Source organism: Streptomyces corallincola (genome assembly GCF_019104725.1).
GTDB lineage: Bacteria > Actinomycetota > Actinomycetes > Streptomycetales > Streptomycetaceae > Streptomyces > Streptomyces corallincola.
On sequence record NZ_JAHRXF010000021.1, the window covers coordinates 1 to 57,671 of the forward strand.

44 protein-coding genes and 1 riboswitch (1 of these 45 running past the window's edge) are annotated in these 57,671 nt (G+C 73.2%); of the genes, 28 read left to right on the plus strand and 16 right to left on the minus strand.

What is annotated here, in order from left to right; translation table 11 throughout:
- From KUM39_RS15385 to groL, 4 genes are all read left to right on the plus strand, one after another.
- A partial coding sequence (locus tag KUM39_RS15385) for a polysaccharide deacetylase family protein (protein ID WP_217786202.1) occupies positions 1-657 on the plus strand: 657 nt, incomplete at its 5' end.
- A 101-nt stretch (positions 658-758) separates the two neighbouring features.
- Entirely contained in the window at positions 759-1,517 is a 759-nt protein-coding gene (locus tag KUM39_RS15390; RefSeq protein ID WP_246620192.1) for a polysaccharide deacetylase family protein, read from the plus strand.
- A gap of 223 nt (positions 1,518-1,740) precedes the next feature.
- Positions 1,741-2,049: a co-chaperone GroES gene (groES, locus tag KUM39_RS15395; RefSeq protein WP_046426823.1), complete on the plus strand. Its 309-nt coding sequence runs from the start codon at positions 1,741-1,743 to the stop codon at positions 2,047-2,049.
- Between the two features lie 124 nt (positions 2,050-2,173).
- Positions 2,174-3,799, plus strand: coding sequence for a chaperonin GroEL (gene groL, locus KUM39_RS15400; RefSeq protein WP_217786203.1), 1,626 nt, complete (start codon positions 2,174-2,176; stop codon positions 3,797-3,799).
- A 140-nt stretch (positions 3,800-3,939) separates the two neighbouring features.
- On the opposite strand, the gene KUM39_RS15405 is transcribed toward groL, so the two are convergent.
- Positions 3,940-4,713, minus strand: coding sequence for an SDR family NAD(P)-dependent oxidoreductase (locus tag KUM39_RS15405; protein WP_217786204.1), 774 nt, complete (start codon positions 4,711-4,713; stop codon positions 3,940-3,942).
- Positions 4,714-4,764: 51 nt separating this feature from the next.
- Positions 4,765-5,433, minus strand: coding sequence for an MOSC domain-containing protein (locus tag KUM39_RS15410; protein ID WP_217786205.1), 669 nt, complete (start codon positions 5,431-5,433; stop codon positions 4,765-4,767).
- A 273-nt stretch (positions 5,434-5,706) separates the two neighbouring features.
- Here KUM39_RS15410 and KUM39_RS15415 point away from each other — a divergent pair, with 273 nt between their 5' ends.
- On the plus strand, positions 5,707-6,627 hold the full coding sequence (locus KUM39_RS15415; protein WP_217786206.1) for a LysR family transcriptional regulator: 921 nt from the start codon (positions 5,707-5,709) through the stop codon (positions 6,625-6,627).
- 134 nt (positions 6,628-6,761) lie between these two features.
- Here KUM39_RS15415 and KUM39_RS15420 read toward each other — a convergent pair whose 3' ends face one another.
- Complete coding sequence (locus tag KUM39_RS15420; RefSeq protein ID WP_217786207.1) at positions 6,762-7,097, minus strand: WhiB family transcriptional regulator; 336 nt, start codon at positions 7,095-7,097, stop codon at positions 6,762-6,764.
- A 382-nt stretch (positions 7,098-7,479) separates the two neighbouring features.
- Here KUM39_RS15420 and KUM39_RS15425 point away from each other — a divergent pair, with 382 nt between their 5' ends.
- From KUM39_RS15425 to KUM39_RS15440, 4 genes are all read left to right on the plus strand, one after another.
- Positions 7,480-8,091, plus strand: a complete 612-nt coding sequence (locus KUM39_RS15425; RefSeq protein ID WP_003948568.1) for a response regulator transcription factor — start codon at positions 7,480-7,482, stop codon at positions 8,089-8,091.
- 569 nt (positions 8,092-8,660) lie between these two features.
- The gene (locus tag KUM39_RS15430; protein WP_217786208.1) at positions 8,661-9,248 is read left to right on the plus strand and encodes a sigma-70 family RNA polymerase sigma factor; all 588 of its coding nucleotides are present in this window, start codon (positions 8,661-8,663) and stop codon (positions 9,246-9,248) included.
- A gap of 166 nt (positions 9,249-9,414) precedes the next feature.
- Positions 9,415-10,920: an IMP dehydrogenase gene (gene guaB / locus KUM39_RS15435; protein WP_217786209.1), complete on the plus strand. Its 1,506-nt coding sequence runs from the start codon at positions 9,415-9,417 to the stop codon at positions 10,918-10,920.
- A 126-nt stretch (positions 10,921-11,046) separates the two neighbouring features.
- Complete coding sequence (locus KUM39_RS15440; protein ID WP_217786210.1) at positions 11,047-12,171, plus strand: GuaB3 family IMP dehydrogenase-related protein; 1,125 nt, start codon at positions 11,047-11,049, stop codon at positions 12,169-12,171.
- Positions 12,172-12,243: 72 nt separating this feature from the next.
- Here KUM39_RS15440 and KUM39_RS15445 read toward each other — a convergent pair whose 3' ends face one another.
- Both KUM39_RS15445 and KUM39_RS15450 read right to left on the minus strand, forming a co-directional pair.
- On the minus strand, positions 12,244-12,867 hold the full coding sequence (locus KUM39_RS15445; protein ID WP_217786211.1) for a hypothetical protein: 624 nt from the start codon (positions 12,865-12,867) through the stop codon (positions 12,244-12,246).
- A 194-nt stretch (positions 12,868-13,061) separates the two neighbouring features.
- Entirely contained in the window at positions 13,062-14,270 is a 1,209-nt protein-coding gene (locus KUM39_RS15450; protein ID WP_217786212.1) for a nucleotide sugar dehydrogenase, read from the minus strand.
- A 280-nt stretch (positions 14,271-14,550) separates the two neighbouring features.
- On the opposite strand from KUM39_RS15450, the gene KUM39_RS15455 reads away from it, so the two are divergent.
- From KUM39_RS15455 to KUM39_RS15490, 8 genes are all read left to right on the plus strand, one after another.
- Positions 14,551-16,260 carry a glycerol-3-phosphate dehydrogenase/oxidase gene (locus KUM39_RS15455; protein ID WP_217786213.1) on the plus strand — a complete coding sequence of 570 codons (1,710 nt, stop codon included), beginning with the start codon at positions 14,551-14,553 and terminating at the stop codon, positions 16,258-16,260.
- A gap of 220 nt (positions 16,261-16,480) precedes the next feature.
- Entirely contained in the window at positions 16,481-18,424 is a 1,944-nt protein-coding gene (locus KUM39_RS15460; protein ID WP_217786214.1) for a serine/threonine-protein kinase, read from the plus strand.
- A gap of 161 nt (positions 18,425-18,585) precedes the next feature.
- Positions 18,586-21,372: a serine/threonine kinase C-terminal domain-containing protein gene (locus KUM39_RS15465; protein ID WP_217786215.1), complete on the plus strand. Its 2,787-nt coding sequence runs from the start codon at positions 18,586-18,588 to the stop codon at positions 21,370-21,372.
- A 123-nt stretch (positions 21,373-21,495) separates the two neighbouring features.
- Positions 21,496-23,331: a serine/threonine-protein kinase gene (locus KUM39_RS15470; RefSeq protein WP_217786216.1), complete on the plus strand. Its 1,836-nt coding sequence runs from the start codon at positions 21,496-21,498 to the stop codon at positions 23,329-23,331.
- 145 nt (positions 23,332-23,476) lie between these two features.
- On the plus strand, positions 23,477-25,162 hold the full coding sequence (locus KUM39_RS15475) for a serine/threonine-protein kinase (RefSeq protein WP_217786217.1): 1,686 nt from the start codon (positions 23,477-23,479) through the stop codon (positions 25,160-25,162).
- 61 nt (positions 25,163-25,223) lie between these two features.
- Positions 25,224-26,285: a serine/threonine-protein kinase gene (locus KUM39_RS15480; RefSeq protein WP_217786218.1), complete on the plus strand. Its 1,062-nt coding sequence runs from the start codon at positions 25,224-25,226 to the stop codon at positions 26,283-26,285.
- Between the two features lie 126 nt (positions 26,286-26,411).
- On the plus strand, positions 26,412-28,025 hold the full coding sequence (locus KUM39_RS15485; RefSeq protein WP_217786219.1) for a succinic semialdehyde dehydrogenase: 1,614 nt from the start codon (positions 26,412-26,414) through the stop codon (positions 28,023-28,025).
- A gap of 255 nt (positions 28,026-28,280) precedes the next feature.
- Complete coding sequence (locus KUM39_RS15490; RefSeq protein WP_217786268.1) at positions 28,281-30,065, plus strand: GMC family oxidoreductase; 1,785 nt, start codon at positions 28,281-28,283, stop codon at positions 30,063-30,065.
- 741 nt (positions 30,066-30,806) lie between these two features.
- Here KUM39_RS15490 and KUM39_RS15495 read toward each other — a convergent pair.
- Positions 30,807-31,169, minus strand: a complete 363-nt coding sequence (locus KUM39_RS15495; RefSeq protein ID WP_217786220.1) for a chorismate mutase — start codon at positions 31,167-31,169, stop codon at positions 30,807-30,809.
- Between the two features lie 296 nt (positions 31,170-31,465).
- Here KUM39_RS15495 and guaA point away from each other — a divergent pair, with 296 nt between their 5' ends.
- The gene (gene guaA / locus KUM39_RS15500; protein WP_217786221.1) at positions 31,466-33,046 is read left to right on the plus strand and encodes a glutamine-hydrolyzing GMP synthase; all 1,581 of its coding nucleotides are present in this window, start codon (positions 31,466-31,468) and stop codon (positions 33,044-33,046) included.
- Positions 33,047-33,150: 104 nt separating this feature from the next.
- Here guaA and KUM39_RS15505 read toward each other — a convergent pair whose 3' ends face one another.
- Positions 33,151-33,618, minus strand: a complete 468-nt coding sequence (locus KUM39_RS15505; RefSeq protein WP_217786222.1) for a pyridoxamine 5'-phosphate oxidase family protein — start codon at positions 33,616-33,618, stop codon at positions 33,151-33,153.
- A 380-nt stretch (positions 33,619-33,998) separates the two neighbouring features.
- On the opposite strand from KUM39_RS15505, the gene KUM39_RS15510 reads away from it, so the two are divergent.
- The 3 genes from KUM39_RS15510 to KUM39_RS15520 all read left to right on the plus strand — a co-directional run bounded on the left by KUM39_RS15510 (position 33,999) and on the right by KUM39_RS15520 (position 36,978).
- Entirely contained in the window at positions 33,999-34,793 is a 795-nt protein-coding gene (locus KUM39_RS15510; protein WP_217786223.1) for a class II aldolase/adducin family protein, read from the plus strand.
- A gap of 205 nt (positions 34,794-34,998) precedes the next feature.
- The gene (locus tag KUM39_RS15515; RefSeq protein WP_217786224.1) at positions 34,999-36,285 is read left to right on the plus strand and encodes a hypothetical protein; all 1,287 of its coding nucleotides are present in this window, start codon (positions 34,999-35,001) and stop codon (positions 36,283-36,285) included.
- Between the two features lie 162 nt (positions 36,286-36,447).
- Entirely contained in the window at positions 36,448-36,978 is a 531-nt protein-coding gene (locus tag KUM39_RS15520; RefSeq protein WP_217786225.1) for a DoxX family protein, read from the plus strand.
- A 130-nt stretch (positions 36,979-37,108) separates the two neighbouring features.
- Here KUM39_RS15520 and KUM39_RS15525 read toward each other — a convergent pair whose 3' ends face one another.
- Both KUM39_RS15525 and KUM39_RS15530 read right to left on the minus strand, forming a co-directional pair.
- Positions 37,109-37,318 carry a hypothetical protein gene (locus KUM39_RS15525; protein WP_217786226.1) on the minus strand — a complete coding sequence of 70 codons (210 nt, stop codon included), beginning with the start codon at positions 37,316-37,318 and terminating at the stop codon, positions 37,109-37,111.
- The gene (locus KUM39_RS15530; RefSeq protein WP_217786227.1) at positions 37,305-38,669 is read right to left on the minus strand and encodes a PspC domain-containing protein; all 1,365 of its coding nucleotides are present in this window, start codon (positions 38,667-38,669) and stop codon (positions 37,305-37,307) included. The genes KUM39_RS15525 and KUM39_RS15530 overlap by 14 nt, the downstream gene beginning before the upstream one ends.
- 180 nt (positions 38,670-38,849) lie before the next feature.
- Here KUM39_RS15530 and KUM39_RS15535 point away from each other — a divergent pair, with 180 nt between their 5' ends.
- Positions 38,850-40,142, plus strand: a complete 1,293-nt coding sequence (locus tag KUM39_RS15535) for an ATP-binding protein (RefSeq protein WP_217786228.1) — start codon at positions 38,850-38,852, stop codon at positions 40,140-40,142.
- Positions 40,139-40,993, plus strand: coding sequence for a LuxR C-terminal-related transcriptional regulator (locus KUM39_RS15540; RefSeq protein WP_281425712.1), 855 nt, complete (start codon positions 40,139-40,141; stop codon positions 40,991-40,993). The genes KUM39_RS15535 and KUM39_RS15540 overlap by 4 nt, the downstream gene beginning before the upstream one ends.
- Positions 40,994-41,051: 58 nt before the next feature.
- On the opposite strand, the gene KUM39_RS15545 is transcribed toward KUM39_RS15540, so the two are convergent.
- The gene (locus KUM39_RS15545) at positions 41,052-42,140 is read right to left on the minus strand and encodes a C40 family peptidase (protein ID WP_217786270.1); all 1,089 of its coding nucleotides are present in this window, start codon (positions 42,138-42,140) and stop codon (positions 41,052-41,054) included.
- Between the two features lie 424 nt (positions 42,141-42,564).
- Here KUM39_RS15545 and KUM39_RS15550 point away from each other — a divergent pair, with 424 nt between their 5' ends.
- A complete protein-coding gene (locus KUM39_RS15550) occupies positions 42,565-42,918 on the plus strand; it encodes a hypothetical protein (RefSeq protein ID WP_217786229.1) in 354 nt (117 codons plus the stop codon).
- A gap of 11 nt (positions 42,919-42,929) precedes the next feature.
- Here the strand turns inward: KUM39_RS15550 and KUM39_RS15555 are convergent, their stop codons facing one another.
- Both KUM39_RS15555 and KUM39_RS15560 read right to left on the minus strand, forming a co-directional pair.
- Complete coding sequence (locus KUM39_RS15555; RefSeq protein ID WP_217786230.1) at positions 42,930-43,946, minus strand: SLAC1 family transporter; 1,017 nt, start codon at positions 43,944-43,946, stop codon at positions 42,930-42,932.
- A 169-nt stretch (positions 43,947-44,115) separates the two neighbouring features.
- On the minus strand, positions 44,116-45,084 hold the full coding sequence (locus KUM39_RS15560; RefSeq protein ID WP_217786231.1) for a C40 family peptidase: 969 nt from the start codon (positions 45,082-45,084) through the stop codon (positions 44,116-44,118).
- A gap of 8 nt (positions 45,085-45,092) precedes the next feature.
- A riboswitch (cyclic di-AMP (ydaO/yuaA leader) is annotated at positions 45,093-45,253 on the minus strand.
- Positions 45,254-45,504: 251 nt separating this feature from the next.
- On the opposite strand from KUM39_RS15560, the gene pcrA reads away from it, so the two are divergent.
- The gene (gene pcrA / locus KUM39_RS15565; RefSeq protein ID WP_217786232.1) at positions 45,505-47,988 is read left to right on the plus strand and encodes a DNA helicase PcrA; all 2,484 of its coding nucleotides are present in this window, start codon (positions 45,505-45,507) and stop codon (positions 47,986-47,988) included.
- A 73-nt stretch (positions 47,989-48,061) separates the two neighbouring features.
- On the opposite strand, the gene KUM39_RS15570 is transcribed toward pcrA, so the two are convergent.
- A complete protein-coding gene (locus KUM39_RS15570; protein ID WP_217786233.1) occupies positions 48,062-49,627 on the minus strand; it encodes a M23 family metallopeptidase in 1,566 nt (521 codons plus the stop codon).
- Between the two features lie 262 nt (positions 49,628-49,889).
- A complete protein-coding gene (locus KUM39_RS15575) occupies positions 49,890-50,744 on the minus strand; it encodes an esterase/lipase family protein (RefSeq protein WP_217786234.1) in 855 nt (284 codons plus the stop codon).
- 225 nt (positions 50,745-50,969) lie between these two features.
- Here KUM39_RS15575 and icmB point away from each other — a divergent pair, with 225 nt between their 5' ends.
- Positions 50,970-51,401, plus strand: coding sequence for a coenzyme B12-dependent isobutyryl CoA mutase small subunit (icmB, locus tag KUM39_RS15580; RefSeq protein WP_217786235.1), 432 nt, complete (start codon positions 50,970-50,972; stop codon positions 51,399-51,401).
- 324 nt (positions 51,402-51,725) lie between these two features.
- Here icmB and KUM39_RS15585 read toward each other — a convergent pair whose 3' ends face one another.
- Complete coding sequence (locus KUM39_RS15585) at positions 51,726-53,468, minus strand: DUF5691 domain-containing protein (RefSeq protein ID WP_246620200.1); 1,743 nt, start codon at positions 53,466-53,468, stop codon at positions 51,726-51,728.
- A gap of 518 nt (positions 53,469-53,986) precedes the next feature.
- Positions 53,987-55,345: an SWIM zinc finger family protein gene (locus KUM39_RS15590; RefSeq protein WP_217786236.1), complete on the minus strand. Its 1,359-nt coding sequence runs from the start codon at positions 55,343-55,345 to the stop codon at positions 53,987-53,989.
- Between the two features lie 132 nt (positions 55,346-55,477).
- On the opposite strand from KUM39_RS15590, the gene KUM39_RS15595 reads away from it, so the two are divergent.
- Together KUM39_RS15595 and KUM39_RS15600 are read left to right on the plus strand one after the other, a co-directional pair.
- Positions 55,478-56,656, plus strand: coding sequence for an ATP-binding protein (locus tag KUM39_RS15595; protein WP_246620187.1), 1,179 nt, complete (start codon positions 55,478-55,480; stop codon positions 56,654-56,656).
- A 729-nt stretch (positions 56,657-57,385) separates the two neighbouring features.
- Positions 57,386-57,671, plus strand: the start of a protein-coding gene (locus tag KUM39_RS15600; protein ID WP_308288146.1) for a DUF5682 family protein. The gene runs 2,228 nt beyond the window's last position; only the first 286 of its 2,514 coding nucleotides appear in the window; the start codon lies at positions 57,386-57,388; its stop codon lies off the right edge, out of view.

The following is a 57,671-nucleotide window of genomic DNA, read 5'->3' on the forward strand; positions in this document are numbered from 1 at the left end:
CCGCCCGCCGTCAAGCCCGAGATCCACGCCCGCGACGGCTTCGAGGTGGACCACCAGGAGGACGAGGACCTCCCCCCGGTCTTCACCACCGTCCCCACCAAGCAGCGGATCGTCTTCCTCACCATCGACGACGGCTCCGAGAAGGACCCCCGGTTCCTCCAGATGATGCGGGACCTGAAGGTGCCGTACACCTCGTTCCTCAGCAACTACCTCGTCAAGGACGACTACGGGTACTTCCGCAAGGCCCAGTCCTACGGCAACACCCTGGACAACCACACCCTGCACCACCCCTACCTGCCCGCCCTCTCCTACGACGAGCAGCGGCACGAGATCTGCGACATGCAGGACATCATGGAGAAGCAGTTCGGCAAGCGCCCGAAGGTCCTGCGCCCGCCGTACGGCAACTACAACCAGGACACCCTGCGCGCCGCCAAGTCCTGCGGGATCAAGTACGCCCCCATCTGGAACGAGGAGGTGTACGTGGACCACTGGGAGTACCGCGAGGACGACAAGCGCATCCGCAACGGCGACATCGTCCTCACGCACTTCCGGGGCACGTCCGACTGGGACGGCACGATGGTGGACGACATGCGGCGCTTCCTCGACAAGGTGACCGGTGAAGGCTTCGCCGTGGCCCGCCTGGAGGACTACCTGTGATCCGCCGGGATCGGCCGCGCCCACCGGCGCCCCGCCGGGCCGGGAGCCGGGGACGGAAGCGGGCGGCCACGGCCGCCGTCGCCGCCGTCCTCGCCCCGGCCCTGCTGCTCGCGGGCTGCGCCCAGTCGGTCGATCCCATCGAACGTCTCGGCCGACGGGCGGCCCAGGGGGTACGGCCGCCCGCGCCCGAGGACGCCTACCGCCGCTGGGGCCTGGCCGCGCCGCTCGCCGCCCCGCCCGGCCGCCCGGCCGCCGGACCCGCCGCGCACACCGCCGCCGCCCCGCGCGTGCTGGACCACGTGGACACCGCCGACCGGGTCGTCTTCCTCACCTACGACGACGGCGCCGAACGCGACACCGAGTTCGTGGACATGGTCCGCGAACTGCGGCTCCCGGTCAGCCTGTTCCTCACCGACGGCGTCGTCGGCCCCGGCTACGGCCACTTCGCGGCGCTGCGCGCGGTCGGCGCCCAGATCGAGAACCACACCTTCGACCACGCCGCGCTGCGCGGACTGCCGTACGCCGGGCAGCGCGCCGAGATCTGCGGCCAGCAGGACAAGCTCAGGGCCCGTTTCGGCCTGCGCCCCCGGCTGCTCCGGCCGCCCTACGGCAGGTACGACACCACCACCCTGCGCGCCGCCGCCGACTGCGGGATCTCCGCGCTGGTGCTCTGGCGCGCCGCGCTCACCGGCGGCGGGCTCGCCTTCGCGCACGGCGAACAGCGGCTGCGGCCCGGCGACATCGTGCAGATGGGACCCGACGGCGCGGTCGGCGCCCCGCTCCGAGACCGCACCGTGCGGCTGCTGCGCCGGGTGCAGGCGGAGGGGCTGACGGTGGGCCGCCTGGAGGACTACCTCTGAGGGCGGCGCGGGCCCGCCGGACGGGCTCCGGCGCACGACGCGCCGTACTGCATTGGCACTCCGCTTGACCGAGTGCTAATCGCGGCCATAGTCTCGGCTCTGGCACTCGGCAGATGAGAGTGCCAAACAGCGACGGGCAGTTCCGGCACCCGCGACGACGGGACCACCGGTCGCCACCTCAGACAGTTAACCCCGTGAGATCTCCGAAGGGGGAGGTCGGATCGTGACGACCGCCAGCTCCAAGGTTGCCATCAAGCCGCTTGAGGACCGCATCGTGGTCCAGCCGCTCGACGCCGAGCAGACCACGGCCTCCGGCCTGGTCATCCCGGACACCGCGAAGGAGAAGCCCCAGGAGGGTGCTGTCCTCGCCGTCGGTCCGGGTCGCTTCGAGAACGGCGAGCGCCTGCCGCTCGACGTCAAGGTCGGCGACGTCGTGCTCTACAGCAAGTACGGCGGCACCGAGGTGAAGTACAACGGCGAGGAGTTCCTCGTCCTCTCGGCCCGCGACGTGCTCGCGATCATCGAGAAGTAGTCACCTCAGGCACCACCGGTGCCTTCCACCGCGCCCCTGGCCCCCCGAGACCACACAGGAAACCGGGCGCCCAGGGGCGCGGTGTTTTTTTCCACCCATAGATTTCCGAGAGGGCCCCGCTGTCATGGCGAAGATCCTGAAGTTCGACGAGGACGCCCGTCGCGCCCTTGAGCGCGGCGTCAACAAGCTGGCCGACACGGTCAAGGTGACGATCGGCCCCAAGGGTCGCAACGTCGTCATCGACAAGAAGTTCGGCGCCCCCACCATCACCAACGACGGTGTCACGATCGCCCGTGAGGTCGAGCTCGACGACCCGTACGAGAACCTCGGCGCGCAGCTGGTGAAGGAGGTGGCGACCAAGACCAACGACATCGCGGGCGACGGCACCACCACCGCCACCGTGCTCGCCCAGGCGCTGGTGCGCGAGGGTCTGAGGAACGTCGCCGCGGGTGCCTCTCCCGCCTCGCTGAAGAAGGGCATCGACGCCGCCGTCAAAGCCGTCTCCGAGGAACTGCTCGCCTCGGCCCGCCCGATCGATGAGAAGTCCGACATCGCCGCCGTGGCCGCGCTGTCCGCCCAGGACCAGCAGGTCGGCGAGCTGATCGCCGAGGCGATGGACAAGGTCGGCAAGGACGGTGTCATCACCGTCGAGGAGTCCAACACCTTCGGTCTGGAGCTGGACTTCACCGAGGGCATGGCCTTCGACAAGGGCTACCTGTCCCCGTACTTCGTCACCGACCAGGAGCGCATGGAGGCCGTCCTCGACGACCCGTACATCCTGATCACCCAGGGCAAGATCAGCTCCATCCAGGACCTGCTGCCGCTGCTGGAGAAGGTCATCCAGGCCGGTGCGTCCAAGCCGCTGCTGATCGTCGCCGAGGACGTGGACGGCGAGGCGCTGTCCACCCTGGTCGTCAACAAGATCCGCGGCACCTTCAACGCCGTCGCGGTGAAGGCCCCCGGCTTCGGCGACCGCCGCAAGGCCATGCTCCAGGACATCGCCACCCTCACCGGTGCGACCGTCATCTCCGAGGAGGTCGGCCTCAAGCTCGACCAGGCCGGTCTGGACGTGCTGGGCACCGCCCGCCGCGTCACGGTCACCAAGGACGACACCACGATCGTGGACGGCGGCGGCAACTCCGGCGATGTCCAGGGCCGCGTCGCCCAGATCAAGGCCGAGATCGAGAACACCGACTCGGACTGGGACCGCGAGAAGCTCCAGGAGCGCCTGGCGAAGCTGGCCGGCGGCGTGTGCGTGATCAAGGTCGGCGCCGCCACCGAGGTGGAGCTGAAGGAGAAGAAGCACCGTCTGGAGGACGCCATCTCCGCGACCCGCGCCGCGGTCGAGGAGGGCATCGTCTCCGGTGGCGGCTCCGCGCTCGTCCACGCCGTGAAGGTCCTGGAGGGCAACCTCGACAAGACCGGCGACGAGGCCACCGGTGTCGCGGTCGTCCGCCGCGCCGCCGTCGAGCCGCTGCGCTGGATCGCCGAGAACGCCGGCCTCGAGGGCTACGTCATCGTCTCCAAGGTCGCCGAGCTGGACAAGGGCAACGGCTACAACGCCGCCTCCGGCGAGTACGGCGACCTGGTCAAGGCCGGTGTCATCGACCCGGTCAAGGTCACCCGCTCCGCCCTGGAGAACGCCGCCTCCATCGCCTCCCTCCTGCTCACGACCGAGACCCTGGTCGTCGAGAAGAAGGAAGAGGAGCCGGCCGAGGCCGCGGGCCACTCCCACGGCCACTCCCACTGACCCACGGTCAGCAGGCCACACCCGCCGACGCGCCGTCGGCGGCCCGAGGCCCGGCCCCTCTCCGGAGGGCGCCGGGCCTCCGGTGTTCCCGGCCCCGCGTCCGGCCCGTTCCCGGTCGGTGTCCGGTGCCGTGAAAGCGCCTACTGCGGCCCGAACTTCCGCCCCGTCCGGGACGTCACCCCGCCCAGCAGGCCCCGCGGGGTCAGCTTCACCACGCCCATCAGGGCCTTGTAGCGGGGGTCGGGGACGGAGACCGTACGGCCGCGGGCGAGGTCGGTGAGGGCGGCGGCGACGAGTTTGTCGGCGTCGAGCCACATCCAGCCGGGGATGTTGTCGGTGCCCATCCCGGCCCGCTCGTGGAACTCGGTGCGCACGAAGCCGGGGCACAGCGCCATCAGGCGGACCCCGGTGCCCGCGAGGTCCTTCGCGGCGCCCTGGGTGAACTGCACCACCCACGCCTTCGATGCGCCGTACGTGCCGCGCGGGACGAAGGCCGCGACCGAGGCCACGTTCACCACACCCCCGCGCCCGCGCTCCCGCATCGCCTCCGCCGCCGCCGAGGTCAGCCGGAGCACCGCCTCGCAGTGCACCTTCAGCATGCGCAGCTCGTCGGACATGGCGACATCCAGGTAGCGGCCCTTGTTGCCGAACCCGGCGTTGTTGACCAGCAGGTCCACGGGGCGCCTGCGGTCGGCGAGCCGTTCGGTCACCGTCTCGATGCCCGTGTCCTCCGCGAGGTCGGCGGAGAGCACCTCCACCTCGACACCGTGCCGGTCGTGCAACTCGGTGGCCTGCTCGCGCAGCCGCCCGGTGTCCCGCGCGACCAGCACCAGGTCGTGCCCGTCCGCCGCCAGCCGCCGCGCGAAGGCGGCGCCGATCCCCGCCGTCGATCCTGTGATCAGAGCCGTTGTCATGGCCCAAGGGTAGTGACCCGCGACCGCCGTATTTCGCCGCGTGACGGGTCCTCAGCGCACCTGGTCCATCACGTACTTGCGGGCCTTCGCCAGCGCCTCCGGGTGCAGCGCGTCCCCCGCCTCCGGCAGTCTGGACAGCAGCTCCCGCTCGGTGGTGACCGCTCTGAACTGGAGCGCCGCCGTGATCCCGTGGCCGGGCCGGTGCACGACCTCGATCGGGTCGCCCGCCCGGATCTCGCCCGGCGTGATCACCCGCAGGTAGGCACCGGCCGCCGCCTTCCGGGTGAACCTCTTCACCCAGCCCCGTTCGGCCAGATGGCCCTGGAACGTACGGCACGGAATCCGCCCCGAGGTCACCTCAAGGACCAGTTCCGGACCCACCCGCCAGCGCTCCCCGATCAGCGCGCCGGACACCTCCAGGCCCTCGGTCGTCAGGTTCTCCCCGAAGCAGCCGTTCGGCAGCGGCCGTCCCAGCTCGCGTTCCCAGCCGTCCAGGTCCTCGCGGGCGTAGGCGTACACCGCCTGGTCGTCGCCGCCGTGGTGCCGCAGGTCGCAGACCGCGTCCCCGGCGAGCCCGCTGCCCCCGGTCCCCTTCGGTCCGGGCGCCGTCACCCGCACCGGCCCGTCCACCGGCCGCTTGTCCATAGCGGTCACCCCCTGCGGATGGTCGGTGTACGGCACGGGACGCGGGCCGCCGAGATTGAGCGAGAGCACCTTCATGTCCAGCACGGTACGGGACCCCGTCCGGCGCACGGCAGGGGAAAGACCCCCGGATCTTCCCTCCGGCAAGCCCCCGGACGCCCCATCGGGCCTACCCCCGGCGGCACCCCGTCCCGCCCCGCCCGTCTCGCCCCGCCCATCCCGTCCCGCCCGTCCCATCCCGTCCCGCCCATCACCTTCGGGCCGTCCCCCACCGGCCCCCCGGCACCCTCCCCCCTCAAAGCTCTCGCACCGAACGGGGTGAAGACTCCAAGGCAGGCTTATGCTCGAAAGGTGATCGAGGCCCGTCATCTCCGTGTCCTGCGCGCCGTCGCCGCCACCGGCTCCTTCTCGGCGGCCGGGCGCGAACTGGGCTGCACCCAGCCCGCGGTGAGCCAGCAGATGAAGGCCCTGGAAAGCTCGGTCGGCACCCCGCTGCTGGTGCGCGGCGGACGGGAGATGCGGCTGACCCAGGCCGGAGAAGCCCTGGTCAGGCACGCCTCCGGCATCCTCGCCGGGCTCACCGCCGCCGAGGAGGAGGTAGCCGCCATCGCGGGCCTCAGGGCGGGGCGGGTCCGGCTGGTCTCGTTCCCGAGCGGCAGCTCCACCCTGGTCCCGGCCGCCCTCGCCGCCCTGCGGGCCGCCCACCCCGGCACCCGCGTCTCGCTGGAGGAGGCCGAGCCGCCCCGCTCCGTCGAGCTGCTGCGCGAGGGCGACTGCGACATCGCCCTCGCCTTCCGCTACGAGGGCGCCGCCACCGAGGAGTGGGACGACCTGGTCGTCCGGCCGCTGCTCACGGACCGGCTGGTCGCGCTGGTCCCGGAGCGGCACCCGCTCGCCCGCGCCGGGTCCGTCGGCATCGGCGAACTCGCCGCCGACCCCTGGATCGCGGGCTGCCCGCGCTGCCGCCGCCAGCTGGTCGAGGTCTGCGAGAGCGCCGGATTCACCCCCCGCATCGACTTCGCCACCGACGACCATCCGGCGGTGATAGGGCTGGTCGGCGCCGGTCTCGGCGTCGCCGTCCTGCCCCAGCTCGCGGTGGAGTCGGTCCGGCCGCGCGGGGTGCGCGCGATCGCGCTCGAACCCGTCGTACGGCGCCGGATCGTCGCCCTCACCCTGCCCGACCTGGCGGGCGTCCCGGCCGTCGCGGCCACGCTGAAACAGCTGGCCCGCGCGGCCGAACGGCAGACGGGACGCCAAGACGCACCCGGGTAGGGCACGGATGACGGGCGGGTGATCCGGTGACGCGGGGGGTGCGGCTGTGTGCCGGGGTCCGTGCCGGGGTCGGCCTCCTGGTTCTCGTGGGCGTACGGCCGCGTACGCCCGTCAGTTATCGCAAAAACGTTCCTTCACGCGTCGTGACCGGCGTTCGCCCCGGCCGCCGACGCCGTGGCCGACACGAGGCGGTTACGGGCCCGCCCCATCAGCTCCTCGCGCTCGTCCTCGGTGAGTCCGCCCCACACTCCGTACGGCTCGCGCACCGCCAGGGCGTGCGCCGCGCACTCCGCACGGACCGGGCACCTCATGCAGACCTCCTTGGCCGAGTTCTCACGGGCGCTCCGGGCCGCCCCGCGCTCGCCCTCCGGGTGGAAGAACAGCGAGCTGTCCACTCCGCGGCAGGCCGCGAGCAGTTGCCAGTCCCACAGGTCCGCGTTCGGTCCGGGAAGGCGGGAGAAATCTGCCATTACGTGACCCCTTGTAGCCGTTCTGGGCGGATACGGTGCCATCGACCGTACATCTCCGGTCTAAGGAGATGAAAATATGACTCATTGCGAATCTAGCTCCAGACACTGAGAAATGGGAGCAAAAACGACTAAATGGGGCAGCGGTTGTGATGAAAAGTCGTGGGTCCGCCGGGCATGTCTGCACCGTGTCGGTGCCACCACGTAGAGTGCCGAAGTCGGCACGCGGGGCCGTAACTCTTTCGAGTGACCGTCGTTGAGAGTGCGGAGGCGGTTGAAGCCACGAGTGCTCGGGCAGGCGTCCGAGACGGTTCGACCGCACAGGTGACGATTCCGTACCAGCCTGGAGGCTCAAGGTGACGCGCATCAGCTGCGGAGGGCGGTCATGACATCCGTCCTCGTCTGTGACGACTCCCCGCTCGCCCGAGAGGCGCTGCGCCGCGCGGTGGCGACCGTGCCCGGCGTCGAGCGTGTGACCACGGCGGCCAACGGCGAGGAAGTCCTCCGCCGCTGGGGCGCCGACCGCTCCGACCTCATTCTCATGGATGTGCGCATGCCCGGCCTGGGCGGTGTCGAGACCGTGCGTCGGCTGCTCTCCGCCGACCCCGGTGCGCGCATCATCATGCTGACCGTCGCCGAGGACCTGGACGGCGTGGCCCTCGCGGTCGCCGCCGGGGCCCGCGGCTATCTGCACAAGGACGCCTCGCGCGCCGAACTGCGGGCCACGGTCACCCAGGCCCTCGCCGATCCGACGTGGCGGCTCGCCCCGCGTCGGCTCCGCTCGGCCGAGATGGGCGCCGCACCCACCCTCACCGCACGTGAGATCCAGGTGCTCGAAGGCATGAGCCACGGCCGCTCCAACGCCGAGATCGGCCGCGAGCTGTTCCTCTCCGAGGACACCGTGAAGACCCACGCCCGGCGGCTGTTCAAGAAGCTCGGCGCCTCGGACCGCGCCCACGCGGTGGCGCTCGGCTTCCGCTGGGGCCTGGTCCGCTAGGGCGCTTCCGCTCGATGTCCCGCCCCCCGTCCGGAGGGGCGGGGCGGCGCGGACACGTCCCGCCGCCGATCCGGTTTCGGTGCCCTGGGGTCCGCCCGTCTCCCGCGCTCGGACCGGCCGCTACGGCCGGACGGGTGTCCGCCCTCCGGGCGGTGCGGGCGGAGGGCGGGACCGGATCGCGGTGGACGGCGCCGGGCGCCCCGACGGGCGGTGCGGTGAGCCGCTGAGATCATCCGCACCCGCGCCGACCTGGCGTTTCGGACCGCCCCGGCGGTCGGGGAATCCGCTCCCGCGGGACACCGCGGGGGCGGCAGGGGTCCGTGGAGCGGGTGCCACGGCGGGAAACGGACGCATCCGTGCCGAGCCGCGCGAGCCGGCTCCGCCGACGACCGCTGCTCGTTTCGGCGCGGATGCCGCATCCTTGAGATGTGGAGTCTCTCGGGGACGAGTCGGTCGAGCGGAAGGGGAGGGCGCAGGGGATGAGTGCCGGCGCACCTGCTCATAACGCTTCGGTGCACAACCACGACCGTGATGCGGTGGACCGTACGCCCACAGGGCACGATGGTCCGATGCGCGACGACGAGCCAGGTCCGGCGACCGGACCGATCGGTGCCCTGGTGCACCGCGCCGTCGAGGGGGACGAGCAGGCCACGCACGATCTGCTCGCCCATGTCCATCCGCTCGCGCTGCGGTACTGCCGCACCCGGCTGTCCCGGCTGCCCGGCGACGCCCGGCACTTCGTGGAGGACCTCGCGCAGGAGGTCTGCGTGGCCGTCCTGCTCGCCCTGCCGCGCTACCGCGACACCGGACGCCCCTTCGAGGCGTTCGTCTTCGCCATCGCCTCGCACAAGGTCGCCGACCTCCAGCGGGCCGCCATGCGCCATCCCGGCTCGACCGTCGTGCCCTCCGACGAGATGCCGGAGCGCCCCGACGACTCCCTCGGCCCGGAGGAGCGCGCGCTGCTCAGCAGTGACGCGGCCTGGGCGAAGAAGCTGCTGGCCAATCTCCCGGAGAACCAGCGCGAACTGCTGGTGCTGCGGATCGCGGTGGGCCTCACCGCCGAGGAGACCGGCCAGATGTTGGGAATGTCACCCGGTGCCGTCCGGGTCGCGCAGCACCGCGCGCTGAGCAGGCTGCGCGCGCTCGCCGAGCAGTAGCCCCCCCCCCGCGCGGGAGCCCTCCCCATCGGTCCCGGTGACCGTTCGCAGTCGTATCGACGTACGAACGTACGAAGTGTGAGCGCCTGTGGACAGTGGAATTCGCCAGGTGCGATTCCCGTTAGCATGGACATCCGCACCGATCAAGGCCATTGGGGAAGGTGTCATGTCTGCAAACGTCGGAGTGCCCGACAAGTTCGCCTCGCTCGGGCTGACCTACGACGACGTGCTGCTGCTGCCGGGCGCGTCGGACATGGCGCCCGACGAGATCGACACCGCCTCGTACGTCTCCCGGAACGTGCGGGTCAACATCCCGCTGCTGTCCGCCGCGATGGACAAGGTGACCGAGTCCCGCATGGCCATCGCGATGGCCCGGCAGGGCGGCGTGGGCGTGCTGCACCGCAACCTCTCCATCCAGGACCAGGCCAACCAGGTCGATCTGGTCAAGCGCTCCGAGTCCGGCATGGTCACGGACCCCATCACCATCCACCCCGACGCCACGCTCGCCGAGGCCGACGAGCTGTGCGCGCGGTTCCGGATCAGCGGCACCCCGGTGACGGACGCCGACAAGAAGCTGCTCGGCATCGTCACCAACCGCGACATGGCGTTCGAGACCGACCGCAACCGCCGGGTGCGCGAGGTCATGACGCCGATGCCGCTGGTCACCGGCAAGGTCGGCATCTCCGGCGCCGAGGCGATGGCGCTGCTGCGCAAGCACAAGATCGAGAAGCTGCCGCTGGTGGACGACGCGGGCGTCCTCAAGGGCCTCATCACCGTCAAGGACTTCGTCAAGGCCGAGCAGTACCCGAACGCGGCCAAGGACGCCGAGGGGCGGCTGCTGGTCGGCGCGGCCGTCGGGGTGGCCGGTGACTCCTACGAGCGCGCCCAGGCACTGGTCGAGGCGGGCGTCGATTTCATCGTCGTGGACACCGCCCACGGGCACTCCCGGCTGGTCGGGGACATGATCGCCAAGATCAAGTCCAACTCCGCCGGGGTGGACGTCATCGGCGGCAACATCGCCACCCGTGACGGCGCCAAGGCGCTGCTCGACTCCGGCGCGGACGGCATCAAGGTCGGGGTCGGCCCCGGTTCCATCTGCACCACCCGTGTGGTCGCCGGTGTCGGCGTCCCGCAGGTCACCGCGATCTACGAGGCCGCGCTCGCCGCCAAGGAGGTCGGCGTCCCGGTCATCGGCGACGGCGGTCTGCAGTATTCCGGCGACATCGCCAAGGCCCTGGTCGCGGGCGCCGACACCGTGATGCTCGGCTCGCTGCTGGCCGGGTGCGCCGAGTCGCCGGGCGAGCTGATGTTCATCAACGGCAAGCAGTTCAAGTCGTACCGGGGCATGGGTTCGCTGGGTGCCATGCAGACGCGCGGCGACCGCAAGTCCTTCTCCAAGGACCGGTACTTCCAGGAGGGCGTCGCCTCCGACGACCAGCTGATCCCCGAGGGCATCGAGGGGCAGGTGCCCTACCGGGGCCCGCTCTCCTCCGTGGTGCACCAGCTCGTCGGCGGTCTGCGCCAGTCGATGTTCTACGTCGGCGGCCGTACCGTGCCCGAGCTGCAGAGCAACGGCCGCTTCGTGCGGATCACCTCGGCGGGCCTCAAGGAGAGCCACCCGCACGACATCCAGATGACCGTCGAGGCCCCCAACTACAGCGGCCGCTCGTGAGCTGAGCGCACGCGCACGCGTGCCGTACGGCGGAGGCGGTTCCCGGTGGCTCACCCTGGGGACCGCCTCCGCCGTACCGGTCGGGGATACTGGGAGCGCCGCAATGCTTCAGGGAAAGGCCAACACGTGACTGAGATCGAGATCGGGCGCGGCAAGCGTGGCCGCAGGGCGTACGCGTTCGACGACATCGCCGTCGTCCCCAGCCGCCGTACGCGGGACCCGAAGGAGGTCTCGATCGCCTGGCAGATCGACGCCTACCGCTTCGACCTGCCCTTCCTCGCCGCCCCGATGGACTCGGTCGTCTCCCCGGCCACCGCCATCCGCATCGGTGAGCTGGGCGGCCTCGGCGTCCTGAACCTGGAAGGGCTGTGGACGCGGTACGAGGACCCGCAGCCGCTGCTGGACGAGATCGCCGAACTGCCCGCCGAGCGCGCCACCCGCCGCCTCCAGGAGATCTACGCGGCTCCCATCAAGGAGGAGCTGATCGGCGCCCGCATCAAGGAGGTGCGCGACTCCGGCGTGGTCACGGCGGCGGCGCTCTCCCCGCAGCGCACCGCGCAGTTCTCCAAGGCGGTCGTGGACGCGGGTGTGGACATCTTCGTCATCCGGGGTACGACGGTCTCCGCCGAGCACGTCTCCTCGGCCGCCGAGCCGCTCAACCTCAAGCAGTTCATCTACGAGCTGGACGTGCCGGTGATCGTCGGCGGCTGCGCCACGTACACCGCCGCCCTGCACCTGATGCGCACCGGCGCGGCGGGTGTCCTGGTCGGCTTCGGCGGCGGCGCCGCGCACACCACGCGCAACGTGCTGGGCATCCAGGTGCCGATGGCGACCGCCGTCGCGGACGTGGCCGCCGCCCGCCGCGACTACATGGACGAGTCCGGCGGCCGGTACGTCCACGTCATCGCGGACGGCGGGGTCGGCTGGTCCGGCGACCTGCCCAAGGCGATCGCCTGCGGCGCCGACTCCGTGATGGTCGGCTCCCCGCTCGCCCGCGCCACCGACGTGCCCGGCAAGGGGCACCACTGGGGCATGGAGGCGGTCAACGAGGAGCTGCCGCGCGGCAAGAAGGTGGACCTCGGCACGGTCGGCACCCTGGAGGAGATCCTCGCGGGGCCGTCGCACACCCCCGACGGCTCGATGAACTTCTTCGGCGCCCTGCGCCGCGCGATGGCCACCACCGGCTACAGCGAGCTCAAGGAGTTCCAGCGGGTCGAGGTCACGGTGGCGGACAGCCAGCACCGCCGCTGACGCGGACCCCCGCGACGAGGGGCCCGGCCGATCGATTCGGCCGGGCCCCTCGTCATGCGCGGGTGCGGTGGTTCAGGAAGCGGCCTTGCGGGTGTTCCCGAACGCGAGGAACGCGGCCACGCCCAGGAAGAGGAAGGTCATCGGGTCGGCGTCGTCCCGCCACACCTGCTGGACGACGTCGAAGTGGTCGAACATCACCGTGGAGAAGTCCCGCCCGACCTTCTTGGCGATGATCATCGCGTCCCCGACGAGCTGCCCGGCGTAGACCGAACCGAGCGCCAGCACCAGGCTCAGCACCGGGAGCGCGGAGTTGCGCCCGCCCGCCCTGCCCGCGGCCCAGCCGATCAGGAAGCCCACGCCGATGGCCGCCCAGCCGATCTCGCGCTCGGTGGTGCCGATGATCACGCCGTACAGTCCACCGGCCACCAGGGCGGCGACCACGGCCGCGACCGCGCCGAGAAGGAAGTTGTTGCGCACGGGCACGGGCGTCGGCACCGGCACGACCGGCGGCGCGAACGCGCCGGGCTGCGGCGGGTACGGCGCCTGGGGTGCGGCCGGTGCGGCCGGTGCGGCCGGTGCGGCCGGTGCGGCCGGGGCCGCCGGGGCCGCCGGGGTGGACGTGGCGTCCTTGGTGGCGTACGGGTTGCCGTCCACGGGGACGGGCTGCTGGTGCGGTGGCGTGACGGAGTCGCTCATGACGGAATTTCCCCCCGGCGCGGTGCCGTTGCGGACCGCTGGATGAAGAAGACGGATCGGTGTCGATGAACCGCTCCGCATCCCCTGAGCGTCGCGGGTCCGGGGGAGACTAACAGCCGCCGCCGACAACGCCGTTGCCGTATCGCCTTCGTGGCCGGTGCGGACGCGCCCCGCGCGGGAGCGCCCAGGGTCCTTCAGAGCCGGTGCGCCGCGCCCGTCGGAGTCGCTCCCCTGGTGTCCAGCAGGAGTTGGGCCTTCACGGAGAGGCCCTGGAGGTCGTAGGTGCGGTGGTGCTGGAGCAGGATCGTCAGGTCGGCGTCGGCCGCCGCCTCGTAGAAGGAGTCGGCGCGCGGGACCGGGTGGTCGAGGATGTTCCAGGACGGCACCAGCGGGTCGTGGTAGCTGACCGAGGCGCCGAGTTCCATCAGGTTCAGGGCGATCTCGCGGGCCGGGGTGCCCTGGAGGTCGGCGACGTCGGGCTTGTACGTGACGCCGAGCAGCAGGACGCGGGCGCCGCGCGCCGACTTGCCGTGCTCGTTGAGGAGGGCGGCGGCGCGCTGCACGACGTAGCGGGGCATGCGCCGGTTGACCTGTTCGGCCAGTTCGACCATGCGCAGTGAGCCGCCCGCGCGCCCGGAGAGGTCCTGCGGGAGTCCGTGGCCGCCGACGCCGGGGCCGGGCCGGAACGCCTGGAAGCCGTAGGGCTTGGTCTCCGCACAGCGGATGACGTCCCAGAGGTCCACGTTCCACTCGTGGCAGAGCACGGCCATCTCGTTGACCAGGGCGATGTTGACGTGCCGGTAGTTGGTCTCCAGCAGGTGCACGGTCTCCGCCTCGCGCAGCCCGCGCGCCCGGACGACCTTGTCGGTGAGCCGTCCGTAGAAGGCGGCGGCGGACTCGGTGCAGGCGGGGGTGAGGCCGCCGATGACCCGGGGGGTCCCGGCCGGGGTGCGGTCGCGGTTGCCGGGGTCGATGCGGGTGGGGGCGTGCGCGAGGTGGAAGTCGCGCCCGGCGCGCAGTCCGGAGCCCTCCTCCAGCAGGGGGCGCAGGAACTCCTCGGTGGTGCCGGGGAGTACGGGCGACTCCAGGATGACCGTGGTGTGCGGGCGGAGCACCCCGGCGAGGGTGCGGGCGGCCTTCTCGATCTGGCCGAGGTCGGTGCGGCCGTCGGCGCCGCGCGGGGTGGGCGCGCAGATCACGGCGGTACGGACGCGGCCGAGTTGTGCGGGGTCGGTGAGCGGCCGGAACCCGGCGGTGCGCATCCGGCGCAGCTCCGGCTGGCTCAGCCCGCCCGTCTCCGGGCCGGTGGCCCAGCCGAGGGTGGGGATGCCGGCGGCGACGGCGGCCTGGGCGAGCGGCAGACCGTAGGGACCGAGTCCGATGACGGCGAGATCGGCGGGCATGGCGTGTGCCGTCCTTCCCAGTAGCCGAAGCGGCGCGGATGCGCAACCGCTGTGGGCAGCATGTACGAGCGCACTGTCACACTAGGAGTAAATATGACCGTTATGTGGGATTGTGTTCGTGTGTCTTCGGGGGTAGCGCGCGGGTTTTCCCCAGGTGAGGGCCCGTGGTGGCCGAAGTCGGACAGTCCGGTCAGAATTTGGGCATGAGCAGGGGGTGAACCGGGAGCCGTATCTGCGGGTGCGGCCGTCCCGGACGGTGTGCGACATGCGGGAGGCAGCGGTGAGGACGGCGACTCTGGGCCCGGCGCAGCGGGCCGAGGCACTGGCGGCGATGGCGGAGCGCGAACTCGACGTGCTGGTGATCGGCGGCGGGGTGGTCGGCGCGGGCACCGCGCTCGACGCGGTCACCCGCGGTCTGTCCACCGGTCTGGTCGAGGCCCGCGACTGGGCGTCCGGCACCTCCAGCCGGTCCAGCAAGCTCATCCACGGCGGGCTGCGCTACCTGGAGATGCTCGACTTCGCCCTGGTCCGCGAGGCGTTGAAGGAGCGCGGCCTGCTGCTGGAGCGGCTCGCCCCGCACCTGGTGAAGCCGGTGCCGTTCCTCTACCCGTTGCAGCACAAGGGCTGGGAGCGGCTGTACGCGGGCTCGGGCGTCGCGCTGTACGACGCGATGTCGATGGCGCGCGGACACGGCCGGGGGCTGCCCGGCCACCGCCATCTGACCCGGCGGCACGCGCTGCGCGTGGCTCCCTGCCTGAAGAAGGACGCCCTGGTCGGCGCCCTCCAGTACTACGACGCGCAGATGGACGACGCCCGCTTCGTGGCCACCCTGGTGCGCACGGCCGTCTCCTACGGCGCGCACGCCGCCAACCGGGCGCGGGTCACCGGCTTCCTGCGCGAGGGCGAGCGGGTCGTCGGCGCCCGCGTCCAGGACGTCGAGGGCGGCGGGGAGTACGAGATCCGGGCCAAGCAGGTCGTCAACGCCACCGGGGTCTGGACCGACGACACCCAGGGCATGGTCGGCGAGCGCGGCCAGTTCCACGTCCGCGCGGCCAAGGGCATCCACCTGGTCGTCCCGAAGGACCGCATCCACTCCAGCACCGGGCTGATCCTGCGCACCGAGAAGTCCGTGCTGTTCGTCATCCCCTGGGGACGGCACTGGATCATCGGCACCACTGACACCGACTGGGACCTCGACAAGGCGCACCCGGCGGCCTCCAGCACCGACATCGACTATCTGCTGGAGCATGTGAACGCCGTGCTCTCGGTGCCGCTCGGCCGGGACGACGTGGAGGGCGTGTACGCCGGGCTCCGCCCGCTGCTGGCCGGTGAGTCGGAGGCGACCAGCAAGCTGTCCCGCGAGCACACCGTGGCGCATCCGGCGCCGGGGCTGGTGGTCGTGGCGGGCGGCAAGTACACGACGTACCGGGTCATGGCCAAGGACGCGGTGGACGAGGCGGTGCACGGGCTGGACACCCGCGTCGCGGACTGTGTCACCGAGGAGGTCCCGCTGCTCGGCGCCGAGGGGTATTCCGCGATGTGGAACGCGCGGGCCCGGATCGCCGCCCGCGCCGGACTGCACGTGGTCCGCGTCGAGCACCTGCTCAACCGGTACGGCTCGATGGCCGACGAGGTGCTGGGGCTGATCGTCGCCGATCCCTCGCTGGGCGAGCCGCTGGCCGCCGCCGACGACTATCTGCGCGCCGAGGTCGTCTACGCCGCCTCGCACGAGGGCGCCCGGCACCTGGACGACGTGCTCACGCGCCGTACCCGCATCTCCATCGAGACCTTCGACCGGGGCACCCGCAGCGCCCGTGAGGCGGCGGCGCTGATGGCGCCGGTGCTCGGCTGGGACAAGGACCAGATCGAGCGCGAGGTCGAGCACTACGAGAAGCGGGTCGAGGCCGAGCGCGAGTCGCAGCGCCAGCCCGACGACCTGACGGCGGACGCGGCACGTCTGGGGGCGCCGGACATCGTGCCGCTGAGCTGATCCGAGCCGGGACCAGGGGGTGCGGAGGGGCGCCCCGGCGGCGGTTTCGGGGGAAGTGCCCGAAGGGTTCACGGTCTCCCTCCGGCCTGCGGAACGACGGGCCGGCGGGGGAGCCCGGCACGGTGTGTCCACCCCTCGGACAGGGCCACCCTGGGCGCTGACCACTTGTCGGGTGAGGGACAATGAAGGCTCTGTCAGGGCGGGTTGCATGAGGGGACGCATGTCGGAGACGGAGCGGACGGGCACTTCCCGTCAGGAGACTCGTCAGGACAAGAGCGAGCGTCTTCTCGGCGGCCGGTACCGGCTGGGGGACGTACTGGGGCGGGGCGGCATGGGCACCGTCTGGCGTGCCGAGGACGAGACCCTCGGCCGGACGGTCGCGGTCAAGGAACTGAGGTTCCCGACCAGCATCGACGACGAGGAGAAGCGGCGCCTGATCACGCGCACCCTGCGCGAGGCCAAGGCGATCGCCCGGATCCGCAACAACAGCGCGGTCACGGTCTTCGACGTGGTGGACGAGGACGACCGGCCGTGGATCGTGATGGAACTGGTCGAGGGCAAGTCCCTCGCCGAGGTCATCCGCGAGGACGGCGTCCTCACGCCCCGGCGCGCCGCCGAGGTCGGTCTCGCCGTGCTGGACGTGCTGCGCTCCGCGCACCGCCAGGGCATCCTGCACCGGGACGTGAAGCCGTCCAACGTGCTGATCTCCGAGGACGGCCGGGTGGTGCTCACCGACTTCGGCATCGCGCAGGTCGAGGGCGACCCGTCCATCACCTCCACCGGCATGCTCGTTGGCGCCCCCTCGTACATCTCCCCGGAGCGGGCGCGCGGGCACAAGCCCGGCCCCGCCGCCGACCTGTGGTCGCTGGGCGGCCTGCTGTACGCGGCGGTGGAGGGCGCGCCGCCGTACGACAAGGGGTCGGCCATCGCCACGCTGACCGCCGTGATGACCGAGCCGCTGGAGGAGCCCAGGAACGCCGGGCCGCTGCGGGACGTCATCCACGGGCTGCTCACCAAGGACGCCGACCGACGCCTGGACGACGCCGGGGCCCGCGCCATGCTCAACGTGGTGCTGCACACCCGCGAGCCGCAGTCGATGGAGGCCACGCGGGTGGTGCCGCTCCCGGCCCAGCCCGACGCCCTGGAGAACCGGCGCGGCGGCGCGTCGCGCCCGGTCGCCGAGGGGGCCGGTGCGGGGGCGGCGGGTGCTGCCGCGGCGGCCGGTACCTCGGGGGGTTCCGGCTCGGGCTCAGGTTCTGGTTCCGGGGACGCGCGGACCGCCGTTTCGCCCGACTCCGGTGCGCCCAAGCCCAGTTCGGGCTGGCCCGTCGTACCGCCGCCGGACCTGGACCTGCCGGTGCGGTCCGCGCCGAAGGCGTCGATCACCGATGTGGTGTCCCGGCGGACGCTGGTGATCGCCGCCGTGGTGGCCGTCCTCGTGGTGGCCGGGATCGTCCTCGCCCTCGTGCTCGGCGGTGGCGGCGAGAAGAGCAACGGGCAGGGCGCGGACGGCCGTTCGACGACCGGGGCGGCCACCGAGCAGAACCCCACCGGCGCGGGCGGTGACGGCGGCGGTGCCGGGACCGACGGGAGCGCGTCGGCGTCCGCGAGCCGGGGCACCCCGTCCTCCGAGGGTGACGACAAGGGCTCGGACGACGACAACTCCGGCAAGGGGAAGGGCTCCGACGACGACCGGGGCTCCGACGACTCCGGCTCCAAGAGCGGCAGCGCCCCCGCCGTCACCACCCGCAAGGCGGCCCAGGGGTACGCGATCGGACTGCCCAAGGGCTGGAGGTTCACCTCTTCCGGCGCCGCCGGGGACCGTTACACCGGCCCCGACGGACAGAAGCTGCTCATCGGCTGGACCACCACGCCCAAGAGCGACCCGGTCGCGGACTGGCAGAGCCAGGAGCGCTACATGGTGCGCTCGCAGTACCACCGCGTCCACATAGAGAAGGTGGACTACCGCGGCTGGAACACGGCCGACTGGGAGTTCACCTACACCGCCGACGGCACCGGGTACCGCACGATCGACCGGGGCTTCGTCGTCAACGGACACCTGGGGTACGGACTGATGTACACCGCGAAGGCCGCGAACTGGGACAGCTCCCTGCGCGAGGACACCTTCCGGACACTCACGGAGTCGTTCGCGCCCAAGTCGTGACCCCGCCGAGCCCGTTTCGGTTCGCGGGAATCGGTCATCCCTTCGGTGCGGGTTGCCTCTGGCACGTATCGTGATGGGTTGCGGACCGTATGCAGCCGGTGGTGTCGGGGTACTGGCCCGTACGGAACCGATGTGGGCGGGCGTCAGCCGGGGGAGGGAACGTGGAGGACTACGCGGGCCGGGTACTGGCCGACCGCTATCGCCTGCCGTTGCCGCCCTCCGACGAGTACGAACTCACCGACACCCGCGCCTTCGACACCTACAGCGGCCAGGAAGTGCTGGTGCGTCAGGTGCCGCTGCCCGAGGTGGTCGAGGCCGAGGTGCTCGACGCCGAGGGGCTGCCCGAGGGGTTCACCGCCCGTGAGAGCGGCGCACGGCGCGCGTCCGGGGCGCGCGGCGCCACCCGCACGCCCTCCGACCCCGCCGTGCGGCGCGCCGTGGAGGCAGCCCAGGCGGCGGCCCGCATCCCGGACCATCCCCGGCTCGACCAGGTCTTCGACGTGTTCGCCGAGGGCGGCTCGCTGTGGATCGTCAGCGAGGCGGTCGCGGGACGGCCACTGTCCGCGCTGCTCGCCGGGGAGACGCTGAACCCGTACCGCGCCGCCGAGGTCGCCTCCGACGTGCTGATGGCGCTGCGCGTGCTGCACGCCCACGGCTGGGTGCACCGCAACATCACCTCCCGCACGGTCCTCGTCTGCGACGACGGCCGCGTGATGCTGACCGGGCTCGCGGTCGGCGCCGCCGAGGAGGCGCTGTGCGGGTACGACCCGGTGCCGGGCCACGAGCGGGCCGAGGCGGCCGGACCCGGGGCGGACACCGGCGCCCGGGGCCCGGCCGGACAGGGGATGTACGGGGACCACATCGCGGTGCGGCAGCGCGGTGTCCCGGTGCCGCCCGGCGTCTCCGGGCCCCCCGCCGCCGCGGGTCCGCCCGCCGTGCCCGGTCCCGCCGCTCCGGCGTCCGGCGACCCCGAGGCCGCGCGGCGGGCCGCCATCCAGGCGCGGGCCGCCGGGGGGCTGCCCGCCCCCGCCGCCGAACCCGCGCCCGCCCGCCCCGCCGTGCCCGGGACGCCGGGCCCGCGCGCCGTGCCCGCCAGCGGCAACGACATCCGGGCCGCGCGCGCCGGTGCCATCGCCGCGTACCGCGCGGGCGCCCAGGCCGCCGCCCGGGTGCAGGAGACCCGGCAGGGCGAGCGGGCCGCGCTGCCCGGAGCCCGCACACCCGAAGGGGGCCCCGCCGGTCCCGAGGGCGCCGGGAACGGGGCGGGGCCGTACGACGACGGGCCCGGCCGGGTCGCGGACCCCTACGGGGTGAACGGCGCCCCCTGGCACGGCGCTTCACCGCGCGACGGCGGCCGGGGCGGCGCCGGTTCACCCGGTGCACCGCCCGGTTCGGCACCCGGCGACCAGCGTCCCTCCGCCCTCGCGGGCGGCACCGCGCGCCTGCCGCTGCCCGGCCGGACACCGGGTCCCGACGACCCCTACGGCGCCCCGTGGCCCTCCGGCGGCACCGCGCCGACGCCCGTCCCGCCGTACGGCACCGCGTCCGGCCCGTCCCTGCCCGACCAGCGCGGCGCGGGCCTGCCCGGCCGGGACCGGCGGGCCGGTGCCGGACCCGCGCTGCCCGCGCAGCCCGGAGCGCCCGCGCAGCCCCTGCCGCCCACGCAGCCCGGAGCGCCCCGGTGGGACGAGCGTCCGGCCGGGCGGCGCGGTCCCGGCAGCGCGCTCGCCGCCGAGCGGGCGCGGCAGGTGCGGATGACGGTCGTCGGACCGGTCACCGAGCGCTGGGCGCCCGAGCAGGCCGGGTCCGTGCACGAGAACTGGCAGCTCGCCGCCCCCGTCGGCCCGGCCACCGACCTGTGGGCGCTCGGCGCGCTCCTCTTCCGTGCCGTGCAGGGCCACGCGCCCTACCCGGAGGACTCCACCGCCGAACTCGTCCAGCTGGTCTGCGCCGAGCCGCCCGCGTTCGCCGAGGAGTGCGGGGCGCTGCGCCCGGTCGTGGAGTCGCTGCTGCGCCAGGACCCCACCGAGCGGCCGGACGTGGAGGAACTGAACGGCTGGCTGCGGTCGTTGGTGCGGTCCGCGCCCGAACCGGACGCCGGGGTGCACGTGGTGCCGGTGCCGCCCGCCGACCCCAAGCGGCTGCCGATCATCCGGCGCCGGGGCGAGCTGGTGCGCCGCCGCCGCGCGGGCGTGCCCGCCCGGCACAAGCGCGCCGTGGAGGAGCCGGGCTCGCCGCGCCGCCTCGGCCGCCTGCTGCTTGTGCTGATCTTCCTGCTGCTGGCGGGCGCGGTCGCGTACGCCGTGCTCTTCATGCCCCGGCAGGGCGAGGACGGCGGGAGCACCGGCGCCGCGCCGCCCGCCACGAGTGCCACGCCGTCCGCGACCACGGCACCCTCCTCGGGGCGGTCGGCGGACAGCGGCGGAGCCCCGTCGAAGGACGCCTCCACACCCGCCGACGGCAACGGAACCGGGACCGACGGCGGCTCGAAGGCCGCCGACGGCTTCACGCTCCGCACGGACCCGGCCGGTTTCCGGATCGCCGTTGCCAATGGGTGGGACCGCGCGCCGAAGAACGGCAGTGGCCAAGTGGTCTACTCCCACGGCAACTTCGAGCTGATCGTCGTACCCGGCCGGGACAGCGCGTCGGCCGGGGGCGGCGACCCGATGGCCTATCAGCGCGACAGGGAACGCGAACTCCAGCCGTACCGGGACACGAGTTGGGCCACGGCCACCGGGCTGCGTACCACCGAGGTGGGCGGACGGGTCATGGCCGAGGGGCAGTTCACCTGGACCGACGGGCTCGGCCGTGACCTGTACGTGCGCAACATGGCCCTGCTGCTGAACGGGCGTTACCACGTCGTCCAGGTCCGGGGCCCCGAGGCGGAGCGGGACGAGATCACGCGGCTGTACGAACAGGCCACCTCCAGCTACCGGTTCACCGGCTGAGGCACGACCGGCTCACGCGGAGAGCGTCACAGGACTGTCACCTTGCACCCCCGCCGGTTCCGCGGGCCCGGACCGGTCTCTACTCTGACCCAGTCAAGAGCATTGCGGGGCAACGTGAATCAGATGCAGGGCCAGCTCATAGCGGGCCGCTACCGGCTCGTCGATTCCATCGGCAGCGGTGGCATGGGCCGGGTGTGGCGCGCGCACGACGAGGTGCTGCACCGGGCGGTCGCGGTCAAGGAGCTGACCGCCGCGCTGTACGTAGCCGAGAGCGACCGGGCGATCCTGCTCGCCCGGACCCGTGCCGAGGCCCGCGCCGCCGCGCGGATCAACCACTCGGCCGTGGTCACCGTGCACGACGTCCTCGAACACGACGGCCGTCCGTGGATCGTGATGGAACTGGTCGAGGGCAGCTCGCTGGCCGACGCGGTCAGGGAACACGGCCGGATCGAGCCGCGCGAGGCGGCCCGGATCGGCCTGTGGGTGCTGCGCGCGCTGCGCGCCGCGCATGCCGCCGGGGTCCTGCACCGGGACGTGAAACCCGGCAACGTCCTGCTCGGCCGCGACGGGCGGGTGCTGCTCACCGACTTCGGCATCGCCCAGATCGAGGGCGACTCCACCATCACCCGCACCGGCGAGGTCGTCGGCTCCGTCGATTACCTCGCCCCCGAGCGGGTGCGCGGCCACGACCCCGGCCCCGCCGCCGACCTGTGGGCGCTCGGCGCCACCCTCTACACGGCGGTCGAGGGCCGTTCGCCGTTCCGCCGCACCTCCCCGCTGACCACCATGCAGGCGGTCGTCGAGGAGGACGCCGCCGAACCCCGCCACGCCGAGGCGCTCACCCCCGTCATCGCCGCCCTGCTCCGCAAGGAACCCGAGCGGCGGCCGGTCGCGGAGGAGGCCGAGCAGATGCTCGCCGAGGCCGCCGAGGGACGCCGTCCCGGCTCCGCCCAGGCGTTCGTGCCGACCCAGGGGTCGGGCGTGCCGGGGCTGCCGGGCACCGGGTACCCCTCCGGCGCGTACCCGTCGGGCACGGGGGCGTACGGCACCGGGAGCGGGGGGCACACCACCACTCCGTACGGCAGCGGAAGCCATGCCTCCGGGGGGTGCGGGACGGGGAGCGGGCCGGGTGCGGTGTACGGGACCGGGAGCACGGCCGGGGCGTCGTACGGGACCGGGAACACAGCCGGGGCGTCGTACGGGACCGGGCCGGACGCGCGCGGGCGCGGCGCGAGCGGGACGGGAGGCAGCGGGGTCGGGGTCACCGGGCGTGCCGCCGTCGCGGGGCGGCCCCGGCGGCTGCGGACGCTCGCGCTCGTCGTCGCCGTCGCGGCGGTCGTCGGCGGGCTCGGCGCCGTCGCCGCCCAGCAGTGGAACACGCGTGCCGAGACGGGCCGTTCGCGCGGCGACGTCTCCCCGGCACCCGGCACCTCGGGCGGCGGGTCCGCCACCACGTCCACCGGACCCGGCGAGGACGGGACACCGGCCGGGTGGGAACGGCAGGACGATCCGCTGGGGTTCAGCCTCTCGCTGCCGAAGGGCTGGAAGCGGAAACCGTTCGGCGACACGAGCGGTCACCTCAAGCAGATCGACTACACCCCCGACGACGGGGTCCACTTCGTGCGCGTCTCCATCGACACCTCGCCGGACTTCTCCGACGCCTACGAGCACCAGCAGGACCTGGACCAGCAGCTCTCCGGCCGACTCGTGGACTACCGGCGCGTCGAACTGCGCAGGAACACCTACCGGGACCGCCCCGGCTCGCTGTGGGGATACACCTGGACCGCGCTGCCCAAGCAGAGCGCCGGACCCGGACCCCGGCGCGCCGTCGAGGAGACCTACTCCTCGCGTGACGGCACCGAGTACGCGCTCTACATGTCCGCGCCCGTCGCCGACTGGCCCCAGGCGGAGAAGGACTTCAAGTCGGTGCTTCAGGGGTGGCGGCCCGACTCGGCCTAGTAGAGCGGGAGTTGAGGCCAGGATGGGGCGCGTCCCGGCTCCGCTCGGCCTCGGATCCGCTCGGTCCCGGTGCCACTCGGCCTCGGCTCCGGTTGGCCGAGGAGTGCCCCCGGAAGGGCCGTTCGGGTGGGGGATGATGGGGCGCATGGGAGCCGAGGGGGACGACGGCCGGGTGATCGCGGGCCGCTACCGGCTGCGCGCGCGGGTCGGACGCGGCGGTATGGGCGTCGTGTGGCGGGCCGACGACCAACTCCTGGGCCGCCAGGTCGCGGTGAAGGAACTCGCGGGCGACGACGACCTTCCGGACGAGGAGGCCGCCCGCCGCCGGGAGCGCACCTTCCGGGAGGCACGGGCGGTCGCACAGCTCCGCCACCCGCACATCGTGGTCGTGCACGACGTGGTCGAGCAGGACGAACGCCCCTATCTGGTCATGGAGTTGATCGACGGCGGCTCGCTCGCCGACCGGATCGCCGCCGACGGTCCCGTGGACGCGGCCGAGGCCGCCCGGATCGGCGTGGACCTGCTCGCCGCGCTCGGCACCGCCCACGCGGCCGGGGTGCTGCACCGGGACGTGAAACCGGCGAACGTGCTGATCGAGTCCGGCACCGGGCGCGTGGTCCTCACCGACTTCGGCATCGCCCGGCTGGCGGGCACCACCACGCTCACCGAGACCGGCGCCTTCGTCGGCTCGCCCGAATACACCGCGCCGGAGCGGATGTCCGGCGGCACCACCGGCCCGGAGTCGGACCTGTGGTCGGTCGGGGTGCTGCTCTGCGCGGTGCTCAGCGGGGAATCCCCGTTCCGGCGCGACTCGATGGGCGGCGTCTGGCACGCCGTCGTCGCCGCCGAGATCCGCCTGCCCGAGCAGGCGGGCCCGCTGCTGCCCGTCGTACGGGGACTCCTGGAGCGGGACCCCGGGCGGCGGCTCGGCGCGCCCGAGGCCGCGCGGATGCTGCGGGCCTTCCTGGAGACCGGCCGGACCCCGCGGGCGGCGGCGGTCACCGAGCCGGGCCGCGCGCCCCGGCGGACGCCCGCCGCCCGGCGGGGTTCCTGGACGGACTGGTCGCCCACCGAGACCGATGTGCCCCGGCGCCGTACCGGCACGCCGGGCGCGGGGCGGCGGCCACGCGGCGTGCTGATCGCCGCGGTGCTGGCCGCGGCCGTCGTCGGGGCGGGCGTGTCGGCGGCGCTGCTGGCGGACCGGGCGGACGGCGGGAGCGGCGGCGGGAGCAGCACCGGGAGCGGTACCGGGACTGGTGGAGGTGCGGGGTCCGCCGGTACACCGTCCTCGGCGGTGTCGGGCCGGTCGGCGGACCCGTCCGGTGCGTCCGGTTCCTCGGCCTCGGCCAAGTCAGCCGATCCGCACGGTACTTCGGTGTCCGCCGCCCCCGCCGGATACCGGACGGCGCACGACCCGGCCGGGTTCTCCCTCGCCGTGCCGGAGGACTTCAGCCGCGATCTCCAGGGCGAGCGCGTCTTCTACCTCTCGCCCGGCCAGACCTTCCGGCTCGGCATCAAGGTCTCCGCTCCCCAACCGGGCGGTCCCGAGCAGGTGTTGAGCAAGGCATCCGCCGAAGGCAGCCGTACGAACCCCGGTTACCGCGATACCACCCTCGTCGAGTCCGTCCACGCCGGACTGCCCGCCGCCTCCTGGGAGTTCACCTGGAACGGCTACACGAGGACGGAGGGCCCGCGCCACACCTACGACACCTGCTGGGAGCAGAGCGGCCGGATGTACGACGTGTGGGTGTCGGCGCCGGTCGGCAGAGGGGCCGAGGCGAAGCGGTACTTCGACACGGCACTCGACACCTTCGTGCCCAAATCAAGCTGACCGAAAGACAGTTGAGGTCCGCGCTTCGACAAGCGGACGGTGCGCGGGGTACTCATGTGCCATGAATCGAGACGGCGGACACCCGCCCGACGCACCGGTGATCGGCGGGCGCTATCGGCTCCTCGAACGGCTCGGCGCCGGTCCCTCCGGGACGGTGTGGCGGGCGCGGGACGAGCAGGAGGGGCGGGAGGTCGCCGTCAAGGAGCCGGACCTGCCCGGTGACCCGGCCGACGACGAGGAGAGCCGCCGCAGCGCGCACCGCGTCTGGCGGGAGGCGCGCACCGCGAGCCGGGTCCGGCACCCCTCGGCGGTCACCCCGCTCGACGTGGTCACCGAGGCCGACGGGATGCCGTGGATCGTGATGGAGCTGGTGCGCGGCGAGTCGCTGCGGGAGACCCTGCGGCGCGGCCCGCTCGACCCCGCCGAGGCCGCCCGGATCGGGCTCGCCGTCCTGGGCGCCCTGCGCGCCGCGCACGCCGTGGGCATCGTGCACCGGGACATCAAGCCCGCCAACGTGCTGGTCGAGGCGGGCACCGGCCGGGTCGTCGTCACCGACTTCGGCATCGGGGACGGCCACACCGACGAGGCACCCGCCGGGTTCGTCGCCCCCGAGCACGCCGCCGGGCGGGGCGCCGGGCCCGCCTCCGACCTGTGGTCCCTGGGCGCGCTGCTCACCGCCGCCGTCGAGGGCGGCGACCCCGGTCCGCTCGGTCCACTGCTGGCGCGGCTGCACGCGCCCGCCCCGGAGGCCCGCCCGGACGCGGAGCAGGTCGCGGCGGCGCTGGCGGAGTGCGCGGGGGCGGAGGCTGTCGAGGGTGCGGGCGCCGAGGGCGCGGGGGCTGCGGTGGATGTCGGTGCGGGTGCGGGTGCGGGTGCGGGTGCGGGTGCGGAGGCGGTGGCGGGCGTCGGCGCTGTTGCTCACGCCGGCTCCGGTTCCGGTCCCGGTCCTGGTCCTGGTCCGAGTAGCGGTCCCGGTCCCGATCCGGTTCCCGGTGCCCCGGCGCCGGGTGCCGTGCTGACGGACCCGGTGCCGGACGCCGTACCGCAGACGGCCCAGCCGTCTCGCCGTACCCCCCTCTCCACCCTGGCCCTGCTGCTTGCCAGAAGACCCGGAGCCGAGTGACCGGAACCCGTGACCGCGCTGATCAGCACGTTTCCTGCCAGTGATCGCTGGCGTGATGTGACCGCCCGGTGAAACCGCGTTACCGACGGGTACCCAAAGCTCCGGCCGGGGCATACCCTGCGGCTCATGACGGACACGCAGGCTGTGGACAGCACCGGTACCAACCCCGTGGCACCCGCCCCCGAGGGCGCCCGCACCGCCGCCGACGTGGTCACCCCGGAACTGGTGGCCCTGCTGGTGAAGGGGGTCGTCGGATCGGGTCGTACCGCCAGCCACACCCCGTTCACCGGCGCGAAGCTCGCCGACCTGCCCGAGTCCACGCCCGAGGACGTGGCGCGGGCGTTCGAGGTGGCGCGGGCCGCGCAGGCGGTGTGGGAGCGGGTGCCGGTGGCCCGGCGCGCGGCCGTGCTGCTCCGCTTCCACGACCTGCTGCTGGAACGGCAGGCCGAGGTGCTGGACCTCGTACAGCTGGAGACCGGCAAGGCGCGGCTGCACGCGCACGAGGAGGTGCAGGCCGTCGCCGTCGCCGCCCGGCACTACGGCCGCAAGGCTCCGGCCCTGCTGCGCCCCCGGCGGCACACCGGTGCCGTGCCGACCCTCACCAAGGTGACCGAGCTGCGGCACCCGCGCGGGGTCGTCGGCCAGATCGCCCCCTGGAACTACCCGCTGGAGCTGTCCGTCGGGGACGCGCTGCCCGCGCTCGCCGCGGGCAACGCGGTGGTCATGAAGCCCGACACCGAAACCTGCCTGACCGCGCTGTGGGCCCGTGACCTGCTGGTCGAGGCGGGGCTGCCCGAGGGCGCCCTCCAGATCGTGCTGGGCGAGGGCCCGGTGATCGGCCCGGAGGTCGTCCGGCACGCCGACTACGTCTCCTTCACCGGCTCCACCCGTACCGGCCGCGAGGTCGCCCGTGGCGCCGCCGCCCGGCTGGTCGGCGTCTCCCTCGAACTCGGCGGCAAGAACGCCATGTTGGTGCTGGACGACGCCGACGTGGAGAAGGCCGCCGCCGGAGCGGTCCGTGCCTGCTTCTCCTCGGCCGGTCAACTGTGCGTCTCCATCGAGCGGTTGTACGTCCACGCCTCCGTCGCGGACGCCTTCCTCGACCGGTTCGCCGCACGCACCCGCGCCCTGCGGCTCGGCACCTCGCTCGCCTACGGCGCCGACATGGGATCGCTGGTGGGGGAGCGGCAGTTGGAGACCGTGACCCGGCACGTGGACGAGGCCGTCGCCAAGGGCGCGACGGTCGTCGCGGGTGGCGTCGCCCGGCCCGACATCGGCCCGTACTTCTTCGAGCCGACCATCCTCGACGGCGTCGAACCCTCCATGACCGTCTGCGAGGAGGAGACCTTCGGTCCGGTCGTCTCCGTCTACCGCTTCACCGACGACGATGAGGCGGTGGAGCGCGCCAACGCCACGCCGTACGGGCTCAACGCCTCGGTGTGGACGGCGAGTCCGCGCCGGGGTCTGGCGATCGCCGCCCGGCTGCGCACCGGCACCGTCAACATCAACGAGGGGTATGCGCCCGCCTACGGCAGCGTGCGGTCCCCGATGGGCGGCATGAAGGACTCCGGCCTCGGCCGCCGCCACGGCTCCGAGGGCATCCTCAAGTACACCGAGGCGCAGACCGTCGCCCGGCAGCGGCTGCTGCCGATGGCGCCGTCGCTCGGCATGGACGACGAGAAGTACGCCGCGTTCATGTCCCGGAGCCTGCGGCTGATGAAGGCGTTCCGCCTCGGCTGATGGCCCCCGGCGGTCTCGGGCGGCCTCCGGCGGTCTCGCGCGGTGCCTGGCAGCCCCTGACGGTCCCCTGATCGCGTACCTCCGCACGCGTCACTCGACGAGGAGAACACCGTGCCCGAGCCCGACCACGCCTCCGACCGTGCGTCCGGTGGCGCCCACGACGACGCCTCCGGCCGCGCGTCCGACCGCGCGTCCGGCGGTGCCCAAGCCCACGCCTCCGACCGCGGTCACGCCTATGACTACGACGTACTCGTCATCGGCTCGGGGTTCGGCGGCTCGGTGTCCGCGCTGCGCCTCACCGAGAAGGGCTACACGGTCGGGGTGCTGGAGGCCGGTCGCCGCTTCACCCGCGCGACCCTTCCGAAGAACTCCTGGGACCTGCGCAACTACCTCTGGGCGCCCCGGCTCGGCATGTTCGGCCTCCAGCGCATCCATCTGCTGGGCAACGTCATGGTGCTGGCCGGAGCGGGTGTCGGCGGCGGCTCCCTCAACTACGCCAACACGCTCTACGTACCGCCGAAAGCCTTCTTCGAGGACCCCCAGTGGCGCGGAATCACCGACTGGCAGGACGAGTTGAGTCCGTACTACGACCAGGCGCGGCGGATGCTCGGAGTGCGGCTCAACCCCACCACGACCCCCTCCGACACGCATCTGAAGGCGGCTGCCGAGCGGATGGGGGTCGGTGACACCTTCCATCTCGCACCGGTCGGCGTCTTCTTCGGCGACGGCGAGGACGCCGACGGCTCCGCCCGTGCCCGGCCCGGCGACGAGACCGCCGACCCCTACTTCGGCGGCGCGGGCCCGGCGCGGCGCGCCTGCGTCGAGTGCGGCGAGTGCATGACCGGCTGCCGCCACGGCGCGAAGAACACCCTCAACGAGAACTACCTGTACCTCGCGGAGAAGGCGGGCGCCGAGGTGCATCCGATGACCACCGTCGTGTCCGTCACGGACGACTCACGCGGCGGGTACGCGGTGCGGACCCGTCCGACGGACGGGCGGCGAGGCCGCAGGCGCAAGGCCAACAGGGGCCAACCGGCCGATGGGGGAAGGCTGTTCACCGCCCGCCGGGTCGTCGTCGCGGCCGGGACGTACGGCACTCAGACCCTGCTGCACCGCATGAAGGCGGGGCGCCAACTGCCTTACATATCGGCTCGGTTGGGCGATCTCACCCGTACCAACTCCGAGGCCCTGGTCGGCGCCCAGACCGACGACCGCCGTTACCGCCGGGCCACCGGTGAGCCGCGCGCCGACTTCACCCGCGGTGTCGCCATCACCTCCTCGGTCCACCCCGACGCCAACACCCACATCGAACCGGTCCGCTACGGCAAGGGCTCCAACGCGATGGGCGGGCTGTCCATCCTCCAAGTCCCGTACGCCGAGGGCTCGTCGCGGGTGCTGGGCTGGCTGGCGAACGCGGCCCGGCATCCGGTCCAGGTGGCACGCTCGCTGTCCAACCGGCGCTGGTCGGAGCGGACCATCATCGGGCTGGTCATGCAGTCGCTGGACAACTCGCTGACCACGTACCTGAAGCCGGACGGTGTCGGAAAGGGCCTGCTCACCGCCCGGCAGGGCCACGGCGCCCCCAATCCGAAGCAGATCCGCGCCGCCTCCGAGGCCGCCACCGCGCTCGCCGCCGAGATCAACGGCTTCGCGGGCAGCAACGTCGGCGAACTCATGGGCACCCCGCTCACCGCGCACTTCCTCGGCGGCTGCCCCATCGGTGACTCCCCGGAGACCGGCGTCATCGACCCGTACCACCGGCTCTACGGCCACCCCGGCATCTCCGTTGTGGACGGCGCCGCCGTCTCCGCCAACCTCGGCGTCAACCCGTCCCTCACCATCACCGCGCAGGCCGAGCGGGCGATGTCGTACTGGCCGAACAGGGGCGAGGTGGACCCGCGTCCGGCGCCCGGCGCGGCGTACCGGCGGCTGGAGCCGGTCGCGCCGCTGCGGCCCGCCGTCCCGGCGGAGGCGTTCGGCGCGTTGCGGCTGACGTTCCTGGGGGTGCCGGGGGTGCCGGGGGTGCGGACGGAGGGGTGAGTCCCAGGAGGGGCGGGTGCGGGGGTGGGGGGTGGAAAAGCGCGAGGACCTGCATCCCCCTCCGAAGGCAGGTCCCGCCGCTTACCGTCTCTTGATCCGGTAGCAGGTTGGATCGGTGGGGACCCGCAACGGTTGTACCGGCCCGCGCGCTTTCCGTGTGAAGTGGCTCACATTCCGCGCGGGTACGGCGAAGGGCCCCGCGGTACCTGAGGCCGCGGGGCCCTTCGTGCGTCGGCACCGACGGTCAGGGCGGTGTCGGTGCCTCGGAAGCGGCGCCGGGGGGTCGCGCCGCCTGTTCTCGATTTTCCCGGCCCCCGTGCGGACGGGCCGGGCTGTGTGCCGGGAGCTGCGAGGGGACTCGGGGGGCTGCTCGCGCGTCGGGCGGGAAGCGGGATGAGCGGGGCATCCGCGGGCGTCCGTCCGGCACCGTTCGACTGTGCAGTTGTCCCGCCGGTCGGCTCCGGGCGTCCCCGGAGCCGACCGTTCTCTTGGGTGACCGGGCTGCTGTCCCCTGCCGTCCGGTCACTTACCTGGAGCGAGGTCCCACGGAGTACGGCACGACCCGTACGCCTCATCGCCCCAGCGAGCCACGCGTGGTTCTTCGGACCCGCCCCTGGCTGGCACGGACACCCCGCTCAACGAAGCGGTGCGCGGGGCGGTCACGCGCCGTACGGGTGAGAGCGGGACCGAACTCAGATGCGACTCCGGTGCCCGGTCGGACGCGTACCACCGCGGTCGCCTTCAGATGCGGCCCCGGCACAGCTCCAGCAGGGTCATGGCGAGCGGGGTGCCCGGTCGGCCGAGGGCCGCGCGGAAGCGGTCCAGGATCTCCATCTCGCGGGACAGGTGCACGCGCCGCCCGCCGGACGCGATGCGGGTCTGCTGGACGACGCTGGAGACGGCCATTCGCTCCTGGATGAGGCCGATGATGCGGTCGTCGAGGACGTCGATGCGGTCGCGGGCGGCGGCGATGGTTGTTTCGGGGGTGGTGGCTTCGGGTGTGGTGTCCGGGGCGGTGGGGGCGTCCGGCGTCGGTGCCGGGTCCAGGCTGGTGCTGGTGCTGGTGCTGGTGCTGGTGTGGGTGCGGCCGTCGGTGGTGGTCATCTCGGGGCTCCTCGGGGTGGTGTCGTGGAACACCCCCGGACCGGTGCCTGGCCCCGGACACGACAGACGCCCCAGGGCCTTGTCGGCCCTGGGGCGCCTGGGAAAGCGCTTGGCGTCAGCTCAAGCAGCTCGACCGTGGCAACCGGCGGGCCGGATGCCATAGGTAAAGAAGCGGGTCGTCTGCGTGAGCATGCGGCCAGTATGGCACGGGGCCGCCACCGGGCCGTCGAATCGCCCGTTCGGTCCCCGTTAGACTCGGAGGCACAGACCCCCGCCCGACCGCCGGAAGGCACCCCGTGTCATCAGCGACTCCCGCTGCCGCCGCTCCCGACACCGTCCTGGTCGTCGATTTCGGCGCGCAGTACGCCCAGCTCATCGCCCGACGCGTCCGCGAGGCGCGGGTCTACAGCGAGATCGTGCCGAGCACCATGCCGGTCGCGGAGATGCTCGCCAAGAACCCGGCGGCGATCATCCTCTCCGGAGGCCCCTCGTCCGTGTACGAGGAGGGCGCCCCCCGGCTCGACCGCACGCTGTTCGAGGCCGGTGTCCCCGTCTTCGGCATGTGCTACGGCTTCCAGCTCATGGCCGAGGTCCTCGGCGGCACCGTGGACAACACCGGCGCCCGTGAGTACGGCCGTACCGACCTCGCCGTCTCCAAGTCCGGCTCGACCCTCTTCGAGGGCACCCCGGACGAGCAGCACGTGTGGATGTCGCACGGCGACGCCTGCTCCGCAGCTCCCGAGGGTTTCACCGTGACCGCGTCCACCGCCGTCGTCCCGGTCGCCGCCTTCGAGAACGACGCCAAGAAGCTCTACGGAGTGCAGTACCACCCCGAGGTCATGCACTCCACCCACGGCCAGCAGGTCCTGGAGCACTTCCTCTACCGGGGCGCGGGCCTCACCCCGACCTGGACCACGGGCAACGTGATCGAGGAGCAGGTCGCCGCGATCCGCGCCCAGGTCGGCGACAAGCGCGCCATCTGCGGTCTGTCCGGCGGCGTGGACTCCGCCGTCGCCGCCGCCCTCGTCGCCCGCGCCATTGGCGACCAGCTGACCTGCGTGTACGTCGATCACGGCCTGATGCGCAAGGGCGAGACCGAGCAGGTCGAGAAGGACTTCGTGGCCGCGACCGGCGTCAAGCTGGTCGTCGTGGACGCCGAGGAGCGCTTCCTGACCGCGCTCAAGGGCGTCAGCGACCCCGAGGAGAAGCGGAAGATCATCGGCCGCGAGTTCATCCGCGTCTTCGAGCAGGCGCAGGCGGACATCATCGCGGACGCCGGTCCGGCCGTGGAGTTCCTCGTCCAGGGCACCCTCTACCCGGACGTGGTCGAGTCCGGCGGCGGCACCGGCACCGCCAACATCAAGTCGCACCACAACGTCGGCGGCCTCCCCGAGGACCTGGAGTTCCAGCTCGTCGAGCCCCTGCGCCAGCTGTTCAAGGACGAGGTCCGGATGGTCGGCCAGGAACTGGGCCTGCCCGAGGAGATCGTCCAGCGCCAGCCGTTCCCCGGTCCCGGCCTCGGCATCCGCATCGTCGGTGAGGTCACCAAGGAGCGGCTCGACCTGCTCCGCGACGCCGACGCGATCGCCCGCGAGGAGCTGACCGCCGCCGGTCTCGACCGGGACATCTGGCAGTGCCCCGTGGTGCTGCTCGCCGACGTCCGCTCGGTCGGCGTCCAGGGCGACGGCCGCACCTACGGCCACCCGATCGTGCTGCGCCCGGTCTCCTCCGAGGACGCCATGACCGCCGACTGGTCCCGGCTGCCCTACGACGTCCTCGCCCGGATCTCCACCCGCATCACCAACGAGGTCCGCGACGTCAACCGCGTCGTCCTCGACGTCACCTCGAAGCCGCCGGGCACCATCGAGTGGGAGTGATCCCGCGGGGCTGACGAGCTCCCGGCCGGTCCCGGCAGCCGGACGCGCGGCCGGTCCCGCCAGGGGCGCGGGCCCCGGCCCGGCGGCTTCTCCGGGCGCGGAGGTCACCTCCGCCTGAGCGTGCGCACCGGCGCTCCCGGCCGCCAGACCTGGACGACGAGGACCTCGTCGTCCTCGACGGTGGTCCGTACGACCTCGGTCAACTCGGTGCGGAAGAGGTGGAACGGCTGCGGCGGTTCCACCTCTTCCGTGTACGCCGACTTCACCGGCCCGTCCGCCACCTCCACCGCCCGCCCCGCGATCCGTACGTCCCCGCCGCCCATCCCCGTGCCCTCCCCGGGGTTGGCGTGCAGCTCGAACCTCGGGTCCCGCAGCAGGTCCAGGGCCTTCATCGAGCCGGGCATCATGCCGAGCCACAGTTCGCCGCCCCGGAAGTCGGCCTCCAGCCCGGAGGCGCGCGGGGCGCCGTCCCTGCGGACCGTGGCGAGGACGTGATGACGGAAGGCGCCGAAACGCTGCTCGACCACGGCGGCGAGATCGGGTTCGGCGGAGGTGAAGGCTGCCCAGTTCATGTCCGCAGTCTCACCGGTATACCCGACAACTTCTGTCGTATTTCCCGGCGGGTTTTCCACCCGTTTCCCGGCGGGTTTTCCACCGGCACCACCTGGGTGCGTGCCCGAGGGTTCCGGGGCGCGTGCGGACGGGTTCCACGATGCGTGCCGAGGGGTTCCGGGGCGCGTGCCGACGGGTTCCACGGTGCGTGCCGAGGGGTTCCGGGGCGCGTGCCAACGGGTTCCACGGCGTGTGCCGACGGGTTCCGTGGGCGCCTTCCCGGACCGTCACCCCGTCCCGGATGCGGCCCCGGCCGCACCAGGTGACCCGGCGGTCTGCCATTCCGCCCTGACCGGCGGTAACTTCCGGGCGGTACGGAACTTTCCCCGCTGGAGGACCTATGCACGGCCCGACCCCACCCCGGCCGCTGCCCACGGACCGGCTCACCTTCGCCATGCCGCCCACACACGCCTCCGTCGAGGACGAGCGGCGCCATCGCAGGGAACGGCTGGCCGGTGCGCTGCGGATCTTCGCGCACGCCGGGTTCGAGGACGGGGTGTCCGGACACATCACCGCCCGCGACCCCGAGTACAGCGACTGCTTCTGGGTCAACCCGTTCGGCATGCCGTTCCGGCACGTCACCGCCGGTGACCTCGTCCTCGCCAACGCGGACGGCCAGGTCGTCGAGGGACGCCACCACGTCAACCAGGCCGCCTTCACCGTCCACGCCCAGGTGCACGCCGCCCGCCCGGACGTCGTCGCCGTCGCGCACTGCCACACCGTCCACGGCCGCGCCCTCGCCGCCCTCGGTGAACTCATCGAGCCCATCACCCAGGAGAGTTGCGCCTTCTACGAGGACATGGCGCTCTACGACGCCTACAGCGGGGTCACCGTCGATGCCGAGGAGGGCAGGCGCATCGCGGACGTGCTGGGCACCCGCAAGGCACTGCTGCTGCGCAACCACGGCGCGCTCACCGTCGGGGACTCGGTGGACGCCGCCGCCTGGTGGTTCCTCTCCCTGGAACGCTGCAGCCAGGTCCAGCTGCTGTCCAAGGCGGCGGGCATCCCGGTGCTGATCGGGCACCGGCAGGCCGTCACCACCCGCGAACAGCTTGGCGGCGACCTCGTCGCCTGGATCAACCACCAGCCCCGCTGGCAGGAGATCAGCCGCAGCGAACCCGACCTGCTGACCTGACCCCCGCCCGGCCGCCCCGGCCCGCCGGGACCCAGTCAACGCCGTGGCCGGACCGTCACCCGCACCGACCCGGACCGCCCGCCGCGCACCCCCCTGCGTAGGGCACAATTCGCTGTCATCACTGGGGAGTTGCACGGCGACAGGACGGCCCGTCACAGCGGGACGCCGGCCGGGTCCGAGGGGCATGGGAAGGCGGGCGTCGGTCGTGGCGGTCCAGCAGGCGGGAGAGAGCGTGACGACGGGCACCGGCGGCACGCACAGCGGCGGCTGCACCTGTGGGGACTGCCCGCACGGCGCCCGCGAGGGCCACCGGCGGGCGGTCGCCGCCTTCCTGCGCGCCCGCGACGAGTTCGCCGCCGGACACGGCCTGCCCACCGCCGTCGCCCACTCCGCCTCCGCGTCCCGGCAGTGGGTCTCCGCCGAACTCACCCAGCGCGCCGAGTCCGTCGCCGCACGCGGCCGGGCCGAGGGCGCGTCCTGGCTCGCCCGGCTCTGGCTGCGCACCGCCTGCGCGGTGTGGGGCGCCGTCGTCGTCCTGCTGCTCGCCGAGGCGCTGACCGCCGTCGGCGCCGGTTGGGACGCCACCCGCACCGCCGCCCTGCTCGCCGCGCTCCTCGTCGCGGCCGGTCTGACCACCGCCTCCTGGTTCCACCGGGCACGCGGTGGTGCGCTCGCGCCCGTCATCGGTGAGGACAACCGCATGTCCACCTCCCGTACCGTCGCCGCCTGCTGGGTCCTCGTCACCGCCTACGCCGTCCTCCTGCTCTCCGGGCGGCTCGCCGCCGCCTCCGGCCACGCCGAGCGCGACGCCCTGATCTCCGGTCTCGACCTCGCGCGCGGGGCGGGCATGGTGACCGTCCTCGCCGTCGTCTGCGGGGTCGCCGTCCTGGTCCGCCGGGTGGTCGGGCTGCGCGTCCTCGGGCAGCGGCTGCAGAAGGTCCCGGCCGACCGGCCGCGCGCCGCCGACCTCCTCACCGACGACTCCGGCCGCGGTGCCTTCACCGACCTCCAGTACGCCGTCGTCTGCGCCGTCGCCCTCGTCTTCGCCGCCGTCCGCCTCGCCCGCCGTCCCGACCAGCTCCCCGACCTGCCCTGGGGGCTGGCCACGCTGGTGCTGATCTCCGCGGCGACCTACCTGGCGGGGAAGTACGCCGAGGGCGGGCGGCCCGTCGTCCTCTCCGTGGTCCGCTCCCGCGAACCCGGCGACCTCGACGGCCCCATCCGCACCGGCGACGACATCGAGATCCGGGGCGCCGGGTTCGTCCCGCCCGGCGCCCAGACCGCCGACCGGCTCGCCCGGACGGTCGTCCGCATCGGCGCCGTGGACGTGCAGGTCCCGCTCGTCCCCGTCCCCGGCGGCTTCCGCAACCCCACCGACACCACCCTCACCGTCCCCGTCCCGGCCGAGGTGGAGCCCGGCACGGTCGAGGTCCAGGTCATCACCGCGGCCGGGGTGCCGACCAACCGGTGCGTGGTCGAGATCGCGGAGTGAGGCGCGGCGCCCCGAGGGGCGGGTGTTCCGCCGGGTGCGGGCCCCGTCGAACCGGGACCCGATATCCGCAAAAACGGCCGGGAGAGGATTGAACTCCGTCCGATGGTCGTACGTATCGTCGAGTGAGGGGTCAGTACGGAGAGTGAGAGGCGGCTGGCAGCCATGACGCACGGTATTCGTACGGACAGCACGGCGTCCTACATGAACAACGGCGGGGGTCTGCGGGACACCATGTCCCGCTACGCGCTGCTTCCGCTGCGGATCTTCCTGGGCATCACCTTCCTCTACGCGGGTCTGGACAAGCTCACCGACAGTTCCTTCCTGAAGGCGAGCGGCTCCGGTTCCATCGGGGACACCATGCGCGCCGCCCGCGACTCCTCGGCCGTCCCGGCCCTGATCGACCTGGCCCTGCACAGCCCGGTCGGCTTCGGCTGCGCCATCGCCGTCGGTGAACTCGCCGTCGGGATCGGTACCCTGCTCGGTCTGTTCGGTCGGCTCGCCGCTCTCGGCGGCGCCCTCATCTCGCTCAGCCTCTGGCTGACCGTGAGCTGGAACTCCTCTCCGTACTACTACGGCAACGACCTCGCCTATCTGATGGCCTGGCTCCCCCTGGTGCTGGCCGGGACCCCCTACCTCTCGCTCGACGCCGTCTGGCACAACCGGCGCCGCCGCCGGTCCGGCGGCTACCGCTGACCGCATCCCCGCCGATACCGCTCACCGTCCGCCGCGTGCCTGCCCGGCCGCCCGCTCGCAGGGCGGGAGCGGGGACGGGACGCGGGGACGGGGCTCGGGGACGGGGTGCCGAGACGGGGTGCGGGGAGGCTCAGCTTCCCCGTATGCCCCGGCGTCTGCGGGCGCCCCGGTTCACCGCCGCGGCCAGCGCCGCGAGGAACAGGCCGCCGATCACCAGCGGGACCGCCGTGAACCACGGGATGCGCCATAGCCCTGCCACCTCGCCCGCGTAGAGGACACCGGCGGCGATCAGGCAGAGGCCGAGGAGCAGACGGCCCGGCTGGAACTCATGACGCAGCACGGCTGACCTCCACCTGTCCGACGCCCACCCGCAGGGCGATCTCCAGTGTTCCGGTGTCCCGCTCGCCCGGTGCGCCCTTCGCCGGGACCAAGGTCAGCCGCTGGTGCTGTGCCGGTCTCACGTCTACGTCCCTGGAGTCGTCGCCGGGCAACCGGATGTCGCCCAGGCCCACTTCGATACGGAGCCGCACCCTCGTGTCCGCCGGTACCGTCACTCTGAGCTGCCCGGCGCCCACCTCGGCGTCCGTCGTGACGGTCCGCCCGGCGCCGGGGCGTATGCCGCTCAGGTCGAGCGTGCCCCGCCCGGTGCCCACGTCGTAGTGCGGACGGAGTTCGGCCTGCGCGGCCGGTCTCCACACCTCGTCCCGCCACTGGGTGCTGATGTCGTGCGGCAGGACCGAGGCCCCGGTGAGCAGCGCCGCCGTCACGATCGCCCAGAACACCGACCCGGCGCCGGTCCGGCCCAGCCACGAGCTGAGCGCGATACCGAGGCCGAACACCCCGAGCGCGCAGGCCAGTCCGAGCTGGAGACTCACGCCGAGCGGGCGGGTGTCCCACGTCAGCCCGGTGCCGAGCCCTCCCGCCACCAGCGCCAACAGGAAGATCCAGCCCCCCGTCCAGCGGGGACCGCGCGGCCGGTGCGGTGGGGCACTCGGCGGGGTGGCCGCGCCCGGATGGGTCCAGGGCAGGGCCATGCCGATGTCCAGTGAGGTCCTCGGCTCCCGTGCGCCCGGAGGCCCCCACAGATACCCGGTGCCGCCGACGTGCGTGCCGTCCTTGACGATCGGGTCCCGCCACCAGGACGGGTACGCGGCGGCGGGCGGTGCCTGTGCCTCCGGCGGGGCGTCGGCGGCCGTCCGCTCGGCCAGCGGGTCGGCATCCGAGGCGCCGCGCTGCCGCGACCAGTACCCCGCCCCGGCCAGCAGCAGCGAGAGCACCGCCGCGAAGGTCAGCACCCCGCCGTTGCGCAGCATGGTCAGGAACGTCCCGCAGCCGACCAGCGCGAACAGCACGGCGGCCAGCGCCGGACCGTCCACCCGGCCGGTCAGCAGCCGCCGGATCTCGTTCTCCTCCTCGTCTTCGTACGGCACGAACAGCCACGCGAAGCCATAGAAGAGGAGACCTATGCCGCCGGTCGCGGCCAGCACGGCCAGCGTGATCCGGAAGATCACCGGGTCCATGCCCGTGTCCCGCCCGAGTCCCGCGCACACCCCGGCGATCATGCGGTGGCGACGCTCGCGGCGGAGCGGGCGCGGGCCGTCGGCGGGGCCCGGCCCGCTCTCCGGCCGTTGCCCGTGTGCCGTGCCCGTGCCCCCCGATCCTGTCGCGGCGGCGCGCTCGTGTTCCGTCATGCGTCTCATGGTGACGGTCCGGCAGCCCCGGCGGCATTCGGGATGACCCTGGTCGAACCCTGAGATCCGCCCCGAGACGGGTCCGGGGGATGTTCGAGCCGACACGCCGGGCGAACATCAGGGGTGTCTCGGGGACGAACCCTGATGCCCAGGGTCCGGCCGCCGTGTGACCATCGAGCCATGCCGGAAGCCGCAGCGACACCCCTCGACGACCCGCGGCCCCTGCGCAGGCTCTACCGAAGCGGCGACGGACGCTGGCTCGGCGGAGTGGCGCGAGGGCTCGCCGGGCATCTCGGGCTGCCGGTGATCTGGGTCCGGCTCGCGTTCGCGGGCCTGTTCATGGCGGACGGGCTCGGAGCGCTGCTCTACGCGGCGTTCTGGTTCTTCGTGCCGCTCGGCGTCGGCGGGGTCGGTGGCGAGCGGGCCCACTCCCCGCTCGCCACCGAGACCGCGCCGGACGGACGGCGCAGACTCGTCGCCCGCAAGCCGGACAAGGGCCAGATCGTGGCCCTGCTCCTCATGGTCGTGGTGTCGCTCGTCTTCGTCGGCAGCGTCAACCTCACCGGCGGCATCAAGGCGTATCTGCTCCCCGCCGTGCTGGTGGCCGCCGGTGTCGCGCTGGTCTGGCGGCAGGCGGACAACGCCCGCCGGGCCCGCTGGGTCGAGGTCGGCAGACGCCGGCGCACCCTCACCCTGCTGCGAGCGGGCGTCGGTGTCCTGCTGGTCACCGCGGGCGTCTCCGCGATCTTCGTCCTACAGGGCTCTGCCGCCCACCTCGGCGCGGTCCTCCAGGCCGGGCTGGCCGTCCTGGTCGGCATTACCCTGCTCGCCGGTCCCTATCTGGTGCGCGTCACCCAGGATCTCTCCGAGGAACGCCTGATGCGCATCCGGGCCCAGGAACGCGCCGAGGTCGCCGCCCATGTGCACGACTCGGTGCTGCACACCCTCACCCTCATCCAGCGCAACGCGGACAACGCGGGGGAGGTGCGCCGCCTGGCCCGCGCCCAGGAGCGCGACCTGCGCACCTGGCTGTACAGACCGGAGGGCACCGGCACGGACGAGACCGACGAGCCGGACACGGTCGCCGAGGCGGTCCGGCGCAACGCGGCCGAGGTGGAGGACAAGCACGGGGTGCCCATCGAGGTGGTCGTGGTCGGGGACTGCCCGCTCGACGAGCGCACCGGGGCGCAGATGCAGGCCGCGCGCGAGGCGATGGTGAACGCCGCCAAGTACGGTGGCGAGGGCGGTGCCGTCCAGGTCTACGCCGAGGTCGAGGGCCGGACGGTGTTCGTCTCCGTCCGCGACCGGGGGCCGGGCTTCGACCTCGACTCCATACCCGCCGACCGCATGGGCGTCAGAGAATCGATCATCGGCCGTATGGAGCGGCACGGCGGCACGGCACGGCTGCGGGCGGTGCCCGACGGCGGCACGGAGGTCGAGCTGGAGATGGAGAGGGCGGAGAAGACGGAATGAGCGACGAGGCGACGGACGCGGCCGAGACGGACGAGACGGCTCCGACCGGCGGGGTGGACGAGGCGGCCGGGGCTGACGAGGCTGCCGGGGTGGACCGGACGGACGGCTCGGCCCTGGCGGAGGCGGATGGCGTCGCACCGGAAGGGCCGGACGGGGCAGCGCCGGTGGCGGACTCGGAGTCGGCCGGGGGACGGCATGTCCGGGTGGTCCTCGTGGACGACCACCGTATGTTCCGCACCGGGGTGCGGGCCGAGATAGGGCAGACCGCGCAGACCGGCGTCGAGGTGGTCGGCGAGGCCGCCGACGTCGATCAGGCGGTCACGGTCATCACCGGGACCCGGCCCGAGGTGGTGCTGCTCGACGTGCACCTCCCCGGCGGCGGAGGGGTCGAAGTGCTGCGCCGCTGCGCTCCGTTGATGGCGGACGGCGACCGGTCCGTACGGTTCCTGGCGCTGTCCGTGTCCGACGCGGCCGAGGACGTCATCGGTGTCATCCGGGGCGGCGCCCGCGGTTACGTCACCAAGACCATCGCCGGCACCGATCTGGTCAGCTCGATCTTCCGGGTCCAGGAGGGCGACGCCGTCTTCTCGCCCCGCCTCGCCGGGTTCGTCCTGGACGCCTTCGCCTCCACCGACGCGCCCCCGGTGGACGAGGACCTCGACCGTCTCACCCAGCGCGAGCGGGAGGTGCTGCGCCTCATCGCCCGCGGCTACGCCTACAAGGAGATCGCCAAGCAGCTCTACATCTCGGTGAAGACCGTCGAGTCCCATGTCTCCGCCGTCCTGCGCAAGCTCCAGCTCTCCAACCGCCATGAACTGACCCGCTGGGCGACGGCACGGCGCCTGGTCTGAGCCGCGGCCGGGCCGCCCGGCCGTCGCCCGGCCGCTCTCCCGCCCGTTCTCCTCCCGCTCACGCCACCCGCGTCGCCCCCGCGAACGGCATCTGGTCGATGGGGGCGACACGGACCGGGGCGGAGGGGTTGGGGGCGTGGATCATCTTGCCGTTGCCGATGTAGAGGCCGACGTGGCTGATACCGGAGTAGAAGAAGACCAGGTCGCCGGGGCGGAGTTCGGAGCGGGAGACGCGGCGGCCCGCGTTGATCTGGGCGTAGGTGGTGCGGGGGAGGGAGAGACCGGCGGAGCGGTAGGCGGCCTGGACGAGGCCGGAGCAGTCGAAGGCGTTGGGGCCGGTCGCGCCCCAGACGTAGGGGCTGCCGAGCTTGCCGTAGGCGTAGGAGACGGCGGCTGCCGCCCGGGAGTCGGGCGCGGTGACGGGCGGCTGTGTCCGCCGCTCCGGGGTGCTCCGAGTGGAGGACGCCGAGCGCGAGGCCCGCTGCGCCGGGCCCGGTGCGGCAGTACGGGTGGTCGCGCCGGTGACCCTGGCGCGCTCGGGCGGGGTGAGCCGGTCCAGCAGGCGCCGTGCCTCCGCGAGCTTCGCCGTGACGGTCCGCCTCTCCTGCTTCAGTTTCTCCTGCCGCTCCCGCAGCGACGTCAGTTCGACGCGGGAGGCGCCGCGCAGCCGCTCGATCTCGCGGAGTTGGGCGCGTACCCGCGTGATCGCCTGGGCACGGCGGTCGCCCGCGCGCTCGGCGAACGAGGCGCCGTCGAGATAACGGTCGGGGTTGCTGGAGAGGGCGAGCTGCCAGGCGGGGTTGTAGCCGTTCTCGCGGTACTGCGCCGCGGCGAACGAACCCAGCGCCGAGCGCGCGGTGTTGAGCTTCTGCTGGCGCCGGGCGGTCTCGTCCCGCAGGGCGTTCAGGCGCCGCTGGGAGGCGTCGGCCTTCTCTTTCGCCCCGTTGTACGACTCGGTGGCCGTCTCGGCCTCCCGGTACAGCGTGTCCACCTTCGCCTTCACCTGCGCCGGGGTGGCCTGCGGTTCGGCGTGGCCGACCCCGTCGAACGCCGTGGCGGTGGCCGCGCCCGCGAGGGCGAGGGTGGCGGCGGTGCGTACGGTGGTGCCGCCGAGCGAGCGCGGTCGGGGCTTGCGGTGCGCGGACAACTGGAGGGTCACGTCCTTCCGTCGGGCTTCCCTTGCACCGGGAACGGGTCCGGCGGTGCATCGAGGAGGGGTCCGGCGACCGCCCGTACAGGGGGAGCGGGCGCCGCCGGACCCGTCTCGGCGGGGGTGACCGGACGCAGCCCCTGGCCCTGGGCGGCTTCGGGGAGGCCGGTCACCTGGGGAGGGACGCTAAACCGGTCGGTGACGGCTTGGTAACGAGGAGTACGGAACTGGCGGTGAGGGAGCGGTATGCGACCGGATGTGACCGAATGGCGAGGCGTGGGCGCCATGTTGACGGGCCGTGTTGACCGAAGCGGGGATTCCGGTCCTCCGGGGCCGGGCGCGCTGCTACAGCACGCTGTGTCCCCGCCGGGACCCGACCCCTTGGTTCTTCTCCGGAAGCCCCTCACTAGGCTCCCGGTTCATGGACGTTCTCACCCATTTCCTCGTCGGCCTGCACATCATCGGCATCGCCGCACTGCTCGGCGGTTTCCTCACCCAGATGAAGGCGATGGGCCGGGGCACCGCCCGCTTCGTCCCCGCGATGGTGCACGGCGCGTTCACCATGCTGGTCACCGGTGTGGCCCTGGTCGGGGTCAACGAGGTGGACGGGCAGCACGTCAACACCGTCAAGATCGGGGTGAAACTGGCGCTGCTGATCGTGATTCTCGGGCTGGTGTACGTCAAGCGCGACGACGAGAAGGTCGAGAAGAACCTCTTCGGGCTGGTCGGACTGCTGACCGTGGTCAACATCTTCATCGCCGTGCTCTGGACCTGAGCAGGTGGCCGTCAGCGGCGCGGAGCCGATCCGGCGCGCGCCGTGAGCAGTGCCCCGGCGGCCACCGCGAGCCAGGCCACCACCGCGATCCACAGCAGGACCCGTCCCAGCACGCCGAGCCAGCCGGTGTGCAGTGCGGCGGCGACGGCGAGGGTGGCCGCGCCGGTCATCGCCAGCGGGTGGACCGTCGCCCAGCGGCGCGCGTCGTAGCCGGTGCGGGGTTCGACGATCTCCGCGACCGCCAGGGCGACCCAGCAGATCAGCGTCACGACCAGCAGGGCCGTGGTCGTGTCGTGCAGGACGTTCTGGTCGTCGTAGTTCCAGAGGTACGGGCGCGGGCGGTCGCCCGCCGTCAGGAGGGTCGCGCCGGTCAGCGCGGAGAGCGCGAGCGCGCCTACCCCGATCCAGTGGTCGCCCGCGCCCTGAATCACCTGGCGGCGGTCGAAGTGGTACACCGCCACGAGCCAGCCGACGAGGCCCAGCCAGAACAGCACCATCCCCGTGTGCGTCAGCCAGGCCGTCTCCGTCTCCCTGCCGAGGGTGGCGGCCGTCGCCGCGAGCGCCTCCGTCGCCAGGCAGCCCAGGAACACGGTGCCGGGCATCCGGCGGGCTCCGTGGCGTACCAGGGCGTACATCAGGAACGGGTAGACCAGCGCGGCGAGCGCCAGCAGCGCTGCCGCCAGTGCGGTGGGTCCCAGGGTTGTGAAGCGGAGGCCGAGGATCGCTGTCGCGGGGACCGCGGTCAGCGCCTCGGGCGCGGGGAGCACGCCCGGCTGGTGCGCGCGATGCGGGTGATGCGCGCTGTGGGTGCGGTGCGCGTGTCGCGTGCCGCGCCCGAGCGGGCGTACGGCCAGATCCGCCGCCAGCGCCAGCCATCCCACGCAGGCGAGGGCCAGGAAGATCAGCGACAGCACCTCGTCGCCCGACAGGTGAAAGCCGACGGAGACCGTGCCCGTCGCGGTAACGGCTGCTCCCGAGGCGGGCGGACGTGCCTCCCACCGGGTGCGCAGTGCGGTGAGGGTGGGCATGCGGTGACTCTATGGAGGCCGGTGCGGGTCCCGGGGTACGACGCGATCAGCCCCGTACGCCTGTCACCTGAACGCTGCGGTACCGGGCCGGGGGTGAGGACGCGAGCCCGCGCCGAGAGGGTCCCTCCTCGCGCACCCCGCGCCACGAACCGCGTCGGAGTGCCCGTCCTCACGCAGGCCGTATCACCTTCCGCACCGGGACGGTCAGCAGCTCCTCGCGGATCGTGGCGCCCGGATGCGGGGCGTGGATCAGGGTGTCCGGGGCGGTGAGGAGGCCGATGTGGTCGTGGTCGGCGTGGAAGAAGACGAGGTCACCGGGGCGGGCGTCGGGGAGGGGGACCGGGGTGCCCGCGTGGGCCTGGTCGTGGGCGGCGCGGGGGAGGGCGACGCCGGCCGCGCGCCAGGCGGCCTGGGTGAGACCGGCGCAGTCGTAGGAGCCGGGCCCGCTCGCCCCGCTCACGCACGGCTTGCCGAGCTGCGCGCGGGCGAAGGCGACGGCCTTCTCCGCCTTGGTGGGCGCCTGCACCGGCACCACCACCGCGTGCCCGTCGCCCCCGCCGGAGTACGCCGCCAGCAACGCCCGCGCGGCGGCCAGCTTCCGCTGGACCACGGCCTTGGCACTCTTCGGATCACGAGGAACGGCACCCGGCCCCGCAGCCACAGCCGCGCCCGAACCCGCAGCCGCGCCCGACCCCGTCTCCGAACTCGGCCCCGACCCCGACGCCGACCCCGCCCCGGCCTCCGGCACCACCCGAGCCCGCTGCCGGTTCTTCACCGATGTGGCCAGACGGTCCATCAGGCGGCTCTGGTGGAAGTAGTCGGCGGACCGCTCGGCCCGGGCGGGCGCCGGTGCGGGTGCCGCCTCGGCCGACGGCGCGGTCGCCGCGCGTTCGTGGAGCCGCATGGCACGTTCCGCCTCCGCGCCGGTCTGCCGGGAGGCGTCGTCCGCGCGGCGGTAGAACTCGTCCACCTTCTTCTCGATCTCCGCCAGGCTCGGCCCGCCGTCGTCGGCGGGCGCGGCCTCGGACGGGCCCGCCTGGGACAGGACGGCGACAGAGGTGATCGCGGCGGTGGCGAGTACGGGCGTGCGCAGCCCCGGTCCGAACGGACCGGAACGCTGCTTGCGGTGCGACGCCAAGGCTGGCGACTCCTTCCCAGGTCCGCCTGCCGGGTTAGCTGTCGGGTTCGGGCGGGTGTCTCGGAAGGGTTGCCCTACGGCCTCGCCCCGTCACCGGACGGGAGTCGGCCGATTCACCCCAGGGATCGGTGGGTCCCCGGCTCCGCGCGCCCTGCGGCGCGTACGGACTCGGCGGAGACCGCACGGCCGGCGACGTTCGCCGGAAGGGTGCGTACGGTCTGCGGGAAATCTAGCCAACTCGTGTGCCTTCCGTGAAGGTTGGTGCGGTAAATGTCCGATACATTTCCGTGACCTCCGTCGCTTTTCCCGCTCCCGTGACCTCTCGCCTGCGCAGCGTGAGGGCGGAGGGCGGCCCGTGAGGTGTGCGGGTTTCCGGGGCGTGACCCGGTTGTCGGTGCGGCGCCCTAGACTCGGAGGGCGATGAGCAGCCTCTTTGACGACAGCTTCCTGGCGGCCCTCCAGTCCCCGCGCGGACACGACGAGGAACCCCCGCCGCCGCCCGAGGACGATCACGCTCCGGAACCGATTCCGGACGATCTGTTCGGCGGGAAGTTCGACGCGCCGCCGGACCGTGACGCGTACTACCGCGACGGCGCCCCCCGCCCGGTGCTGGACGCGGCGGCCCTGCTGGACGGGCTGAACGACAACCAGCGCGCGGCCGTCACGCACGCGGGCGCCCCGCTGCTCATCGTCGCGGGCGCGGGCTCCGGCAAGACGCGGGTGCTCACCCACCGCATCGCCCACCTGCTCGCTGAACGGCACGTCCACCCCGGCCAGATCCTCGCCATCACCTTCACCAACAAGGCGGCCGGTGAGATGAAGGAGCGCGTCGAGCACCTCGTGGGCCCGCGCGCGGGCGCGATGTGGGTGATGACGTTCCACAGCGCGTGCGTGCGCATCCTGCGCCGCGAGTCCAAGAAGCTCGGCTTCACCTCGTCGTTCTCGATCTACGACGCGGCCGACAGCAAGCGTCTGATGGCCCTGGTCTGCCGCGACCTGGACCTCGACCCCAAGCGCTACCCGCCCAAGTCCTTCAGCGCCAAGATCAGCAACCTCAAGAACGAGCTGATCGACGAGGAGGACTTCGCCGCGCAGGCCACCGACGGCTTCGAGAAGACCCTCGCCCAGGCGTACGCGCTCTACCAGTCGCGCCTGCGCGAGGCCAACGCGCTGGACTTCGACGACCTGATCATGACCACGGTCAACCTGCTCCGCGCCTTCCCCGACGTGGCCGAGCACTACCGCCGCCGCTTCCGGCACGTCCTGGTGGACGAGTACCAGGACACCAACCACGCGCAGTACGCCCTGGTCCGCGAGCTGGTCGGCACCGGCGCCCACGACGAGGACGTACCCCCCGCCGAGAGCGACCTGCCCCCGGCCGAGCTGTGCGTGGTGGGTGACGCGGACCAGTCGATCTACGCCTTCCGGGGCGCGACCATCCGCAACATCCTCCAGTTCGAGGAGGACTACCCGAACGCGACGACGATCCTGCTGGAGCAGAACTACCGCTCCACGCAGACCATCCTGACCGCCGCCAACGCCGTCATCGAGCGCAACGAGTCCCGCCGCCCGAAGAACCTGTGGACCAACGCGGGCCAGGGCGCGGGCATCACCGGCTATGTCGCGGACACCGAGCACGACGAGGCGCAGTTCGTCGCCGAGGAGATAGACCGTCTCACCGACGCGGGCGACGCCAAGGCCGGTGATGTGGCCGTCTTCTACCGGACCAACGCCCAGTCCCGTGTCTTCGAGGAGATCTTCATCCGCGTCGGCCTGCCGTACAAGGTCGTCGGCGGGGTCCGCTTCTACGAGCGCAAGGAGGTCCGGGACGTCCTGGCCTATCTGCGGGTGCTGTCCAACCCGGAGGACGCGGTGCCGCTGCGCCGCATCCTCAACGTGCCCAAGCGGGGCATCGGGGAGCGCGCCGAGGCGATGATCGACGCCCTCGCCCAGCGCGAGAAGGTCAGCTTCCCGCAGGCGCTGAAGCGGGTGGACGAGGCGTACGGCATGGCCGCGCGGTCCGCCAACGCCGTCAAGCGGTTCAACACGCTGATGGAGGACCTGCGGACGGTCGTGGAGTCCGGCGCCGGACCGGCGACCGTGCTGGAGGCCGTGCTCGAACGCACCGGCTATCTGGCCGAGTTGCAGTCCTCCACCGACCCGCAGGACGAGACCCGCATCGAGAACCTCCAGGAACTCGCCGCCGTGGCGCTGGAGTTCGAGCAGGAGCGCGGCGAGGGCGAGTCGGGCACGCTGTCCGACTTCCTGGAGCAGGTCGCGCTGGTCGCGGACTCCGACCAGATCCCCGACGAGGAGGACGGCAACGGCGTCATCACCCTGATGACCCTGCACACCGCCAAGGGACTCGAGTTCCCGGTGGTGTTCCTCACCGGCATGGAGGACGGCGTCTTCCCGCACATGCGCGCCCTCGGCCAGACCAAGGAACTGGAGGAGGAACGCCGCCTGGCGTACGTGGGGATCACCCGCGCCCGCGAGCGGCTGTACCTCACCCGGTCCGCGATGCGCAGCGCCTGGGGCCAGCCCTCGTACAACCCGCCCTCCCGGTTCCTGGAGGAGATCCCGGCCCAGCACCTCCAGTGGAAGCGCACCGGCGCGACCGCTCCGGTGTCCGCCGGGCCCACGTCGGGGATCGCGGCCTCGCTGTCCTCGTCCCGTTCGCGCTCCTCGGCGTCGGGCGCTTCCGGCTTCGCCACGCGCCGGGGCGCCACCGAGAAGCCGGTGGCCGCGCTCTCCATCGGTGACCGCGTCACGCACGACCAGTTCGGCCTCGGCACGGTTGTCGGGGTCAAGGGCACCGGCGCGCAGACCGAGGCGACCATCGACTTCGGCGACGAGAAGCCCAAGCGGCTGCTGCTGCGCTACGCCCCGGTCGAGAAGCTGTAGCCGTACGGCCCCTGTTGACGAGTGGAGCCCCGCCGGAAGCGTCCGGCGGGGCTCGACTGGTTTGTGCGGAAGGCTAGTTCGGGTTCAGACCATGACTGCGCAGCCACGGCAGCGGGTCCACGGCCGCGCCGCCCCCGGGGCGCACCTCGAAGTGCAGGTGCGGGCCGGTGGAGTTGCCGGAGTTCCCGGAGTACGCGATCGGCTGACCCGCCTTGACGACGGTCCCGGAGGGCACCCGGTAACTGGAGAGGTGGCAGTACCACGTCTCCGTGCCGTCCTTCGCGGTCAGGATCAGCATGTTGCCGTAGGCGCTGTTCCACTGGGTGCGGACGGTGCCGTCGGTCGCGGCCATCACCGTCGTGCCGTACGCCACAGGGAAGTCGATGCCGGTGTGCACGGACATCCAGTTCACGCCCGCCTGCCCGAAGTAGGCGCTGAGTCCGTGCTGGGCGACGGGCAGGACGAACTTGGGGCGCAGCCGCTCCTTGAGCGCGGCCTCGGCCGCCGCCTTCTTCTGCTGGAGTTCCTGCTGCGCCTTGAGGTCGATGCGCTCCTGGGTGCGGCTGGCGCGGTCGGTGAAGTCATCGACGCCCGCCGAGAGCGTGCGCAGCTGCGCGTCCAGCTTGCCGTTGGCGACGGACGGCTGCACGGCGTGCGCGCCGTCCGGTGCGGCGGCCGCGGTGTCGGCGCTGTCGTCGGAGAAGTCGCCGACGGAGGCGACGGCGACACCCGCGACCCCCATCACACACGCCGACGGTACGGCGATCGTCAGCAGCGCCGACCGCTTGGCGGGCGTACGGCGCCGGGCGCGCGAGCCGCTCCGGGTGGCCGGGCGGGCCGCCGGGACGGTCTCCTCCTGGTCGTCGAGAAGGGGCGCCACGGCGGGCAGTTCACGGGTGTTCCCACTCAAGTCGTCGGCGGTATCGATGAGTTCGCCGTCATGGGCGTCCTCGTCACGATCGCCTTCGTACCCGCCTTCGGGCGCGCCCTCGTAGCCCGGCTGCTCGGCGAAGGCGGTGGTGTCGAAGCTGGTGGTGTCGAAGGTGCCGGTGGCGTGGAGGTCGTACGTGCCGGTCGCCTGCGGGTCGTACGGCTGCTCGGCGTACGCCTCGTGGGTGTCGTACGCGGTGCCGCTGTTCCACCGGGTGGCGTCGTAGGTACCGGTGTCGAAGGTCTGGGTGCCCCAGTCCCACTGCTGGGTGGCGTCGGCGGCCTGCTGCTCCGGCAACTGCCAGGCCGAGGAGTCCCACTGGCCGCTGGCGTCGGTGCCGGTGGCCTGCTCGGGGAGGGTCCAGGCGGAGGTGTCGTACGCGCCGGTCCCGTAGGCGCCGGTGTCGTACGTGCCCGTGTCGTAGGTCCCGGTCTCGTACGTCCCGGTGTCGTAGCCGGTGTGCTGCCCGGTGGCGTACGGGTCGTGGGGCTGCTGGGCGCCGGTCTGCCAGGAGGCGGTGTCGTAGGCGCCGGTGGGGAAGGTGCCCGTGGCGGGGTCGGCCGTGAAGGCGGTCGGGGCCCAGCCGTCGTGCGTGGTGTGGTCGTCGTAACGGACTTCCGGGGTCCCGTAGGGCGCGTAGCGCGCGGTGGTGGCGTCGGAAGCCGGGGCCGGGGTGGTCATGGTCCCCGACGGGTGACGATCGTTCACCAACTTCTCTTTCGCCTCGACAACAGGGGCTGCCAGAGCAGTGCGGCGACTGTACCCGGCGGTATGCGGGCGCGACAATCTTCTGCGGGTTTCGCGCGGCCGGAAACGGGCATTCTCCCGTGTTTTGGCCGCGGGCGGGCTCCGGTTTGGCCCTGCGTTCGGGACATGTTCGACGTACGGTGACGGCGAGTCACCGAAATTCCCGCGCTTCGGCGTCCTTTCCGACGGGTGCCCGGGCGGTCGGCGCGCGCTCACCGCACCGTCAGACCGCCGCCCGCCCGCTCCCCGGCCGTTCCCCGGCGGGCGCCGTGTCGAGCACCTCGCGTATCCGGACGGCGACGGCGGGGTGCACGGGGAGTGCCAGATGACCGATGCCGGTCACGCGCACGTTGTCGGCGTCCAGGTCGGGGTGGTCCACGCGGGCCGTCTCCTGCGGCACCATCACCGAGTCCAGGTCGCTCCAGAACCCGACGAACCGTGTCCGGCAGCCCGGCGCGGGGCGGGCCAGCTCCTCGATCAGCGGCGAGCCGGGCCGCATCTGCCGGACGATCGGGTGCGCCCCGGCCAGCGGGACCGCGCGGGTGCCGGAGTGCGGGGTGCCGAGGGTGACCAGGGTGCGGACCCGCAGGTCACCGCCGAGACACTGGGCGTAGTACCGCGCGATGAGGCCACCGAGGCTGTGCCCCACCACGTCCACCCGGTCGCTGCCGGTGCGCTCGCAGATCTCCTCGATGTGCCGCCCGAGGAGTTCGGCGGCGGTGCGTATGTCGCAGGTCAGCGGAGAGTAGTTGAGGGAGGCGATCCGTCGGCCGCCGTCGCGGGCCAGGCTGCGGCGCAGCAGGACGAAGACCGAGCGGTTGTCGATGAAGCCGTGCAGCAGCACCACCGGCGGACCGGAGCGCTCCGGCAGCCGGGCCGCCCCGCCTCCGCGCGCCGGGTGCGCGGCCGGGCGGCGCTCCTGGACCAGGCCGGTCGGATAGAGCAAAAGGTGACCGGCGAGGATCGCGGCCTCCAGCGCGGTGGCCTTCAACAGGGCCGCGGAGAGATCGGTGAGTCTGCCGGGCCACAGGCGCCGGTACAGCGGGAGGAAATACGGCAGTGCCCCGGTGACCTTCATCGGCCGACCTCCAGTCGGCGCACGGGGCTCACGACCCGGCCCGTACGCCCTCATGTCCCACCATGTGATTTCCCCCTCGCTCCGCGCCGAAAACCGCCGGTTGCGGGATGCTGGGGATAACGTTCGTTCACTTCCCGACGGGTGGCGGCGCGCGCGCCGGATGTGCGGTACTTGTCGGTACGGGCGGAAGCGGTCGCTTCCGTGGTCGCTTGCATGGAGGCAACGATGGCTGTGGCAGCCGGTCCGACCGGTCCGATCCGCGTGGTGGTGGCGAAACCGGGGCTCGACGGCCACGATCGCGGGGCCAAGGTCATCGCGCGGGCGCTGCGCGACGGCGGCATGGAAGTCATCTACACCGGGTTGCACCAGACCCCGGAGCAGATCGTGGACACCGCCATCCAGGAGGACGCCGACGCCATCGGCCTCTCCATCCTCTCCGGCGCCCACAACACGCTGTTCGCCGCCGTCCTCGACCTGCTCAAGCAGCGCGAGGCCGAGGACATCCTCGTCTTCGGCGGCGGGATCATCCCGGAGGAGGACATCGCGCCCCTCAAGGAGAAGGGGGTCGCGGCGATCTTCACCCCCGGCGCGACGACCACGGCCATCGTGGAGTGGGTGCGGGAGAACGTGCGTCAGGCAGCGGCTTCCGGGGGCTGAGGCGGGATTCGCTCCGGGTTCGGCCGGTGGGCCGGGTGGGAGTTGGGTGACCGGCCGGGTGCCGGGTGCCGCGTGTGGGGTGCCTGGCGACGGGGGCGGCGGGTGCCGGGGCGTTCGGGGCGCCGACTGCCGTGCTCGGTGCGTTCGGGGGCGCCGACTGTCATGTGCCGGGCGGGACGCGTGCGTTGAGCGGGGCTCGTGCGCTGGACAGGCCCGCCTGTCCGCCGGGCAAGGCCCATCTGCCCGGCGGGGCACGTGGGGTACGGGGCTGATCCGACCGGCGGTGCTCAATGTGCCGGGTGGGGCTCATCCACCGTGTGCGGCTCATGTGCCGGGTGGGGTCAGTTCCTCTGCCATCGTCGCCCGCAGCCGTAGCGTGGCCGTGAGGCGCTGGAAGGCTTCCGCCCAGTAGCCGCCCGCGCCGGGTGAGGCGTCCTCGGACTCGTCGGGCACCGCGAGCAGACCCGCGAGGCGGGCCGCCTCCGCCGGGTCGAGGCAGCGTTCCGCCAGGCCCATCACCCCGCTGAAGCTCCACGGGTAACTTCCCGCGTCCCGCGCGATGTTCAGCGCGTCCACCACCGCCCGGCCCAGCGCGGGCGCCCACGGCACCGCGCATACCCCGAGCAACTGGAACGCCTCGGACAGGCCGTGCGCCGCGATGAAACCACCGACCCAGGCGGCCCGTTCCCCGGCCTCCAGGGTGATCAGCAGTTTCGCCCGCTCGGCCAGCGAGACCGCGCCCGGACCGGCCGCCTCCGGGGCCGACGGCTCCCCGAGCAGCGCCCGCGACCACTCCGCGTCCCGCTGCCGTACGGCCGCCCGGCACCAGGCCGCGTGCAACTCGCCCTGCCAGTCGTCCGCCACCGGCAACGCGACGATCTCCTCCGGGGTGCGCCCGCCGAGCCGGTCCCGCCAAGTGTCCAGCGGGGTGGCCTCCACCAACTGGGCCAGCCACCAGGAGCGTTCACCCCGGCCGGCCGGGGGTTTCGCCGTCACGCCGTCCCGCTCCATGTCCGGGTCGCAGGCGAAGGGCGCCTCCACGGCGAGCGCGGGTCCGGTGCCCGTGTGATCGACGGCCACGCAGGCCGACGCCCGTGCCGCCATCCGCACCCCGAGCGCCGAACCCGGCAGCGCCGACAGCAGTTCGGCCGCCGTCGCCCGGACATTGCGGCTGCGGTCGGCCAACGCCCGCTCCAGGAACGGTTCGTCCGCCGGGGACAGACCCGTGCGCAGCGAGTCGAGGAACATCAGCCGGTCCTCGGCGCGTTCGGCCGCCCAGGTCTCCGCCAGCAGCGCGCGGGCCGCCTCCGGGTCGCGGGTGCGCAGAGTGCCCAGCAGCGCGACCCGCTCCGCGAACAGGCCCTCCTCCCAGAGCCGCCGTACGCCCGCCTCGTCGCCGGAGCCGGGCTGCGAGGCCGTACCGCCCGCCGCCGAGCGCAGGGCGAACCGCCAGTCCGGGTTCAGCCGGGCCAGCCACAGCGCCCGCTGCCCCGCGAACGCCAGCGCCGCCGGGCGCAGATCCGTACGGCCGCGCGCCGCGTCCAGCAGTGCGGGCAGCGCCTGCGGGGGTGCCGCGTACCCGTGCGCGTTCGCCGCCGCGAGCCACTGCGGCAGCAGCTCCGTCAGATCCGGCGCGCCGCCCCGCCGCCCACTCCCGCTCCCGGAACGGTCGGCCAGCAGCAGCGCCAGCCGCCGCGCCGCGTCCGGCGGCACCTGCGGACGCCGGTCCACCGCGACGGGTTCCAGCCGCTTCCCCACCGCCCCCGCCCGCAACCCCGCCCGCCGCCGCACGGTCGCCACCGCGGCGGCGTCGAGCAGGGCGAGCGGCGCGTTCCCGGCGGCGCCCGGTGTCCCCGGGGTCGGGGGGCGGCGGTCGGTGCCTAGGAGGGCGGTGGTGAGGAGGTCCTGCCAGGGGGTGGCAGGGGCGGTGGGGGTGGTGGGTGCCGGTGGTGCTTGCGGGGCCGGTGTCTGTGCGGGGGTGGTCCGGGGTGGGTGCGAAGTGGGCTTCGGAGATGGGGGGTTGGGGTGATGTTCGGGGGCGGGGTGAGGTGCGGGGTCGGGTGTCAGGGACGCGTTGGAGAGGGCGCCGCCGTGGGCCGATGGGCGGGGAAGGCTCGCGCCGGGCGTGCCGGGGGCGGTTGCCGGGGACGGGCGGCGGCTGTGGCCGGGCGGCCCGGCCACCACGCCGCGTGTGCCGTCGGCCGCTGCCTCACGTCGTCCGGGTGTGCCTGCGGCGATGGGCGCGGAGGGGAGTTCGCCCGCAGGGGAGTTGTGGTCCGAGCCCGGTGCCGTGCCGTGGGGCGCCGGTTCGGGAAGGGCCCAACTTCGTGACTGAAAAGCCTCGTTCAGTGACACGACCTCGCTCATCGCGGGTGCCGTTGCCTCGGCCGGGGTCCTGGGGGTGATCGGGTTCACGGTGCTCGTACGTCCTCTCGGTGAGGCGGCCGGGGTGGGCGACGGGGGCGGGGCGTATCCGCAAAGTCCAGCCGCCTGTACGGAGGGTGGGACCGGTGGTGTCGGGTTCGGGTCCTTGGCGTGCCCGGCATCGATAGGCCGATGGGACTCCGCTGCCGCAGTCCGGGGCGTCAGCACAGCGCTACCGGGGTGTCGGTGGTGTCGGGCCAGGCGGTCAGGGGGGTGAAACCCTGGTGGCCGCACTCACCGAAGACGGTGAGCGGGGTGCCGCCGGAGAGGGTCAGCAGGCGCCAGAGGCCAGGACGAGAGTGGGCGGACGGGGTCAGAGGCAGCGCCGAGTCCCGCTCGGTGTCGGCCAGTTGCCAGGCGGTGCCGTCCCCGTCCGGGACCGGGACGACGCCTGCCAGGGTGACCGGGACCGCGTCCAGCCAGGGGTCCTCGCGCAGCGCGGCGCCGTAGCGGGCCATCGCCTCGGCCGGGGTGACACCCGGCGGGCGCAGCGTGGACGGCACGGGCGGGGCGTACTGCTCACCGAGTGCCGCCCGCGACCGTCCGGCGCCCGGATACGCCGACAGGTCGGCGTCCAGGGTCAGCCCGACCGGCAGCGCCAGGTCGGGGGAGCGCCCGGCCGCGCCGTAGGAGAGGAGCAGCCGGGTGTGTCCCGAATCGGTGCCGTACAGCCAGATCCGGCGCGTCGTCAGTTTCACGTCCGCCGTGTCGTACTGGGCGAGGACCAGCCAGTGGTCCCGCAGCGGCGGGCCGTCCGCCTGGGCGGGCAGGCCGAGGCGGGAGCGGACCGTGGCCGCGAGGCCGTCCGGCAGGGTGTCACGGCGCAGCCAGCCCTGATCGAGCAGGTGCAGCAGCGCGCACTCCTCCAGCAGTCGGGCGGGCCAGCCCGGTCCGGAGGCGGGTATCGCGCCCAACTCCCGCACCCGGGCGGCGAGTCCGGGGGCCTGGGCATCGACCATGCGGGCCGCCGTCTCGTCCCACATGGCGTACCCCGCCTGTTCGGCCGAGGCCAGGCCGCCGCGCAGCAGGTCCGCGAGCCGCTGCTCCAGCTCGGTCGCGCCCGCCGTGACCCGCTCGGCCCGGCGGTCCGCCCGCCGCCGTGCCGCCTCAGGGTCCGCCGACCCGGCCGCCTCCTTCCCGGCCTCCGTCCTCCTGTCCTCCGCCCTTCTCCGCCGCCCCGCCAGCCACTGCCCCGCCCACTCGGGCGGCTCGGCCGAGGCGGGTACGGCGACCGCGCCCTCCGCCCAGAGCAGCAGCAGGCCGAGCGTGTGCTTGCACGGGAACTTCCGGCTCGGACAACTGCACTTGTACGCCGGACCGGTGGCGTCCGCGAGGTCCACCACCGTTTGGTACGGCCTGCTGCCGCTGCCCTTGCACAGCCCCCACACCGTCCCCTCCCCGGCACCCGTCTCCGACCACGGCCCGGCCGTGCCCAGCTTGCTCCCCGCCTTGCGTGACGCGGCGTCAGGCGCCAGTGCCAGCACCTGGTCCGCGGTCCAGCGCACCCCCTGCTCAGTCATGACAACGACGGTAGGACCACCCACTGACAATCGGCCCGGACGCCGCGTTTGTGCAGGTCAGAGCGATTGTCAGTGGGGTGGTGCACCGTTGGGTCAGAACCGAAGCCGGCCGAGCTTGAGGGGGCCTCAGCCATGACTGTGTCCGTGGAACCGACGACCACCGGGACGAATGCCGGGACGAGTGCCGGGACGCCTGGCGGGGTGTCCGGCGGGGCGGCCGCGAGCGAGCCGGGGGCCGCTCTCCGCCCGCACGCCGAGCAGTCCTTCGCCGCCGAACTCACCGCGCTCGCCGCGCAGGACGACCGGCCGCGCCCGGCCCGCTGGAAACTCTCGCCGTGGGCGGTGGCGACGTACCTCCTCGGCGGGACCCTGCCGGACGGGACGGTGATCACCCCTAAGTACGTCGGCCCACGCCGCATCGTCGAGGTCGCCGTCACCACCCTCGCCACCGACCGCGCCCTGCTCCTCCTCGGGGTGCCCGGCACCGCCAAGACCTGGGTGTCGGAGCACCTGGCCGCCGCCGTGAGCGGTGACTCGACGCTGCTCGTGCAGGGCACCGCCGGGACCCCGGAGGAGGCGATCCGCTACGGCTGGAACTACGCGCGGCTGCTCGCGCACGGCCCCAGCCGGGACGCGCTGGTGCCCAGCCCCGTCATGCGCGCCATGTCCGAGGGCATGACGGCGCGGGTCGAGGAACTGACCCGCATCCCGGCCGACGTGCAGGACACGCTGATCACGATCCTCTCCGAGAAGACGCTGCCCATACCGGAGCTGGGCGACGAGGTGCAGGCCGTGCGCGGCTTCAACCTCATCGCCACCGCCAACGACCGCGACCGGGGCGTCAACGACCTGTCCAGCGCGCTGCGCCGCCGCTTCAACACCGTGGTGCTGCCGCTCCCGGAGAGCCCGGACGCCGAGGTCGAGATCGTCTCGCGGCGCGTCGAGCAGCTCGGCCGTTCCCTCGATCTTCCGGCCGCGCCGGACGGCATCGCGGAGATCCGCCGGGTGGTCACCGTCTTCCGTGAACTCCGCGACGGCGTCACGGCGGACGGCCGCACCAAGCTCAAGTCGCCCAGCGGCACGCTCTCCACCGCCGAGGCCATCTCCGTGGTCACCAACGGACTCGCCCTCTCCGCCCACTTCGGCGACGGCGTCCTGCGCCCCGCCGACGTGGCCGCCGGAATTCTCGGCGCGGTCGTCCGCGACCCGGCCGCCGACCGCGTCATCTGGCAGGAGTACCTGGAGACCGTGGTCCGCGAACGCGAGGGGTGGAAGGACTTCTACCGGGCTTGCCGGGAGGTGAGTGCGTGAGGGGGCGCGGGGTGCGGCCCGGTGGGTGCACGGGGTGTGCGGGGCGGAGGTGAGCCGGGCGGTGGGGGGATTGGGGTTTCCGGCGGTGCGGGGTGGGGCCGGTGCTGGTGCGCAAGCGCGCCGGTGGACTCGGGAACGGGAGAGCAACGGGCCTTCGGTGAGAAGGACTTGGTGCTGGTGCTGGTGCTGAGGTCGGTGTGGGGAGGCGGGTGGGTCGTGGAGGGGTCGGTGACGGACAGGGTGGAGGCGTGGGGGACCGCGGGTGCGCCCGGAGCGGCGGGTGCCGCCGCGCTTACGGGGGCCGTTGGCGGGGCGGGTCGGAAGGCTGATGTGACGGAGGGGGTTGTTGTGGCCGAGGAGTCCGGTGCGGCTCAGGGGTCCGATGCGGCGCAGGAGGCCAGTGCGGCTCAGGAGGCCGGTCTGGTTCGGGCGGGCGGTGCCATCGGCGTGACGGCGCCTGGGGACGGGTGGGCTTCGGGCGCCCAGGCGGACCCGGCTCAAGTGGGCGTCTCGCGCACGGACTCGGCTCAGGGCGGGACCTCGTGCGCGGACGCCGCTGACCTCGGGGTCCAGTGCACCGCCCCCGCTCACCTCGGGACCCCGCCCGCCGACCCCGCTCACCCTCGCGCCTCGTCCACTGATCCCGCTCACCCTGGAACCTCTGCCACCAACTCCGCTCACCCTGGCGCCTCGTCCACCGGCCCCGCCCACTCCTGCTCCAGCACCCCGATCGCCGACCCCGGTGATTCCTCCGTACCCCCGCCTCCCCCCGCTCGCCCGCTCCTCCTCGGGGTCCGGCATCACGGGCCCGGTTCCGCGCGGGCGGTGTGGGCCGCGTTGGAGGCGGCGCGGCCCGCTGTCGTACTGGTCGAGGGGCCGCCGGAGGCCGACGCGCTCGTGCCGCTGGCCGCCGATCCCGGTATGCGACCGCCGGTCGCCCTGCTCGCGCACGCGGTGGACGAGCCGGGGCGGTCGGCGTTCTGGCCGCTGGCCGAGTTCAGCCCCGAGTGGGTGG

Coding starts and splice junctions, on each gene's coding strand:
- groL (WP_217786203.1), top strand. CDS start 2,174: ATGGCGAAGATCCTGAAGTTCGACGAGGACGCCCGTCGCGCCCTTGAG.
- KUM39_RS15405 (WP_217786204.1), bottom strand. CDS start 4,713: ATGACAACGGCTCTGATCACAGGATCGACGGCGGGGATCGGCGCCGCC.
- KUM39_RS15410 (WP_217786205.1), bottom strand. CDS start 5,433: ATGAAGGTGCTCTCGCTCAATCTCGGCGGCCCGCGTCCCGTGCCGTAC.
- KUM39_RS15420 (WP_217786207.1), bottom strand. CDS start 7,097: ATGGCAGATTTCTCCCGCCTTCCCGGACCGAACGCGGACCTGTGGGAC.
- KUM39_RS15425 (WP_003948568.1), top strand. CDS start 7,480: ATGACATCCGTCCTCGTCTGTGACGACTCCCCGCTCGCCCGAGAGGCG.
- KUM39_RS15430 (WP_217786208.1), top strand. CDS start 8,661: ATGCGCGACGACGAGCCAGGTCCGGCGACCGGACCGATCGGTGCCCTG.
- guaB (WP_217786209.1), top strand. CDS start 9,415: ATGTCTGCAAACGTCGGAGTGCCCGACAAGTTCGCCTCGCTCGGGCTG.
- KUM39_RS15445 (WP_217786211.1), bottom strand. CDS start 12,867: ATGAGCGACTCCGTCACGCCACCGCACCAGCAGCCCGTCCCCGTGGAC.
- KUM39_RS15450 (WP_217786212.1), bottom strand. CDS start 14,270: ATGCCCGCCGATCTCGCCGTCATCGGACTCGGTCCCTACGGTCTGCCG.
- KUM39_RS15460 (WP_217786214.1), top strand. CDS start 16,481: ATGTCGGAGACGGAGCGGACGGGCACTTCCCGTCAGGAGACTCGTCAG.
- KUM39_RS15470 (WP_217786216.1), top strand. CDS start 21,496: ATGCAGGGCCAGCTCATAGCGGGCCGCTACCGGCTCGTCGATTCCATC.
- KUM39_RS15475 (WP_217786217.1), top strand. CDS start 23,477: ATGGGAGCCGAGGGGGACGACGGCCGGGTGATCGCGGGCCGCTACCGG.
- KUM39_RS15480 (WP_217786218.1), top strand. CDS start 25,224: ATGAATCGAGACGGCGGACACCCGCCCGACGCACCGGTGATCGGCGGG.
- KUM39_RS15485 (WP_217786219.1), top strand. CDS start 26,412: ATGACGGACACGCAGGCTGTGGACAGCACCGGTACCAACCCCGTGGCA.
- KUM39_RS15495 (WP_217786220.1), bottom strand. CDS start 31,169: ATGACCACCACCGACGGCCGCACCCACACCAGCACCAGCACCAGCACC.
- KUM39_RS15505 (WP_217786222.1), bottom strand. CDS start 33,618: ATGAACTGGGCAGCCTTCACCTCCGCCGAACCCGATCTCGCCGCCGTG.
- KUM39_RS15510 (WP_217786223.1), top strand. CDS start 33,999: ATGCACGGCCCGACCCCACCCCGGCCGCTGCCCACGGACCGGCTCACC.
- KUM39_RS15520 (WP_217786225.1), top strand. CDS start 36,448: ATGACGCACGGTATTCGTACGGACAGCACGGCGTCCTACATGAACAAC.
- KUM39_RS15530 (WP_217786227.1), bottom strand. CDS start 38,669: ATGACGGAACACGAGCGCGCCGCCGCGACAGGATCGGGGGGCACGGGC.
- KUM39_RS15535 (WP_217786228.1), top strand. CDS start 38,850: ATGCCGGAAGCCGCAGCGACACCCCTCGACGACCCGCGGCCCCTGCGC.
- KUM39_RS15540 (WP_281425712.1), top strand. CDS start 40,139: ATGAGCGACGAGGCGACGGACGCGGCCGAGACGGACGAGACGGCTCCG.
- KUM39_RS15550 (WP_217786229.1), top strand. CDS start 42,565: ATGGACGTTCTCACCCATTTCCTCGTCGGCCTGCACATCATCGGCATC.
- KUM39_RS15555 (WP_217786230.1), bottom strand. CDS start 43,946: ATGCCCACCCTCACCGCACTGCGCACCCGGTGGGAGGCACGTCCGCCC.
- pcrA (WP_217786232.1), top strand. CDS start 45,505: ATGAGCAGCCTCTTTGACGACAGCTTCCTGGCGGCCCTCCAGTCCCCG.
- KUM39_RS15575 (WP_217786234.1), bottom strand. CDS start 50,744: ATGAAGGTCACCGGGGCACTGCCGTATTTCCTCCCGCTGTACCGGCGC.
- icmB (WP_217786235.1), top strand. CDS start 50,970: ATGGCTGTGGCAGCCGGTCCGACCGGTCCGATCCGCGTGGTGGTGGCG.
- KUM39_RS15590 (WP_217786236.1), bottom strand. CDS start 55,345: ATGACTGAGCAGGGGGTGCGCTGGACCGCGGACCAGGTGCTGGCACTG.
- KUM39_RS15595 (WP_246620187.1), top strand. CDS start 55,478: ATGACTGTGTCCGTGGAACCGACGACCACCGGGACGAATGCCGGGACG.